The 57,671-nt window shown below is 46.3% G+C and carries 39 protein-coding genes and 2 pseudogenes; 25 read left to right on the top strand and 16 right to left on the bottom strand.

Features of this window, described 5'->3' with window-relative positions; translation table 11 throughout:
- Window positions 1-295: 295 nt before the first annotated feature.
- From araA to OO774_RS17630, 3 genes are all read right to left on the bottom strand, one after another.
- On the bottom strand, window positions 296-1,798 hold the full coding sequence (gene araA / locus OO774_RS17640; RefSeq protein ID WP_264907946.1) for an L-arabinose isomerase: 1,503 nt from the start codon (window positions 1,796-1,798) through the stop codon (window positions 296-298).
- 63 nt (window positions 1,799-1,861) lie between these two features.
- Window positions 1,862-2,596 (bottom strand): L-ribulose-5-phosphate 4-epimerase, encoded by a 735-nt coding sequence (locus OO774_RS17635; protein WP_269469178.1) that lies wholly within the window; start codon window positions 2,594-2,596, stop codon window positions 1,862-1,864.
- Complete coding sequence (locus OO774_RS17630) at window positions 2,589-4,292, bottom strand: ribulokinase (protein ID WP_264907944.1); 1,704 nt, start codon at window positions 4,290-4,292, stop codon at window positions 2,589-2,591. Before OO774_RS17630 ends, OO774_RS17635 begins: the two co-directional genes overlap by 8 nt.
- 381 nt (window positions 4,293-4,673) lie before the next feature.
- Here OO774_RS17630 and OO774_RS17625 point away from each other — a divergent pair, with 381 nt between their 5' ends.
- The 4 genes from OO774_RS17625 (at window position 4,674) to OO774_RS17610 (ending at window position 9,682) form a co-directional block, all read left to right on the top strand.
- Complete coding sequence (locus OO774_RS17625) at window positions 4,674-5,672, top strand: arabinose ABC transporter substrate-binding protein (RefSeq protein WP_269469177.1); 999 nt, start codon at window positions 4,674-4,676, stop codon at window positions 5,670-5,672.
- A 59-nt stretch (window positions 5,673-5,731) separates the two neighbouring features.
- A complete protein-coding gene (araG, locus tag OO774_RS17620; RefSeq protein ID WP_264907942.1) occupies window positions 5,732-7,249 on the top strand; it encodes an L-arabinose ABC transporter ATP-binding protein AraG in 1,518 nt (505 codons plus the stop codon).
- Between the two features lie 17 nt (window positions 7,250-7,266).
- Window positions 7,267-8,256, top strand: a complete 990-nt coding sequence (gene araH, locus OO774_RS17615) for an L-arabinose ABC transporter permease AraH (RefSeq protein WP_264907940.1) — start codon at window positions 7,267-7,269, stop codon at window positions 8,254-8,256.
- 571 nt (window positions 8,257-8,827) lie between these two features.
- Window positions 8,828-9,682, top strand: a complete 855-nt coding sequence (locus OO774_RS17610; protein ID WP_264907938.1) for a porin — start codon at window positions 8,828-8,830, stop codon at window positions 9,680-9,682.
- A gap of 281 nt (window positions 9,683-9,963) precedes the next feature.
- On the opposite strand, the gene OO774_RS17605 is transcribed toward OO774_RS17610, so the two are convergent.
- The 7 genes and pseudogenes from OO774_RS17605 to OO774_RS17575 form a co-directional block, all read right to left on the bottom strand.
- Window positions 9,964-10,938, bottom strand: a complete 975-nt coding sequence (locus OO774_RS17605; protein ID WP_264907924.1) for an IS110 family transposase — start codon at window positions 10,936-10,938, stop codon at window positions 9,964-9,966.
- Between the two features lie 90 nt (window positions 10,939-11,028).
- A pseudogene (locus OO774_RS17600) lies at window positions 11,029-11,310 on the bottom strand (recombinase family protein); the annotation flags it as partial.
- Window positions 11,311-11,634: 324 nt separating this feature from the next.
- Window positions 11,635-11,766 (bottom strand): hypothetical protein, encoded by a 132-nt coding sequence (locus tag OO774_RS17595; RefSeq protein ID WP_259346317.1) that lies wholly within the window; start codon window positions 11,764-11,766, stop codon window positions 11,635-11,637.
- Window positions 11,766-12,908, bottom strand: a complete 1,143-nt coding sequence (locus OO774_RS17590; protein WP_011149247.1) for a restriction endonuclease subunit S — start codon at window positions 12,906-12,908, stop codon at window positions 11,766-11,768. Before OO774_RS17590 ends, OO774_RS17595 begins: the two co-directional genes overlap by 1 nt.
- Window positions 12,905-14,482 (bottom strand): N-6 DNA methylase, encoded by a 1,578-nt coding sequence (locus OO774_RS17585; protein ID WP_182127092.1) that lies wholly within the window; start codon window positions 14,480-14,482, stop codon window positions 12,905-12,907. Before OO774_RS17585 ends, OO774_RS17590 begins: the two co-directional genes overlap by 4 nt.
- A 20-nt stretch (window positions 14,483-14,502) precedes the next feature.
- Window positions 14,503-16,893, bottom strand: a complete 2,391-nt coding sequence (locus tag OO774_RS17580; RefSeq protein ID WP_264907932.1) for a DEAD/DEAH box helicase family protein — start codon at window positions 16,891-16,893, stop codon at window positions 14,503-14,505.
- A gap of 1 nt (window position 16,894) precedes the next feature.
- Window positions 16,895-17,092 (bottom strand): helix-turn-helix domain-containing protein, encoded by a 198-nt coding sequence (locus tag OO774_RS17575; protein ID WP_138059053.1) that lies wholly within the window; start codon window positions 17,090-17,092, stop codon window positions 16,895-16,897.
- 320 nt (window positions 17,093-17,412) lie between these two features.
- Between OO774_RS17575 and lacI the strand changes: the two genes are divergently transcribed.
- The 4 genes from lacI (at window position 17,413) to OO774_RS17555 (ending at window position 23,223) form a co-directional block, all read left to right on the top strand.
- Window positions 17,413-18,495, top strand: a complete 1,083-nt coding sequence (lacI, locus tag OO774_RS17570; protein ID WP_264907930.1) for a DNA-binding transcriptional repressor LacI — start codon at window positions 17,413-17,415, stop codon at window positions 18,493-18,495.
- Between the two features lie 121 nt (window positions 18,496-18,616).
- Window positions 18,617-21,691, top strand: coding sequence for a beta-galactosidase (gene lacZ / locus OO774_RS17565; RefSeq protein WP_264907928.1), 3,075 nt, complete (start codon window positions 18,617-18,619; stop codon window positions 21,689-21,691).
- Between the two features lie 51 nt (window positions 21,692-21,742).
- A complete protein-coding gene (lacY, locus tag OO774_RS17560; RefSeq protein ID WP_264907926.1) occupies window positions 21,743-22,996 on the top strand; it encodes a lactose permease in 1,254 nt (417 codons plus the stop codon).
- A gap of 77 nt (window positions 22,997-23,073) precedes the next feature.
- Window positions 23,074-23,223, top strand: coding sequence for a maltose acetyltransferase domain-containing protein (locus OO774_RS17555; protein WP_346015262.1), 150 nt, complete (start codon window positions 23,074-23,076; stop codon window positions 23,221-23,223).
- Here OO774_RS17555 and OO774_RS17550 read toward each other — a convergent pair.
- Together OO774_RS17550 and OO774_RS17545 are read right to left on the bottom strand one after the other, a co-directional pair.
- A pseudogene (locus OO774_RS17550) lies at window positions 23,217-23,462 on the bottom strand (IS1 family transposase); the annotation flags it as partial. The gene OO774_RS17555 and the pseudogene OO774_RS17550 overlap by 7 nt on opposite strands.
- 319 nt (window positions 23,463-23,781) lie before the next feature.
- Window positions 23,782-24,756 carry an IS110 family transposase gene (locus OO774_RS17545; protein ID WP_264907924.1) on the bottom strand — a complete coding sequence of 325 codons (975 nt, stop codon included), beginning with the start codon at window positions 24,754-24,756 and terminating at the stop codon, window positions 23,782-23,784.
- Window positions 24,757-25,582: 826 nt separating this feature from the next.
- Here OO774_RS17545 and ytfQ point away from each other — a divergent pair.
- The 6 genes from ytfQ to OO774_RS17515 all read left to right on the top strand — a co-directional run bounded on the left by ytfQ (window position 25,583) and on the right by OO774_RS17515 (window position 33,520).
- Window positions 25,583-26,542, top strand: coding sequence for a galactofuranose ABC transporter, galactofuranose-binding protein YtfQ (gene ytfQ / locus OO774_RS17540; RefSeq protein WP_264907922.1), 960 nt, complete (start codon window positions 25,583-25,585; stop codon window positions 26,540-26,542).
- A gap of 52 nt (window positions 26,543-26,594) precedes the next feature.
- A complete protein-coding gene (gene ytfR, locus OO774_RS17535; RefSeq protein WP_264907921.1) occupies window positions 26,595-28,103 on the top strand; it encodes a galactofuranose ABC transporter, ATP-binding protein YtfR in 1,509 nt (502 codons plus the stop codon).
- A 7-nt stretch (window positions 28,104-28,110) separates the two neighbouring features.
- Window positions 28,111-29,136 (top strand): galactofuranose ABC transporter, ATP-binding protein YtfT, encoded by a 1,026-nt coding sequence (ytfT, locus tag OO774_RS17530; protein ID WP_264907919.1) that lies wholly within the window; start codon window positions 28,111-28,113, stop codon window positions 29,134-29,136.
- Window positions 29,129-30,127, top strand: a complete 999-nt coding sequence (yjfF, locus tag OO774_RS17525; protein ID WP_264907917.1) for a galactofuranose ABC transporter, permease protein YjfF — start codon at window positions 29,129-29,131, stop codon at window positions 30,125-30,127. The genes ytfT and yjfF overlap by 8 nt, the downstream gene beginning before the upstream one ends.
- Before the next feature lie 272 nt (window positions 30,128-30,399).
- Complete coding sequence (locus OO774_RS17520) at window positions 30,400-32,511, top strand: TonB-dependent siderophore receptor (RefSeq protein WP_264907916.1); 2,112 nt, start codon at window positions 30,400-30,402, stop codon at window positions 32,509-32,511.
- Between the two features lie 85 nt (window positions 32,512-32,596).
- Window positions 32,597-33,520 (top strand): Fe(3+) dicitrate ABC transporter substrate-binding protein, encoded by a 924-nt coding sequence (locus OO774_RS17515; protein ID WP_264907914.1) that lies wholly within the window; start codon window positions 32,597-32,599, stop codon window positions 33,518-33,520.
- An 88-nt stretch (window positions 33,521-33,608) separates the two neighbouring features.
- Here OO774_RS17515 and ptsG read toward each other — a convergent pair whose 3' ends face one another.
- Window positions 33,609-35,051, bottom strand: a complete 1,443-nt coding sequence (ptsG, locus tag OO774_RS17510) for a glucose-specific PTS transporter subunit IIBC (RefSeq protein WP_264907913.1) — start codon at window positions 35,049-35,051, stop codon at window positions 33,609-33,611.
- A 253-nt stretch (window positions 35,052-35,304) separates the two neighbouring features.
- Here ptsG and OO774_RS17505 point away from each other — a divergent pair, with 253 nt between their 5' ends.
- The 3 genes from OO774_RS17505 to OO774_RS17495 are packed head-to-tail and all read left to right on the top strand — an operon-like array spanning window position 35,305 to window position 38,679.
- Complete coding sequence (locus tag OO774_RS17505) at window positions 35,305-36,012, top strand: response regulator transcription factor (RefSeq protein ID WP_264907911.1); 708 nt, start codon at window positions 35,305-35,307, stop codon at window positions 36,010-36,012.
- Window positions 36,002-37,432: a HAMP domain-containing sensor histidine kinase gene (locus tag OO774_RS17500; RefSeq protein ID WP_264907909.1), complete on the top strand. Its 1,431-nt coding sequence runs from the start codon at window positions 36,002-36,004 to the stop codon at window positions 37,430-37,432. The genes OO774_RS17505 and OO774_RS17500 overlap by 11 nt, the downstream gene beginning before the upstream one ends.
- A 2-nt stretch (window positions 37,433-37,434) precedes the next feature.
- Window positions 37,435-38,679 (top strand): ABC transporter substrate-binding protein, encoded by a 1,245-nt coding sequence (locus OO774_RS17495; protein ID WP_264907907.1) that lies wholly within the window; start codon window positions 37,435-37,437, stop codon window positions 38,677-38,679.
- 74 nt (window positions 38,680-38,753) lie between these two features.
- On the opposite strand, the gene OO774_RS17490 is transcribed toward OO774_RS17495, so the two are convergent.
- Complete coding sequence (locus OO774_RS17490; protein ID WP_264907905.1) at window positions 38,754-40,220, bottom strand: arylsulfatase; 1,467 nt, start codon at window positions 40,218-40,220, stop codon at window positions 38,754-38,756.
- Entirely contained in the window at window positions 40,217-41,713 is a 1,497-nt protein-coding gene (locus OO774_RS17485; RefSeq protein WP_264907903.1) for a sulfatase, read from the bottom strand. The genes OO774_RS17490 and OO774_RS17485 overlap by 4 nt, the downstream gene beginning before the upstream one ends.
- A gap of 135 nt (window positions 41,714-41,848) precedes the next feature.
- Between OO774_RS17485 and OO774_RS17480 the strand changes: the two genes are divergently transcribed.
- The 8 genes from OO774_RS17480 to OO774_RS17445 all read left to right on the top strand — a co-directional run bounded on the left by OO774_RS17480 (window position 41,849) and on the right by OO774_RS17445 (window position 54,424).
- The gene (locus OO774_RS17480; RefSeq protein WP_264907901.1) at window positions 41,849-43,045 is read left to right on the top strand and encodes an anaerobic sulfatase maturase; all 1,197 of its coding nucleotides are present in this window, start codon (window positions 41,849-41,851) and stop codon (window positions 43,043-43,045) included.
- 389 nt (window positions 43,046-43,434) lie between these two features.
- On the top strand, window positions 43,435-45,156 hold the full coding sequence (locus tag OO774_RS17475; protein ID WP_264907899.1) for a DUF2264 domain-containing protein: 1,722 nt from the start codon (window positions 43,435-43,437) through the stop codon (window positions 45,154-45,156).
- 68 nt (window positions 45,157-45,224) lie between these two features.
- Window positions 45,225-47,144, top strand: coding sequence for an ABC transporter substrate-binding protein (locus tag OO774_RS17470; RefSeq protein ID WP_264907897.1), 1,920 nt, complete (start codon window positions 45,225-45,227; stop codon window positions 47,142-47,144).
- 113 nt (window positions 47,145-47,257) lie between these two features.
- The gene (locus OO774_RS17465; protein ID WP_264907894.1) at window positions 47,258-48,253 is read left to right on the top strand and encodes an ABC transporter permease; all 996 of its coding nucleotides are present in this window, start codon (window positions 47,258-47,260) and stop codon (window positions 48,251-48,253) included.
- Window positions 48,254-48,269: 16 nt separating this feature from the next.
- Window positions 48,270-49,445: an ABC transporter permease gene (locus OO774_RS17460; RefSeq protein WP_264907892.1), complete on the top strand. Its 1,176-nt coding sequence runs from the start codon at window positions 48,270-48,272 to the stop codon at window positions 49,443-49,445.
- 10 nt (window positions 49,446-49,455) lie between these two features.
- Window positions 49,456-51,129, top strand: coding sequence for an ABC transporter ATP-binding protein (locus OO774_RS17455; protein WP_264907890.1), 1,674 nt, complete (start codon window positions 49,456-49,458; stop codon window positions 51,127-51,129).
- 113 nt (window positions 51,130-51,242) lie between these two features.
- Window positions 51,243-53,246 carry a methyl-accepting chemotaxis protein gene (locus OO774_RS17450; RefSeq protein WP_264907888.1) on the top strand — a complete coding sequence of 668 codons (2,004 nt, stop codon included), beginning with the start codon at window positions 51,243-51,245 and terminating at the stop codon, window positions 53,244-53,246.
- Window positions 53,247-53,260: 14 nt separating this feature from the next.
- Window positions 53,261-54,424 carry an ROK family transcriptional regulator gene (locus OO774_RS17445; RefSeq protein WP_264907886.1) on the top strand — a complete coding sequence of 388 codons (1,164 nt, stop codon included), beginning with the start codon at window positions 53,261-53,263 and terminating at the stop codon, window positions 54,422-54,424.
- A 275-nt stretch (window positions 54,425-54,699) separates the two neighbouring features.
- On the opposite strand, the gene OO774_RS17440 is transcribed toward OO774_RS17445, so the two are convergent.
- On the bottom strand, window positions 54,700-57,408 hold the full coding sequence (locus OO774_RS17440) for a sugar-binding domain-containing protein (RefSeq protein ID WP_264907884.1): 2,709 nt from the start codon (window positions 57,406-57,408) through the stop codon (window positions 54,700-54,702).
- Window positions 57,409-57,671: the final 263 nt, after the last annotated feature.

Here is a 57,671-nt window from a genome sequence, read left to right as displayed (position 1 = left end):
GTAGATATCTAATCCGGCATATCACATCGCTACGCCACAACCCGTCATGCTAAGCATGGATTTATCAGTATAGTTGTCACAGACCGCAGTGCTATTTTTGCCATGCGCATAACCCACAAATTCTACTCGATTATTTTGCGCAGTAAAAAAATAGATAACAAAAACGAGAGGTAGGGAATTGTTCAAGCTATTAGGGGGGGTGGCATGACGTGCGGGAAGTTGGATGTTCAAAATATAGCAAAACACCTACTCGACTGACCCCCTCAGCCGAATAGGTGCATGCGTATTTTTAGATTTAGATACCGCTGCTAAAACGGTAGAACAGACTGTTGTGTTTCAGCTCTGTTTTGAAGTCAAGGATGGTGGTGTTCTTGTCAATCACAACCAGTTCGATACCAGTAAACTCAGCGAAGTCTTCTAGCATATCTAAAGTGACGTTTTGCGTGTATACGCTGTGGTGCGCGCCGCCCGCATGAATCCATGAAGCTGCAGATACTTCCAGGTTTGGCTGAGGCTCCCACAGTGCGTGTGCCACAGGTAAGTTTGGTAGATCTGATGGCGGTGTTACGGTATCAATTTCATTCACCAACAAGCGGAAGCGGTTACCCAAATCAATCAGGGTTGCAACGAGTGCCGGGCCGGATTTCGCGCTGAAGATCGCACGTGCGACATCGTCAGTTTTACCGATAGTATGGCGATGAATCTCAATCGATGGTTTGTCAGCGGCGATAGTCGGGCATACTTCCAACATGTGCGCGCCAAGCACCTGGCCTTCACCCGTTAAGTTGTAGGTGTAGTCTTCCATGAAAGACGTGCCGCCCGGTAGACCTTGACCCATAGTTTTGATGATGCGTGTCAGCGCGGCAGTTTTCCAGTCGCCTTCACCGCCGTAACCATAGCCTTTTTCCATTAAGCGTTGCGTTGCCAAACCAGGCAGGTTAGTTAAGCCTGTCAGGTTTTCAAACGTGTTTACAAATGCCATGCAGCCGCGCTCTTGCAGGAAGGTTTCCATACCAAGTTCAAGACGCGCTTCGTTCTTAAGGATTTCTAGCTGTTCTGGCGTTTCAAAAATCTCCGGAGCGATTCGGTACGTTGCGCGGTACTCTTCCAACAGGGCGTTGATCGCGCTGTCTTCGACTTTGTTCACGACTTCAGTTAGCTCCCCTAAACCGTAAGCGTGTACTTCAAAGCCAAACTCGATTTGTGCGCTAACCTTGTTACCTTCAGTTACCGCTACCTGGCGCATATTGTCACCAAAACGAGCGACACGTAGCGTGTGGCTTTCGTGCCAACCAATTGCCGCGCGGCACCAGTGGTCGAGTTGCTTACGTACAGAAGGTTTTTGCCAGTGACCAACGATAACGCGGCGGTCCAAGCCAAGGCGCGTACCAATAAAGCCAAATTCTCGGTCACCGTGCGCACTTTGGTTGAGGTTCATATAGTTCATGTCGATGCTTTCCCAAGGAAGCGCTTCGCTGAATTGGGTGTGCAGATGAACAAATGGTTTGTTTAGTTGCTTAAGACCTGAAATCCACATTTTAGCTGGCGAGAAAGTGTGCATCCATAGCACCACACCCAGACAGTTTTCATCGTTGTTTGCTTGTTGGCAAACGTTCAGGATTTCCTCTGGCGACTTCACTGTTTCTTTACATACAACAGGCACGCACACATCGCTGCTCTGGTTGAAACCAGCCACGATCTCTTCGCTGTTCTTTGCCACTTGCTCCAATACTTTAGGACCGTATAGGTGCTGTGAACCGGTGATAAACCATACAGATTTGTTTGTTAAATCTTTCATAAGTGCCTCTGTTATTCTGTGTCGCATTGGTCGCCTCGCCAGTTGCCAGGCGACAATTGTTGGTTATTTTTGTCCGTAGTACGCGTCTTTACCGTGCTTGCGTAAGTAGTGCTTATCCAGCAAGGTCTGTGGAATTGGTAACGTGCTCGGGTTGATAGACAGGGTGCGGAACGCCATTTTGGCAACTTCTTCCACTACTACTGCGTTATGTACGGCGTTATGTGGATCGGTTCCCCAGGTAAATGGCGCGTGCTCGCGAACCAAAATTCCAGGAATCGCCATTGGATCAGTTGCGCCAATCGTTTCAACGATGACTTTACCGGTATTCAGCTCGTAATCGTTTTCAATCTCTTGTTGAGTCAAAGCGCGGGCACAAGGAATATGACCGTAGAAATAATCCGCGTGCGTGGTGCCGAATGCAGGAATCGCCGCGCCTGCTTGCGCCCATGACGTCGCATAAGACGAGTGGGTATGCACGATGCCACCAATTGACGGGAACTGGCGGTATAGCTCTAGGTGCGTCGCGGTATCCGAAGAAGGTTTAAGATCGCCTTCAATGATTTCGCCTTGCAGATCCACTACCACCATGTTTTCCGCACTGAGTTCGATGTATTCGACGCCACTTGGTTTAATCACCACTAAACCGGATTCGCGATCGATGCCTGAAACATTGCCCCAGGTGAAGGTCACGAGGTTATGACGCTGAAGATCCATGTTGGCCTGCCACACCTGATGGCGAAGGGCTTTCATGCGTTCAGCGAATGAATTCACATCATTCCATGCTGTTTGTTCAGACATCTTCACGCTCCTGAGATTGATGGAACTCTGCCATTTGTTCCATGTGTTGACCTAGTTGACGATACGTCGCGTAGCGCTCTGCTCGCAAAGCTTGCACTTGTGGGTTTGGTGAATAAGTTTGACGAACAGGGCTTGCCATAACGCCTTGTGCGGCTTTGGTATCTGGGTAAACACCAGCTGCGACTGCCGCAAATATCGCTGCCCCTAATGCACAACATTGATCCGATTCAACCACTATGATTTCGCGACCAATCACATCCGCACACATCTGCATCACGAACGGGGATTTCTGCGCAATACCACCGATGGCAATTACGCGTTCAACCTTGACGTCTTGCTCGATGAAGCAATCGACAATCGCTTTGGCACCGTGAGCCGTTGACTCAACCAATGCAGAGAAGATGGCTGGTGAAGCACTGCCAAGGTTCAAATCACTGATAGCACCTTTTAGTCGTTGGTTGGCGTATGGTGTGCGTCGGCCATTGAGCCAGTCCATTGCGACAGGTGTGTATTTGTCGATACCCTGCTGCTCAGCGGCTTGCGAAAGCATTGGCAATAAATCAGATGCAATTTCGTCTGCGGTCTTTGCAAAGTCTGGATTGCGCTCAGCGTAAGCCTGCAGTGGCCACATCAGGACGTTCTTAAACCAAGCGTACATATCACCAAATGCAGATTGTCCTGCTTCTAGCGCCAGCAACTCTGGCATCGCACTACCTTCAACCTGACCACAAATGCCGTGAATGGTGCGATCGCCAACCTGATCGGCTTCAACCATCAAGATGTCACACGTAGAGGTGCCAATCACTTTAACCAAATCATTGGCACCAGCACCGGCACCCACCGCGCCCATGTGACAGTCAAATTCGCCAATTGCAATCGCAATGCCTTCTGGCAAGCCCAGTTTTTCTGCCCATGCTTTTGACAGGTAACCAGCGGCTTGATCCGAAGTGAATACTTCCGTGAACATACGATCGCGGATGCCATCCAGTGTCGGAGAAATCGCGCTTAAAAACGCTTGGTCAGGCAGGCCGCCCCAGCTGTCGTGCCACATGGCTTTATGTCCGGCAGCACAAATACCACGACGCAGTTTTTGTGGATGCTGAGCGTCGGCGAGAATCGCTGGAATCCAGTCACAAAGTTCTACCCAGCTGTAGGCGTTTTTAGCGACTTGTTCGTCTTGTTCGCTGACCCAAGCGGCTTTAGCCCAGAACCATTCCGATGAATAAATACCACCGATGTAACGGGTGTAATCGGTGAAATCACCTGAGTGGGCAAGCTCGTTGATCAGATCCGCCTTTGTCACCGACGTGTGATCTTTCCAAAGTACAAACATCGCATTTGGGTTGTTCTCGAACTCTGGTAGCAATGCCAGGATGTTGCCGTTTTCATCAATTGGGGCTGGTGTTGAGCCTGTTGTATCGACACCGATACCAACAATGGAAGAGGCGAGTTCAGGCGAAACCGTCGTTAGTACTTCTTGGATAGCGCTGGTCATTGCATCCAAATAGTCTTGAGGGTGATGTCTGAATTGAGATTGAGCAGGCTGACAATATAGCCCTTTCATCCATCTCGGGTAATAGACGACAGACGAAGAGACTTCACTGCCTGTTTGTGCATTTACGATAAGGGCACGTACGGAGTCTGAACCGAAGTCCAAACCAATGACATGCTGTTGTTGTGTGTTTAATGTGTCCATGACTGCTCCAGCTTTTGGTCAGCAAACTAAATCTACTTGTTGTTATAGCGAGAGGAGGGACGTTATCCCATAAAGAGGCCTGCTAACTTTATGGACAAAAACGTCATGGACGATTTTTTGTGTTCTTTTTAACACCTTCTTTTGTCAGGTCGGAATAGCAAAATATCAGCGAATTCAACGTTCGCACTAGGCTAGTGTTGGCTTGTTTAGCGTAAATCTTGATGACGGGTCGCATAATTGAGATCTGTGTCATAGCCCCTTTGGCTAAATGAATGGACAAATTCGCTACATTTTTCCGCTGTGATTTTTGTCACTAACAAATGTCCCTAAATCCACAAGTATGTATAGCGAACACTCACCTCTACCTGTGGATGGATAACAATGAAATTAAAAAAACTACTCACAATCGCTGCCCTATCTGGCGTAACTATGCTTAGTGCTTCGGCCAATGCATTTTTTGGTTCAAATGATGACACCCGACTAGGCTACCTAGTTAAACAACCTGAAGAACCATGGTTCCAAACGGAATGGTCATTTGCTGAAAAAGCCGGTAAAGATTTAGGCTTTGAAGTAGTAAAAATGGCGGTGCCAGATGGCGAAAAAACCCTTAATGCTATCGACACTCTAGCGGCGCAAGGCGCGAAAGGCTTCGTTATCTGCACACCAGACCCTAAATTAGGTCCTGCAATCATGGCGAAAGCAAAAAGCTATGACCTGAAAGTGATTACGGTCGATGACCAGTTCCTAAATGCGAAAGGCGAGCCGATGACAGACGTACCATTGGTTATGATGGCGGCTACTGCTATCGGTGAACGTCAAGGTACTGAGCTGTACAAAGAAATGCAAAAACGTGGTTGGGATGCTTCTGCGACTGGCGTAATGGCTATCACTGCGGATGAGCTTGATACTGCGCGTCGTCGTGTAGATGGTTCAATTTCTGCACTTAAAGCTGCTGGCTTCCCTGGAGAGCAAATCTACCGTGTACCAACCAAAACCAATGACATTCCAGGAGCACTGGACGCAGCGAACTCTCTACTTGTTCAATACCCAACCGTTAAGCAATGGCTAATCGTTGGTATGAACGACAACACAGTATTAGGCGGCGTACGTGCAACAGAAGGTCAGGGCTTCGGTTCAGACAACGTAATCGGTATTGGTATCAACGGTGTTGATGCGGTTAACGAACTTGCGAAATCTCAACCGACTGGTTTCTACGGTTCACTACTACCTAGCCCGGACGTACACGGCTACAAGAGTATCGAGTCTCTATACAAGTGGGTAAAAGAAGACGTTCAACCAGAGAAGTTTGTTGAAGTTACGGACGTTGTGCTTATCACTCGTGACAACTTCAAAGACGAACTAGCGAAAAAAGGGCTGTAAGCTCACTTTCGGTGACGGCCAGCTTGGTCGTCACCAACTGATTTAACGGAGAGAATGTCATGGCGAAGTCCCCCTCTTACATAGAGTTTCGAAATATCTCGAAGCACTTCCCTGGTGTTAAGGCATTGAACAACGTGAGTTTCCGCGCCGATGCGGGCAGTGTTCACGCTTTGATGGGTGAAAATGGTGCTGGTAAATCAACGTTACTAAAAACCTTAAGTGGTTTTCATACGCCTACGGAAGGTCACATCGCTATTGATGGTAAAGAAGTGGCGCTGAATTCAACCAATGATGCGCTTGAGCACGGTATTGCCATTATTTATCAAGAGCTCAACTTGGTTCCTGAGCTAACGGTTGCGGAAAATATTTATCTTGGTCAACTACCGACCAAGGGTGGCCGAGTGGATACAGAAACCCTCAACAAGAACGCACGAGTTCAGTTAGAGCGTTTAGGTGAAACATTCGACCCATCTTGCCAACTAAAAGAGTTGTCTATTGGCCAATGGCAGATGGTTGAGATTGCCAAAGCACTGAGCCGAAACGCACAAATTATCGCATTTGATGAACCAACCAGTAGTTTGTCACAGCGCGAAATTAAAAACCTGTTCAAGGTTATCCGAGAACTGCGTGATGCGGGCAAAATCATCATGTACGTATCGCACCGCATGGAAGAGATCTTCGATCTATGTGATGCATTGACTATCTTCAAAGATGGTCAACACGTTCAATCATTTACTGATCTTTCACAGCTGACGAACGATCGTTTAGTTGAACTGATGGTTGGCCGTGAAATTAGTGACATCTTCAACTACCGTCCGCGTGAACACGGTAAGAGTGGTTTACGCCTCGAAAACTTCGAAGGTCCAGGGTTAACCGCACCCGTTTCGCTGGATGTTAAACAAGGTGAAGTCCTCGGTTTGTTTGGCCTGGTGGGTGCAGGTCGTACTGAGCTTACTCGCCTTATTTTCGGCGCAGACAAAAAGACAGCCGGTGACCTTTACTTACACGATGTCAAAATTGGCGTCAGAAACCCACAAGAAGCGATTCGTCACGGCATTACTCTCTGCTCGGAAGACCGCAAAGCAGATGGCATCGTTCCAATCATGTCGGTACAAGAGAATACCAACATCAGTGCTCGCCCTTGGCATTTGAAATTAAAGAGCTTGATTGATTTCGATTGGGAAAAAAACAACGCTGCGAAGCAAAAAGAAGCACTCAATGTAAAAGCTTCTTCGCTGGAGCAACCTATCGGCAAATTGTCTGGCGGTAACCAACAGAAAGTAATCCTTGGTCGTTGGCTATCAACCGCAATGAGCGTGATCTTACTGGACGAACCGACTCGCGGTATCGATGTGGGTGCCAAATCGGAAATTTACGAACTCATTTTTAAGCTGGCAGAGAACGGAGTAACGGTACTCGTTGTTTCCAGCGATTTACCTGAAGTGTTGGGCATCTCTGACCGTGTACTTGTTATGAAAGACGGCGAGGTCACTGGTGAACTACAACGCGACGAATTCAATGAACAAACCGCTCTTCGTCTAGCCATGCTAGATAAAGAAGATTCGGCAGCCGCTTAAATTTAAGGAATATCATTATGTCTACTTCTAGCCCTACAAAAGCTCTAGAGTCAGCACCTGAAACTGGTGGCTTCAGCTTCGCAAAAACCTGGGATAAGTTCGGAATGCTTATGGTGTTTGCAGGACTCTTTTTACTCTGCTGCCTATTTGTTCCTTACTTTGCAACTTTCATCAATATGAAAGGCTTAGGCCTGGCCATCTCAATGAGTGGTATGGTGGCATGTGCCATGCTGTTCTGTCTTGCGTGTGGTGACCTTGACCTTTCTGTTGCTTCAGTCATTGCATGTTCAGGTGTTGTTACCGCTGTAGCTATCAACGCGACCAGCAGCGTCGTTCTGGGTGTGGGTGCAGGCCTACTTTCTGGTGTGGCATTTGGTCTGTTAAACGGCTTTGTTATCGCCAAGCTGCAAATCAACGCACTAATTACGACACTTGCGACGATGCAGATTGCTCGCGGTCTAGGCTACATCATTTCTGACGGTAAAGCGGTAGGTATCACAGAAGAGAGCTTCTTCGCGTTAGGTAACTCTTCTTTCATCGGTATCCCGACTCCAATTTGGCTAACAATCATTACATTCGCTGTCTTTACGTTTTTACTGAACCGTACCGTTTATGGCCGTAATACACTGGCGATTGGTGGCAACGAAGAAGCGGCACGTCTGGCTGGGGTAAACGTTGTAAAAACTAAGATGATGATCTACACCATCTCTGGCTTCATGGCAGCACTTGCTGGTGTTATTCTGGCTGCACGTATGACTTCAGGCCAGCCAATGACTTCTGTTGGTTTTGAACTGGTGGTTATCTCTGCTTGTGTATTGGGGGGCGTATCTCTGAAAGGTGGTATCGGTAAAGTTTCTTACGTTATCGCTGGTGTGCTAATTCTGGGTACCGTAGAAAACGCGATGAACCTATTGAACATGTCTCCGTTTGCTCAATACGTTGTTCGTGGCTTAATTCTACTAGCCGCTGTTATCTTTGACCGCTACAAACAGACAGCAAAAGCATAAATGAACCGCTGACTCAAAAACGTTAATTCTTCACAAAGAGTCCCTTCAGTAATGAGGGGACTTTTTTTTGTTTACCCGCCCTACAGCCTTTAAATTACTGAGCGTTGACGGTGGGGAAATAGAGCATCTTATATATCTGATTCCTCCCATAGCATGTTTTAAATAGCAATTAATATATTTATAAATAAATTTGCGATTCATATCTAATTTTTATTTTTACAATTCCATGATTTTCCTATCAGTGTTTCTGGTTGTTTTTTATACGCACTAATATATTGCATCTCGTCACATTTTTCTGTGTGGATATATATTTGATCTTAATCAAATAAATATACGAAGACCTATCATTTTCAGTGCATAAAACTGCATATCGTTACTTTGCAAATATGGGTTTATTTATGATCACGATCTTATTTATTAAAATTAAAATAACATTTCAATTTTAAATATAATTTATTTCGATAATATTACTCCAGAAGCGCATTCAGCATAAGAATGTAATCTCTTAGCCTATAAATACTTTTAATACAATTGGTTGCATTAATTTTTTGTGCAACATATGGAGTACGATATGAACATCAAACCTTTAGCTATTGCAATTTCTGTTCTATTCACTGGTGCGGCAGCAGCTGGCGAAATCTACAAATCAGACGAAAACACAGTTGAACTATCTGGTTGGGCAAAAGGTATCGCAATTTACGTTAATGCTGATGATAAAAAGAAAGAACCACACGTATTTACAGATGCACACCTAAAAGTTAAAGGTACGCATCAATTAAGTGAAGATGCGAAACTAATCGGTTCTTTCGCAATTAATGCTGGCGACAGTGTGACAAAAGCAAACCGTAATGCAGAATTCGCTGATATTAAATTAGAATTTGACCACACTACTTACGGTAATTTCTCTTTCGGTGATACTGGTAACTCATTCGGTGCAGTTGAAAAAGCGAAACAAGGTGAAGGTTCTAACCTATACATCATCGGTCAAGGTGGTGTAGATGGCCAAGGTATCCGATACAAGAAAACAATCAACGATCTTGAGTTTTCTGCAAACTACGAAACTGACAGCGATTCAGACAACGAAGCAAACTTTGCTACATCTCTAAACTACAAAGTAGACGATTTCTCTGCGGCGGTAGCTTATGGTTCTGACGGCGACAAAGCGAACTCTGTCGGTTTAGCTGGTGATGTAACACTGGGTGATTTCAAATTTGGCGCAGCATTCATTTCTTTCGAAAACGCAGCGAGCTTGAAAGCAAGCGACAGTGTAGAACTTAAGCTTGAATCTCCAAACGATGGTCAAACTTACTCTGTAGCTGCAGCGTACACATTTGACTGTTTCAAAGTTTACGGTTCACTTCAATACGCAGACGGTGATTTACAAGGTACGGGGTCTGAAGCCCAATGGAACGAAAACGTACTATAAGGACTTCCTCCCGATGTCAATGGGTGCTCTGAACGCAATCACAATGAAGATTAAGATGCAGTACTATAAGCGGTCATACTGGAATATTCTGTTCCGGACCAAAATGAAAGACGCTCGCAAGAACCTCATACGCTAATCGGATATTTAACATCCTAACGTTTTCTCAGGCACCTCTTGCGGGGTCTTAACCCTTATCATATTTGCGTTGTCATCATTGGTGGTAAGAGATTTATTTAGGTTGAATAACAATTTTCGAATGATTCACCATAGTGAAGTATTGCTCAACAGTGTCGTGCATTTTTTGCAGCTAAAGCAATAGCGGCTCGCCAGTAACCACGGCGATCTTTGACATCACAGACCCACTTACTGAGCGGATCGTCTTTTCGTCCGGCGCTAGCCATCATTGAACGCGCCCCCTGCACAAGCAGACTACGAATATAGTTGTCACCAGCTTTAGTAATTCGCCCTAATTTTGGTTTCCCTCCGCTGCTGTATTGAGAAGGCGTTAAACCCAACCAGGCCGCCAATTGACGGCCATTACGAAACTCTTTTCCGTCAGAGATCGCTGATACTAGAGCACTGGCTGTCATAGGTCCAACCCCCTTTAGTTGCATCAATAGTCGGCATCGTTCATCTTGCTCTGCCGTCTCTTTAATCAGTCGGTCGAACTTTAAAAGCCTGCGCTCAATGTTGTCTATATGAAGAAATAATTCATCCATGCAAGTTGCGGCTAAGGTTGGAAGGTGAACCTTCATGCTCTCGAACTCGTTACGCAATCGCTCCGGTGATAAAGGAGCAATCACACCAAACTCAGCGAGCAAACCACGAATGCGGTTGCATACTGCCGTCCTTTCTTCATTTAGGCCCTGCCTAGCTCGGTGCAAACATTGAATCGATTGCTGCTCTTCTGACTTGATGCTAACAAATCGCATATGAGGACGTTGAACTGCTTCACAGATAGATTGAGCATCAGCAGCATCATTTTTCCCTGCTTTGCCAGACAGTCGATAAGGAGAGACAAACTTAGGAGCGATGAGGCGAACTTCGTGGCCGACATTTTTGAATAATCGGGCCCAAAAATGAGCGCTGCTACATGCTTCCATTCCAATCAGACACGGTGGCATATTGGCTACCGTTTCTAACAGCTTGGCCCGACTTACTTTGGGTTTGCATAAAATGGTATTGCCTTTGTGGTCAACACCATGCAATGCGAACACATTTTTTGCTAGGTCGATACCTAATACAGTCACAGCCATGTTGTTATCTCCGTATGAAATGGTGAATTTATCATCTCAGAACTAACGGCTGAGTGATAGGGAGGAAGTCCATTCCATACGCTAAGCTTCTTACCCCGCTGAACGCTCACTTGCCAACTTTTTAGCAACCCGTATTACTGTACGACCTGAAACATTGGTAAGTTTGGCGGTATCACTGATACTCAGCTTGTTGACTACTCGTAGCTGATAGATTTTTTCGTGTAGTTCTGAATCGGCTTGCCGCCCTCTGTATTTCCCTTCCTCTTTGGCTTTCTTTATTCCTTCAGCCTGACGGCGGCGGCGATCTTGGTAATCTTTTCTCGCGATAGCAGCTAGCATATCCATCATCATGCTATTTATAGATTTGATCATGGGTTTTTGCGCCCATTTCAGCGAAAAGTCCAATGTGAGCCCTCAGCCTTTTATTTATAAGGGCTGAGGGCTACGGCATATTTTCTTTCTTAGCCCTATAAAATACGAACATATGACAAAATCGCTTGGTGTTCACAAGATTTCTGAACCATTTTTGAGAAGGTTTTGGACAATTATTAGTTTCGAAAAATCGAATATTAGTAAATCATTAATAACTAAAAGTATGGGAAAGCTTACTTGAAATATTAAGCAAGCCGCCCATAACATGCCCTGTTAGAGTTCTTTTTCTCTTCAGGAGTTTTTACTTCGACAAAATTTAAAATGTTAAAGTAGTTCAGAATCGTTTGCAGGGCCAGCTAACATCTCGCTCACTTGCTCGTCCTGATAAGACAAGCCATGAGCAATAACAGGCTGGGTGCCAGCATCATAAGCAAGCGTCGGTGCAGGCATAGACATTAAACCAATTCTCCCTTAAAGGCTTTATCTAAAATTGAAGGCATCAGAGCCTCTAACTCAGTTGCATTTTCTGATTGAGCTTGTTTAATTTTTTCAACATAGCTTTGCAGTTGATTAAACCAAAGCTGCTTATCGTAATCGGGTACAGGAACCTCGATATTTTCTAGCTTCTTAAGTCCTAAAGTTCTATTCCTTCCAGCACCTCCAGGGGATGCTGCTTGTATTTTCTCTAACCCCTCAGTCGTTAGAAAATAAAAGCAAAGGAAATCGGCTGTCACCACTCCTGATTTAGGTAAACACGTTATAAAACGATGCGAACCGACACGACCTTCGTCTTCTTTTTTAACAACCGCGATCGCACCTTCCCAAGCAAAAACATTACTGAACACCAAGTCACCGGGAACCATTTGGTACAGCTTTTTGGTACCAACGTCCATTCCGTTAAGAATAGGCTTGTGGAAAGTACCGTTACCAAAACAACGCACACCAAGCTCTGGGTACTCCGCGTTCACATCGATCTCAACTTTACGGCGCTCAAGAGGTGCCACTTTCGACATCGGCTTGTAGACAGCGCCTTCAATTAATTTGTGAAATGTGCTGTTTAACAGCACGTAGAGATCACTTAAAATCTCGTTTCGGATTTTCCGCGCTAGCTCTATCTTATTCTTAAACTTTAAGATCTTAGCAACCACTTTTTTCTGCTCTGCGAGCTCAGGTAGCAAAATCCGTTTATCAAGAAACTTATTTTCGTCAAGGTACTTTCGATTAGTAGTACCTTCGCTTGCAACGATACAAAAGTCTTTGAACTCTGGTGTTTTAGACATGAAATCGAGGTATTTAACATCTGCAAGTTCGGAGTTGACGTCAAATGCCCAAAAGTTTCCTGTAATAATTGCTCCATCACAGCTTTTAGGCACTATTCCGAAAGCACCATTCCTTGCGTCAATTTTTGAAAGCACAAACTGATCAGAACTCACCAGAAACTGGCGCTTAGTTCCTATAGCGTCACCAATGACTTCATCTCTAAGGAGCACGCCATTACCATTCATTTTAATGGTAATGCGCTTATACTCAGCATCATCCTCAACGGTGATGGCCTCTTTTTGGCGGATAAGAACATCCCTTAAAGTATACTCTTTCATTTAGAGATACCTTGAGTACGGATTTCAGCTTTAATCTGTTTTAAGATCGCTAAAAGAGACTCTTCTTTAGTGGTTATTTTCTCTATCAAATCCATAGGCTCTTCGTGTTCAAGCACTTCGAGACTATTAGGATTTTTTCTATCTAAATTTACGTCAATCAGTTGTCCACTTTCGGAGTATTTAATAATCTCTGAGGCACTTTCTTTCCATGCATTCTGATTAACAATCCTATTACTCCACCAGTTACAGCATTCATCAAACTCATGGCTTTCCATTGGTTTAGTCTTAGTATATTTTTTACGACCTTCAGGAACAGTGATTTGGTAATACCAAATATCGTCTGTTGGGCCAGAACGATCGAAGAAGAGTAAGTTGCCTGCAATATCGGTGTAAGGCGCGAATACCCCTTCCGGCAAACGAACAATGGTATGCAGATTAAAGTTTTTTAACAGATCTTCTTTAATGCGTGCGCTGATACCATCACTGAATAACGTGCCATTTGGGACGACAACCGCGGCACGGCCGCCATTGTCTGAACCATGACCAGGACGCTTGAGTTTACGCATGATCAACTGAAGGAACAGCATTGCGGTTTCGGCGGTTTGCATGTCTTCTGGGAAGTTACCAAGAATGCCTTTTTCTTCCTCACCACCAAAAGGTGGATTGGTTAAGATCACATCCACACGATCTTTGTCACCCATCTCTCGTAGTGGAAAACGGAGGCTATTTTCAGGGTCAATTCTTGGGTACTCCAAACCATGCAGTAACAGGTTCATTTGTACCAACAAGTAAGGCAAAGATTTGGCTTCGCCGCCAAAGATACTGCTTTCTTGCAATACTTTGCGATCTTCGACTGTTTTACACTGGCGCTCTAGGTGTTCGAACGCTTCAACCAAAAAACCACCCGTGCCACAGGCTGGGTCCAATACAGACTCACCCAACTGCGGATCCATCACCTCAACCATAAAGCGAACCACTGGACGCGGAGTATAAAATTCGCCGGAGTCACCAGCGGCATCACGCATTTCACGCAGCATGGTTTCGTATAAGCGGCTTAAGGTATGCATCTCTTCAGATGAGTTGAAATGGATGCCGTTTATTTTGTCGACAACATCACGTAACAAATATCCGTTGATCATTCGGTTTTGCATGCCTTTAAACACGGTCGCAATCACATCTCGACGATCACCACCGTTATCACCTTGCAGGCTACGCAAGTAAGCAAACAAACCGATGCCACGCGTGCCATCAGGTCGCATTGCTTCATCATTGTTAATAAAGGCAATCAGCTCATCGCCGGTGATACCACCTTCAATTGCTGCCCAGTCTCGCCAGCGGTACGGCGCTTCGATGGCTGGCTGAAAGCTTTTTCCTTCTAGCACGGCTTCGGTTTCTCGCATTTGTTCTAAGTCGTCGAGAAACTTCAAAAACATGATCCAAGTGAGCATTGGCAGGCGATCGAGATCGCCATTTAAGCCTTTATCTTTACGCATGATTTGCCGAGATGATTTAACAATCGCGCCTAGTTGCTGGGCGGTGGTCATCGGCTGATCTGCTTTCTTTGTTCGTGCCATAAATCGTATCGTTACTTCTGTTATTGCTGGCTATAGAGCAGCGTTTGTAATTGGTCCACGGCTGTTTTCATTTGCAACGCACCGCCAAAAAGGCGGGCTATTTCCATCACATTGCCATATTCAGAAATGGGTGGTACCTGTAGCGAATCAGGAATACTGAATTGCTTAGGGCCGTGGTCGGTGTATTTGTCCAATAAAGACGTTAATATAGCGCGGGCCTCTGGACCGTACTGTTCAAAAAAATCAGGTTTGTTTTTCTTCAAGTAGTTAGCACGCTCTTTTCTGGTTCGCAGCGGTACGTTAAATGCTATATGGCAAAGTAAATCCAATGGATCTGCATCGGTTTTGCCTGACTCTGCAACCAAATCATCAAACTGGATCCCTCGTTCTTGTAGTTCGAGAATGACCTGTTCTCTCTTTAACGGATTAGCCCAACTATCTTTTATTTCGTCCAATGAGGAAAAGAGGGTTTTTACCTTTTCTGCGGTGTAGTCGGTATATTGGATGACACGAAGTTGTTTACCGTCTTCGTCTAGCTCATAAACCAAATGAGACGTAATTTTAACGCTCCCACCGTCTACGTAGTACTTTCTCGGTTCGTGCTCCTCTCCATCATCAGCGCCTTCAGCTTCAGTGTTCACTTCGTGTTCACCCGTATCTTCAGCAACCTCTAACTCTTCACTATCTGGTGTTAAAGGGTCATCAACCACTTCTTCACCATCTTCATCAATCACCACTTCATCTTCAATTTCTGGGTAACCGTCAAAGTCAGGGTCAGCGAAGTTTTGTGTAGCGGAACCGGTATAATCAATGATGTTGAACCAAAGCTTGCCGTAATCTTCGCGTAAGCGGGTACCACGGCCAACAATTTGCTTGAACTCACTCATTGAGTTAACAACACGCGCAAGCACAACATTTTTACAGGTTGGTGCATCTACCCCCGTTGTTAATAGCTGTGAAGTGGTCAGTATCACTGGGGTACTGGTTTCCAGCTCTTGAAAACGACTGAGGTGCCCTTTGCCAATTTTCCCTTCTTCTGATGTCACTCGTGCTACGTAATCAGGATGCTTACGTGCAAGGTCAGAATTCAAGTTATTAAGCGCCCGACGCATTTCGTCAGCGTGCTCTTGATCGACACAAAACACGATCGTTTTTGCAAAGCGATCGGTTCGCTTCATAAAGTCTGTCAGGTGCTTAGCAAACGTATCTGTTCGTGCCTTTAACGCAATAACTCGCTCGAAGTCCTTGGTGTGGTATTCTCCATCAGGGATTTCTCGTCCAAAGCGGTCTACATCGCCTTTGCTTGGTCGCCAGCCTGCCGCATCAACTTCCGAAATGACTCGGTGTACGCGGTATGGAGCAAGAAATCCGTCATCAATACCTTGGCGCAAACTATAGGTATAAATTGGGTTGCCAAAATAACGGTAAGTATCGCGGTTATCTTCGCGCAGCGGAGTCGCCGTCATACCGATTTGGAAAGCTGGCTCAAAATACTCTAGAATTTCGCGCCAGTTACTGTTGTCACGGGCACTGCCTCTATGACACTCATCGATGATGATTAGATCAAAAAAGTCTTGCGGAAACTCTTTATACAAGCCTGGACGACGCTCATCACTAGCAATGGATTGATAAATCGCAAAATAAATCTCACGACTTTTAACGGCTTTACCACCTTCAATTTTATGCCTTGCATCACCAAACGGGGTAAATGTTTTATCCTTTGGATCATCTACCAACACATTTCTATCTGCCAGAAATAGAATGCGAGGCTTTCTATAGTCTCCCGTGCGGTTCCAGCGAGCACTCCACAGCTTCCAACTAATTTGAAAAGCGACAACTGTCTTACCCGTACCCGTTGCCATCGTAATTAATGAGCGCTTTTTACCTTGAAGTACCGACTGGACTGCGCGGTTTATGGCAATTTGCTGGTAGTAACGCGGTGAGTAACCCGAGACATGGTGGTAAGGAGACAGTAAGGTATCAAGATCTTCATCCTTTAAACCTTCATCACCACAAAGCCGACTGAATAACTCTTCAGGGGTTGGAAAGCGCGACAATAACTGCTCTTCACCAGTGGTGTAATCAAACTCTAGGATCTCATGACCATTGGTTGAATAAGCAAACTTTAACCCTAAGATTTCTGCGTAATCTTTTGCCTGTTGCATCCCTTGACCTACAGGGCTTTTTTCAGGTTTAGCCTCAACAACGGCAATAGGAAAATCACGAGTGTACTTAAGTAAATAATCAGCTCGCTTTTGCTCGCCACGCTGAACTTTGCTGCCCTTAAACTGAACACGACCATCAGTAAATGTGTACTGTTCAGTTATTGCGCTAGGATTGCTTTCCCAACCAGACTCTTTAAGTTTTGGCGTCACATAGACTCGGCAAGTATCCGCTTCGTTTAAGGCCATATTATTTTTCTTCCTTGCTGTTATCTGATGCACCACCAGACCTAACCCACTGATCCACCTCATCAGCTTTAAACTTCCAAGGCCGACCAATTCTATGCGCTGGCATTCCCTTTTTACTGATCCATGAGTACACGGTATCTTTGCTTACGCCAAGATATTCGGCAATTTCTTCAACAGATAACCAACGGTCTGAAGTCACAAAAGGTACCTAACGTTATTAGCTTGAGGGTTTTGTCAAATAGTCACATATTCGCTCAGTGAAGTAAATTTGATTATAGCCGAATAGAAAGGAATAAAAAGGATTAGACATAACTCTAGGTCATGTGGTCGGTACACCACAACTTTTGCAGCGTAGTTCCAAACCACTCAATCACTTTCGATACCATTGGGATTAGTTTTATTAGGGATAATGTCACCAAACCCAAGATAGTAACCATCCTTGTGAAAACAATAATGGGGCAAAACATTTCGTGGTATGGCATGATAGCACCCGAAGAGAGTCAATTCAGGGTGGTAAATGTGAAACCAGTAACGCTATACGATGTCGCAGAGTATGCCGGTGTCTCTTATCAGACCGTTTCCCGCGTGGTGAACCAGGCCAGCCACGTCTCTGCGAAAACGCGGGAAAAGGTGGAAGCGGCGATGGCGCAGCTGAACTACATTCCCAACCGCGTGGCACAACAACTGGCGGGCAAACAGTCGTTGCTGATTGGCGTTGCTACCTCCAGTCTGGCCCTGCACGCGCCGTCGCAAATTGTCGCGGCGATTAAATCTCGCGCCGATCAACTGGGTGCCAGCGTGGTGGTGTCGATGGTAGAACGAAGCAGCGTCGAAGCCTGTAAAGCGGCGGTACATAACCTTCTCGCGCAACGCGTCAGTGGTCTGATCATTAACTATCCGCTGGATGACGAGGATGCCATTGCTGTGGAAGCTGCCTGCGCTAATGTTCCGGCCCTATTTCTTGATGTCTCTGACCAGACTCCCATCAACAGTATTATTTTTTCCCATGAAGACGGTACGCGACTGGGCGTGGAGCATCTGATCGCATTGGGTCACCAGCAAATCGCGTTGTTAGCCGGTCCATTAAGTTCTGTCTCGGCGCGTCTGCGTCTGGCGCACTGGCATAAATATCTCACACGCAATCAAATTCATCCGATAGCGGAACGGGAAGGCGACTGGAGTGCCATGTCCGGTTTTCAACAAACTATGCAAATGCTGAATGAGGGCATCGTTCCCACTGCGATGCTGGTTGCCAACGATCAGATGGCGCTGGGCGCAATGCGCGCTATTACCGAGTCCGGGCTGCGCGTTGGTGCGGATATCTCGGTAGTGGGATACGACGATACCGAAGACAGCTCGTGTTATATCCCGCCGTTAACCACCATCAAACAGGATTTTCGCCTGCTGGGGAAAACTAGCGTGGACCGCTTGCTGAAACTCTCTCAGGGCCAGGCGGTGAAGAGCAATCAGCTGTTGCCCGTCTCACTGGTGAAAAGAAAAACCACCCTACCGCCCAATACGCAAACCACCTCTCCCCGCACGTTGGCAGATTCCTTAATGCAGCTGGCACGACAAGTTTCCCGACTTGAAAGCGGGCAGTGAGCGCAACGCAATTAATGTGAGTCAGCTCACTCATTAGGCACCCCAGGCTTTACACTCTATGTGTCCGGCTCGTATGTTATGCGAAAATGTGAGCGAATAACAATCCACACAGGATACAACTATGACAATGATTACGGATTCACTGGCCGTCGTATTACAACGTCGTGACTGGGAAAACCCTGCCGTTACCCAACTTAATCGCCTTGCGGCACATCCCCCTTTCGCCAGCTGGCGTAATAGCGAAGAGGCTCGCACCGATCGCCCTTCCCAAGAGTCGCGCAGCCTGAATGGTGAATGGCGCTTTGCCTGGTTTCCGGCACCAGAAGCGGTACCAGAAAGCTGGCTGGAGCGCGATCTTCCTGACGCCGATACTGTCATCGTCCCCTCAAACTGGCAGATGCACGGTTACGATGCGCCTATCTACACCAACGTGACCTATCCCATTGCGGTCAATCCGCCGTATGTTCCCACGGAGAATCCGACGGGTTGTTACTCGCTCACATTTAATATTGATGAAAGCTGGCTACAGGAAGGCCAGACGCGAATTATTTTTGATGGTGTTAACTCGGCGTTTCATTTGTGGTGCAACGGGCGCTGGGTCGGTTACGGACAGGACAGTCGTTTGCCGTCTGAATTTGACCTGAGCGCATTTTTACACGCCGGAGAAAACCGCCTCGCGGTGATGGTGCTGCGCTGGAGTGACGGCAGTTATCTGGAAGATCAGGATATGTGGCGGATGAGCGGCATTTTCCGTGACGTCTCGTTGCTGCATAAACCGAGCACGCAAATCAGCGATTTCCATGTAGCCACTCACTTTAATGATGATTTCAGCCGCGCTGTACTGGAGGCAGACGTTCAGATGTACGGCGAGCTGCGCGATGAGCTGCGGGTGACGGTTTCTTTGTGGCAGGGTGAAACGCAGGTCGCCAGCGGCACCGCGCCTTTCGGCGGTGAAATTATCGATGAGCGTGGTGGTTATGCCGATCACGTCACCCTACGTCTGAACGTCGAAAACCCGAAACTGTGGAGCGCCGAAATCCCGAATCTCTATCGTGCGGTGGTTGAACTGCACACCGCCGACGGCACGCTGATTGAAGCAGAAGCCTGCGATGTCGGTTTCCGCGAGGTGCGGATTGAAAATGGTCTGCTGCTGCTGAACGGCAAGCCGTTGCTGATTCGCGGCGTTAACCGTCACGAGCATCATCCTCTGCATGGTCAGGTCATGGATGAGCAGACGATGGTGCAGGATATCCTGCTGATGAAGCAGAACAACTTTAACGCCGTGCGCTGTTCGCATTATCCGAACCATCCGCTGTGGTACACGCTGTGCGACCACTACGGCCTGTATGTGGTGGATGAAGCCAACATTGAAACCCACGGCATGGTGCCAATGAATCGTCTGACCGATGATCCGCGATGGCTACCCGCGATGAGCGAACGCGTAACGCGAATGGTGCAGCGCGATCGTAATCACCCGAGTGTGATCATCTGGTCGCTGGGGAATGAATCAGGCCACGGCGCTAATCACGACGCACTCTATCGCTGGATCAAATCTGTCGATCCTTCCCGCCCGGTACAGTATGAAGGCGGCGGAGCCGACACCTTCGCAACCGATATTATTTGCCCGATGTACTCGCGCGTGGATGAAGACCAGCCCTTCCCGGCTGTGCCGAAATGGTCCATCAAAAAATGGCTTTCGTTGCCTGGAGAGACGCGCCCGCTGATCCTTTGCGAATACGCCCACGCGATGGGTAACAGTCTTGGCGGCTTCGCTAAATACTGGCAGGCGTTTCGTCAGTACCCCCGTTTACAGGGCGGCTTCGTCTGGGACTGGGTGGATCAGTCGCTGATTAAATATGATGAAAATGGCAATCCGTGGTCGGCTTACGGCGGTGATTTTGGCGATACGCCGAATGATCGCCAGTTCTGCATGAACGGTCTGGTCTTTGCCGACCGCACGCCGCATCCGGCGCTGACGGAAGCAAAACACCAGCAGCAGTTTTTCCAGTTCAGTTTATCCGGGCGAACCATCGAAGTGACCAGCGAATACCTGTTCCGTCATAGCGATAACGAGCTCCTGCACTGGATGGTGGCGCTGGATGGCAAGCCGCTGGCAAGCGGTGAAGTGCCTCTGGATGTCGCTCCACAAGGTAAACAGTTGATTGAACTGCCTGGACTACCGCAGCCGAAGAGCGCCGGACAACTCTGGATAACGGTTCACGTAGTGCAACCGAACGCGACCACATGGTCAGCAGCCGGACACATCAGCGCCTGGCAGCAGTGGCGTCTGGCGGAAAACCTCAGCGTGACACTCCCCTCCGCGCCCCACGCCATCCCGCAACTGACCACCAGTGAAACGGATTTTTGCATCGAGCTGGATAATAAGCGTTGGCAATTTAACCGCCAGTCAGGCTTTCTTTCACAGATGTGGATTGGCGATAAAAAACAACTGCTGACGCCGCTGCGCGATCAGTTCACCCGCGCACCGCTGGATAACGACATTGGCGTAAGTGAAGCGACCCGCATTGACCCTAACGCCTGGGTCGAACGCTGGAAGGCGGCGGGCCATTACCAGGCCGAAGCAGCGTTGTTGCAGTGCACGGCAGATACGCTTGCCGACGCGGTGCTGATTACCACGGTCCACGCGTGGCAGCATCAGGGGAAAACCTTATTTATCAGCCGGAAAACCTACCGGATTGATGGAAGTGGTCAAATGGCGATTACCGTTGATGTTGAAGTGGCGAGCAATACGCCACATCCGGCGCGGATTGGCCTGACCTGCCAGCTGGCGCAGGTAGCAGAGCGGGTAAACTGGCTCGGATTAGGGCCGCAAGAAAACTATCCCGACCGCCTTACTGCGGCCTGTTTTGACCGCTGGGATCTGCCATTGTCAGACATGTATACCCCGTACGTCTTCCCGAGCGAAAACGGTCTGCGCTGCGGGACGCGCGAATTGAATTATGGCCCACACCAGTGGCGCGGCGACTTCCAGTTCAACATCAGCCGCTACAGTCAACAGCAACTGATGGAAACCAGCCATCGCCATCTGCTGCACGCGGAAGAAGGCACATGGCTGAATATCGACGGTTTCCATATGGGGATTGGTGGCGACGACTCCTGGAGCCCGTCAGTGTCGGCGGAATTCCAGCTTAGCGCCGGTAGCTACCATTACCAGTTGCTCTGGTGTCAAAAATAATAATAACCGGGCAGGCCATGTCTGCCCGTATTTCGCGTAAGGAAATCCAGTATGTACTATTTAAAAAACACAAACTTTTGGATGTTCGGTTTATTCTTTTTCTTTTACTTTTTTATCATGGGAGCCTACTTCCCGTTTTTCCCGATTTGGCTACATGACATCAACCATATCAGCAAAAGTGATACAGGTATTATTTTTGCCGCTATTTCTCTGTTCTCGCTATTATTCCAACCGCTGTTTGGTCTGCTTTCTGACAAACTCGGGCTGCGCAAATTCCTGCTGTGGATTATTACCGGCATGTTAGTGATGTTTGCGCCGTTCTTTATTTTTATCTTCGGGCCACTGTTACAATACAACATTTTAGTAGGATCGATTGTTGGTGGTATTTATCTAGGCTTTTGTTTTAACGCCGGTGCGCCAGCAGTAGAGGCATTTATCGAGAAAGTCAGCCGTCGCAGTAATTTCGAATTTGGTCGCGCGCGGATGTTTGGCTGTATTGGCTGGGCGCTGTGTGCCTCGATTGTCGGCATCATGTTCACCATCAATAATCAGTTTGTTTTCTGGCTGGGTTCTGGCTGTGCACTCATCCTCGCCGTTTTACTCTTTTTCGCCAAAACGGATGCGCCCTCTTCTGCAACGGTTGCCAATACGGTAGGTGCCAACCATTCGGCATTTAGCCTTAAGCTGGCGCTGGAACTGTTCAGACAGCCAAAACTGTGGTTTTTGTCACTGTATGTTATTGGCGTTTCCTGCACCTACGATGTTTTTGACCAACAGTTTGCTAATTTCTTTACTTCGTTCTTTGCTACCGGTGAACAGGGTACGCGGGTATTTGGCTACGTAACGACAATGGGCGAATTACTTAACGCCTCGATTATGTTTTTTGCGCCACTGATCATTAATCGCATCGGTGGGAAAAACGCCCTGCTGCTGGCTGGCACTATTATGTCAGTACGTATTATTGGCTCATCGTTCGCTACCTCAGCACTGGAAGTGGTTCTTCTGAAAACGCTGCATATGTTTGAAGTACCGTTCCTGCTGGTGGGCTGCTTTAAATATATTACCAGCCAGTTTGAAGTGCGTTTTTCAGCGACGATTTATCTGGTCTGTTTCTGCTTCTTTAAGCAACTGGCGATGATTTTTATGTCTATTCTGGCGGGCAATATGTATGAAAGCATCGGTTTCCAGGGCACTTACCTGGTGCTGGGTCTGGTGGCGCTGGGCTTCACCTTAATTTCTGTGTTCACGCTTAGCGGCCCCGCCCCACTTTCCCTGCTGCGTCGCCAGGTGAATGAAGTCGCTTAAGAAATTAATGTCGGATACGGCGCGATCGCCTTATCCGACCAACTTATCAGGACGGAATGTTAAAAATGAACATGTCGATGACAGAAAAAATAAAAGCAGGCAAGCTATTTACCGATATGTGCGAAGGCTTACCTGAAAAAAGACTTCGTGGGAAAACATTAATGTATGAGTTCAATCACTCGCATCCATCAGAAGTTGAAAAAAGGGTAATGACTCCAACTTATTGATAGTGTTTTATGTTCAGATAATGCCCGATGACTTTGTCATGCAGCTCCACCGATTTTGAGAGCGACAGCGACTTCCGTCCCAGCCGTGCCAGGTGCTGCCTCAGATTCAGGTTATGCCGCTCAATTCGCTGCGTATATCGCTTGCTGATTACGTGCAGCTTTCCCTTCAGGCGGGATTCATACAGCGGCCAGCCATCCGTCATCCATATCACCACGTCAAAGGGTGACAGCAGGCTCATAGGGGTCACACGACGATTCGGAAAATATTGTACTATAAGGACTTCCTCCCGATGTCAATGGGTGCTCTGAACGCAATCACAATGAAGATTAAGATGCAGTACTATAAGCGGTCATACTGGAATATTCTGTTCCGGACCAAAATGAAAGACGCTCGCAAGAACCTCATACGCTAATCGGATATTTAACATCCTAACGTTTTCTCAGGCACCTCTTGCGGGGTCTTAACCCTTATCATATTTGCGTTGTCATCATTGGTGGTAAGAGATTTATTTAGGTTGAATAACAATTTTCGAATGATTCACCATAGTGAAGTATTGCTCAACAGTGTCGTGCATTTTTTGCAGCTAAAGCAATAGCGGCTCGCCAGTAACCACGGCGATCTTTGACATCACAGACCCACTTACTGAGCGGATCGTCTTTTCGTCCGGCGCTAGCCATCATTGAACGCGCCCCCTGCACAAGCAGACTACGAATATAGTTGTCACCAGCTTTAGTAATTCGCCCTAATTTTGGTTTCCCTCCGCTGCTGTATTGAGAAGGCGTTAAACCCAACCAGGCCGCCAATTGACGGCCATTACGAAACTCTTTTCCGTCAGAGATCGCTGATACTAGAGCACTGGCTGTCATAGGTCCAACCCCCTTTAGTTGCATCAATAGTCGGCATCGTTCATCTTGCTCTGCCGTCTCTTTAATCAGTCGGTCGAACTTTAAAAGCCTGCGCTCAATGTTGTCTATATGAAGAAATAATTCATCCATGCAAGTTGCGGCTAAGGTTGGAAGGTGAACCTTCATGCTCTCGAACTCGTTACGCAATCGCTCCGGTGATAAAGGAGCAATCACACCAAACTCAGCGAGCAAACCACGAATGCGGTTGCATACTGCCGTCCTTTCTTCATTTAGGCCCTGCCTAGCTCGGTGCAAACATTGAATCGATTGCTGCTCTTCTGACTTGATGCTAACAAATCGCATATGAGGACGTTGAACTGCTTCACAGATAGATTGAGCATCAGCAGCATCATTTTTCCCTGCTTTGCCAGACAGTCGATAAGGAGAGACAAACTTAGGAGCGATGAGGCGAACTTCGTGGCCGACATTTTTGAATAATCGGGCCCAAAAATGAGCGCTGCTACATGCTTCCATTCCAATCAGACACGGTGGCATATTGGCTACCGTTTCTAACAGCTTGGCCCGACTTACTTTGGGTTTGCATAAAATGGTATTGCCTTTGTGGTCAACACCATGCAATGCGAACACATTTTTTGCTAGGTCGATACCTAATACAGTCACAGCCATGTTGTTATCTCCGTATGAAATGGTGAATTTATCATCTCAGAACTAACGGCTGAGTGATAGGGAGGAAGTCCATTCCATACGCTAACAAAAAACAAGCATGTCATTTAAGTCATGACACAGCCAGTAGTGACACATAGGTTATGTCATATCCTGATTTTGGGGTGGTTTTTACCAGTGATCGTAGGGTCTACCTAAGCGTCATACCGTTCTAACTGTTTGATTTAATGCTTAACGTACGAAACCGTACCGTTGGGCTTCACACCCCGGTACGAATGTAGAAGCGCAAACTGCATACCTAGGTCTTGGCTACGATGTCACTGACTCATTCAAAACAGACTTTGTCGTTCAAACTGGCTCTGTAGAACAGGAAGGTAACGAGAAGAAAGACGGTTACGGCCTTAAGTTTGTAGCTAAATACTCGTTCTAATTTTTAGTTCCATTACTAATCCACTGCTTTACCTCTCTTAAAGCCACCCGCATTCCGGTTTGAATGCGGGTTTTTTGCTTTTTCAAGATCGGAAACGGCCCTAGAAAGTTTCTTAATTGATCTGCATTACTCTTGTTTAAAGGGTCAATTTCTTACGTTTACATTTAAAAATTTCTTTTATTTACTATGAGTTATAAAAGTAATATTAATAAAAGCTAAAATATGTATTAAATTGCTACTATAATGGACTTTACAGCTATCTAACTTCCGCTGTGACCAAGATCTAATCGGCTGAAAAATCTGTTACCTATCCTCATTTAGCATAAAAAATGCACGCAAATGCAATATCTTACCAATACCTAAATGTGAAACGATAAAATAAATAGATAGAGAACGATTATGCTAAAAAAACTTACCTTGGCGACTGCGATCGGTAGTCTATGTATGTCTGCGTCAATATTTGCTAACACTCTTACAGTAGGCTTTTCCCAAATTGGTTCAGAATCAGGATGGCGCGCTGCCGAAACGGCGGTCTCTAAAGTAGAGGCTGAAAAGCGTGGGATTACCCTAAAGATTTCTGATGCCCAGCAAAAACAAGAAAATCAAATCAAAGCCGTCCGCTCTTTTATTGCTCAAGGAGTGGATGCGATCTTTATTGCCCCTGTGGTGCAAACGGGTTGGGGCCCGGTGCTTGAAGAGGCTAAAGACTATGATATTCCTGTCTTTCTTCTAGACCGTGGTATCACCGTCGATGATGATTCACTTTACATGACAGCGGTGACCGCTGATAACGTCCTGGAAGGTAAAGTTGCGGGTGAGTGGCTCCTTAATACAGTCAAAGATAAATCTTGTAACGTGGTCGAGTTGCAAGGGACGGTTGGTGCCAGTGTGGCTATTGATCGTAAACAAGGCTTTAACGACGCTATTAGCCAAGCCGATAATGTCAATATTGTGCGTACCCAGTCTGGTGAGTTTACCCGTAGTAAAGGCAAAGAAGTCATGGAAAGTTTTATTAAAGCTGAAAATGGCGGAAAAAGTATCTGCGCAGTATTCTCTCACAATGACGATATGGCAATTGGCGCGATTCAGGCAATTAAAGAAGCTGGATTAACACCAGGTGAAGATATTCTGGTTGTCTCTATTGATGCTGTGCCAGATATATTTAAAGCCATGATTAATGGTGAGGCGAACGCGACCGTTGAACTGACGCCCAATATGGCAGGTCCAGCACTTGATGCACTGATTGCTTATAAGAAAGACGGAGCAACACCACCGAAGAAAATAGTGACAGAGTCAAAGCTTTATTTACCTAAAGACGCACAGTCACAGCTCGAAATGAAAAAAGACCTTGGTTATTAATCTTTAGCTAAAGACCTCTCATCACTGTGTGATGAGAGGTTTTGGAGTTTGTATGTCTTCGGATTTAGGTAACAATGACGTTGTCTTACGTGCGCAAGGGATCAGCAAGCACTTCCCTGGGGTAAAGGCACTACACAATGTCGATTTCTCACTGCGAAAAGGGGAGATCGTGGCATTACTCGGCGAGAACGGGGCGGGAAAATCAACCTTAGTCAAAACGCTCACCGGGGTTTATCAACGAGACGCGGGTGATATCTTCCTGAATGGACAATCCATTTCACCGCAGAACACCGCTCATGCACAGCAACTCGGGATTGGTACGGTTTATCAAGAAGTGAACCTGCTGCCCAATATGTCGGTCATGGATAACCTCTTTATTGGTAACGAGCCGAAAAAATGGGGATTTGTTGATCGCAAACGCATGGCTCAGCAAGCGACAGAAATCATGACCGGTTATGGTCTGCATCTGGATGTCACTCAACCACTGAATAGTTTTTCTGTGGCGATTCAGCAAGTGATTTCGATCGCCAGAGCTGTGTCGCTTTCGGCGAACATTTTGATCCTGGATGAGCCCACCGCCAGTTTGGACAGTAGTGAAGTAGAGATGTTATTCGGCATCATGCGTGATCTACGTGCGAAAGGTATTAGTTTGGTGTTCATCACCCATTTTCTCGATCAGGTGTATGAAGTCAGTGACCGCATAACAGTGTTACGAAACGGCGAGCTCGTTGGCACCAGAGAGACAAGCCAGTTACCTCAAATTGAGCTGGTTAAGTGGATGCTAGGACGTGAGCTGGAGGACAACGCACTTAAACGTGCTGGGAAAACCAAATTCAGTGATGAACCTGTCGTCGAGTTTTCTGATTATGGTAAGCGTGGCACGATTGAACCATTTGACCTCAAAGTTCATGCTGGTGAAATCGTGGGTCTTGCTGGCTTACTTGGCTCCGGCCGCACCGAGACTGCCAAGGTTATTTTCGGTATCGAGGCGAATGATAGTGGCACCTGTAAGTTAAAAAATCGACTAACCAAAGTGAGATCTGCGCGGCAAGCGTCGCTAAATGGTTTTGGGTTCTGTCCTGAAGATCGCAAAACCGACGGTATAGTGGGAGCAGCATCAGTGCGGGAAAACATCATCCTGGCGTTGCAGGCTCAGCGCGGGTGGTTTAGACCCATATCCCGAGCCGAGCAGGAAGAGGTGTCTCAGCGCTTTATCAAACAACTGGATATAAAAACGCCGAACATTGAGCAGCCGATTGAGTTCCTCTCTGGTGGCAATCAGCAAAAAGTGTTGCTGGCCCGCTGGTTGTTAACGAAACCCCAATTTTTAATTCTTGATGAACCTACCCGTGGGATTGATGTTGGTGCTCATGCAGAGATCATCCGTCTTATTGAATCCTTGTGTGCCAATGGCCTGGCTTTATTAGTCATCTCTTCTGAGCTGGAAGAGCTAGTCGGTTATGCCGATCGAGTTATTGTGCTCCGGGATCGTAAGCAGGTAGCGGAAATCCCAACCGAAGATCTATCCGTGCCTGCCATTATGCAAGCGATAGCGATGTGAGGTTCCAATGACAACATTTAATCCTTCAACTCGCACAAGCGCATCTTCGAAATCCAGATTTAGTCTGCCGAAAGGTGCGCCACAAGTGTTGGCACTTCTGTGCCTGTTTTTAGTCAACGCGATCATCGCTGATAACTTCTTTTCTATCCATATTCAGGATGGACGTCTGTTTGGCAGTGTGATCGACATTTTTAACCGCGGTGCGCCAGTTGCGCTGCTCACGATAGGTATGACGTTAGTTATCGCAACGGGCGGAATTGATCTGTCGGTTGGGGCAGTGATGGCGATCAGTGGAGCAGTGATGGCAAGTATGGCATCTCAGGGCTACGCGCCAGCAACGATTTTAGTTTGCGCGCTGCTCTCAGGTGTTGTTTGTGGTCTATGGAATGGCTTTCTTGTCGCTGTATTTAAGATCCAACCGATTGTCGCCACTTTGATTCTTATGGTCGCTGGACGGGGGGTTGCACAGCTTATCACTCAGGGTCAGATTGTGACCTTTACTAATGACACCTTATCCTGGTTTGGTAGTGGTTCATTTTTGCTTCTGCCAACCCCGATTATTCTGTTGATTCTCGCCACTATCGGAATCTGGTGTTTAACCAAGAAGACCGCATTAGGGCTGTTTATCGAATCGGTTGGCATCAATATTAAAGCAGCGAAAAATGCCGGGATTAATACCCCAGTTATTGTGATGTCGGTTTACGTGCTGAGCGGTTTGATGGCCGCGCTTGCTGGGATCATTATCGCAGCCGATATCAAAGGTGCCGATGCGAACAATGCTGGGTTGTGGCTCGAAATGGACGCGATTCTTGCGGTTGTTATCGGTGGCACATCATTAATGGGAGGACGATTTAACCTGCTGCTGGCATTAGTCGGAGCATTTATTATTCAGAGCATTAACACAGGTATTTTGCTATCTGGATACCAACCACAGTGGAATCACATTGTGAAATCCGTTGTCGTGTTGTTGGTGCTGGTCATGCAGTCGCCAGCGGTGATTCAAGCGGTTAAGAGGAAACTCCATCATGATTAAACGTAACTTTCCTCTGTTCATTACAATCTGTGTCTTTTTGGTCGGTTATGTTTTTTGCGCGCTTGAGTTCCCGGCGTTTATGACAACAAGAGTGATTTGTAACATTCTGACAGATAATGCCTTTTTAGGTATTCTTGCTGTCGGAATGACCTTTGTGATTCTCTCTGGAGGTATTGATCTCTCGGTGGGATCGGTCGTGGCTTTTACTGGTGTCTTTCTGGCGAAAATGATCGGTGACTGGAATATGGATCCAATCATGGCCATGTTCACAGTATTGGTCATGGGTATGCTGTTCGGCGGCTTTATGGGTTGGATTATCGATACGCTGAAAATACCGGCGTTTATCGTCACGCTTGCTGGGATGTTCTTCTTACGTGGGGCTAGCTTTTTAATTTCCGAGCAGTCGATTCCGATTCAGCACCCAATGTTCAAAGAACTCTCCCGTACTGCCTGGCATATCTGGGGTGGGGGCCGACTGAGTTTAATGGCCGTCATCATGTTAGTTGTTGTTGTGTTTGGTATCTTACTCGCACACCGAACTCGCTTTGGTAATAACGTTTATGCCGTTGGCGGTAACGCAACTTCCGCTGGGTTAATGGGGGTTCCCGTCAGACGTACTGTGATTGGCATCTATATGCTATCGACGTTTCTCGCTACCTGTGCAGGCATTGTATTTTCCATTTATACCTCAGCAGGTTATCCGCTGGCAGGAGTCGGTGTTGAGCTTGATGCTATTGCTGCTGTTGTAATTGGCGGTACTCTGCTCTCTGGCGGTGTGGGCACTGTATTAGGTTCACTATTTGGTGTGCTCATTCAGGGCCTGATTCAAACCTACATTACTTTTGACGGCACGTTAAGTTCGTGGTGGACGAAAATCATTGTCGGTATCTTGCTGTTTGGCTTTATCGGCTTGCAACGGCTGCTATTGATTATGAGTGAACGACGCAAGAATGTGGCGAACTCAGCCGTGTTGAAATCAGCGCCTAGTTGAGCGATCTCCAGCAGAAAATAAACACACCCCGCTAACTCTGGCGGGGTGTGTTGTTTCTGAACATCAGAAAGTGATCGATATGACATTAGTCCTGTGGTGTCTTATTGCTTCTTGTTGACTATGACATTGCTTTTCGGCCTTTGTGTAATTTGTTTCTTAACGGTTAATAAAGAGAGGATATTGAATTAATTATTAATAAATATTGAAAATTAAAATAATATTTGTTCTTATTTGCATCCGTGGGATCTAACTAAATTATACGGAATGAATAAATGAACAAATTATTGACCATGCATCCTTTATCTATTGCGATTGTGTCCTCGCTAGCCTCAACGGCTATAGTACCGCAGGCAAGTGCTTCAGCTTCTAAAGTCAATACGTCAGCGATGGAAACGGTTGTCGTTACCGGTAGTGTGATAGGTAACTCTGAAATTGAAGACGTTAAAGAGTACCCAGGAGCACGAACCATCATTACCGCCGAGCAAATCAAAAAAACAGCTGCAAGCTCAATTGATGGTGCTCTGCAAAGTGTTCCTGGTATTAAAGTTCAGGATGAAACTGGAACGGGAGTTCTACCAAACATTTCAGTGCGTGGTTTAAATGCGAGTCGCAGTGGTCATGCTCAAATGCTAATGGATGGTATTCCGTTGACGCTTGCTCCCTATGGCCATACCGGTCAGTCTATTTTCCCTGCGACTTTGTCTATGATTGAACGAATTGACGTTGTTCGCGGCGGCGCGGCGGTTCAGTACGGACCAAACAACGTAGGTGGTGTAATTAACCTAGTCACCAAAGCGATTCCTCACACTTGGCAGACAGAGATAAGTAATCGTCTGACAGTCTTTGAAGACGGAGATACACCGCTTAACGATTTCTACCTGAGAACCGGAGGGTGGTTAAGTGATACTTTCGCATTGCAACTGGAAGGCAACTTTTTAAAAGGCGAGAGTTTTCGTGAACATTCAGATACGGACGTGAAAAATTTCCAAGCGAAAATTCAGTGGTTACTGAGTGATTCGCAAGAGCTTCAGGCGTTTATTCAACGTTATGAAGCCGACACTCAGATGCCAGGAGCGCTGTCCCCAACAGACTACCAACAAGACCGACAGCAGTCGAAACGCCAATACGATGAGTATCAGGGTGAATCGACGCGTTGGAGCGTAAAATACATTCACGATTTAGCGTTTGCAGACAGTTCTGAACTTGAGCTACTCACTTTTGGTCATCAATCTGAGCGTTTTTTCCAGTGGGGCTTTAATAGTGCTGGTGGACACTGGGCCGATCCTGCTTTGCCTTCCACCGATATTCGTACCTCACCTCGCGAATTTACTGTATATGGTATCGAGCCGAAACTAGCCATGTATTTTGGCGAGGGTAAGTCTGTTACTCAAAACTGGATTATTGGCGCTCGTTACGTTAACGAAGACATCGATTACAAACTTACGCAAACGCCTATCTCTGGAGGTACCACCAACGTACCGCGTGACTGGCACTTAGATACCGATGCGTTTGCGGGTTACATCAGCAATGAAATTGGTTTATTCAACGATACACTTAAAATTACGCCAGGATTGCGATTTGAATCGGTTGATATGAGCTTTGACGATCTTGGAAAAGAACAAAGCGCAGATAATAAAGTGACGGAATGGTTACCTGGTTTGACGCTGGCTTATAGTATCAATGAACAGTGGGTGACCTACGCAAATGCACAAAAATCTCTGCGGGCACCTCAGATTGCTTACATCCGAGGTTTGGGTGAAGAAGGCAGTGAGTTAGCCTGGAACTACGAAGTGGGCGCGCGTTTTACTCAGAACGAGACCAGTTTCAACGCGGCGATTTACCGAGTTGATTTTGAAGATCAACTGCAATGGCAGAGCGCGACGCAAACTTTTGACAACATTGGTAAAACGTTGCATCAGGGTATTGAATTATCAGCTCGATATGTTCCGGAATCATTGCCGTTACTCAGTTTAGGTGCAAACTACAACTACTTAGATGCCACACTTGAAGAAGACGGTGATAACAAAGGCAATCAGCTGCCGTTCTCCTCCAAGCACCAACTTGGCTGGGATGCGACTTATGTGTTTTCTGGCGTAGATACCACTTTATCTGGCTTCTATTTCAGTGATGCGTACACCGATAACGCGAATACCAGCTCTGAGGATAGTACGGGGGCGACTGGTAAAGTGCCGTCTTATATGGTCTGGAACTTTAACTTAGGTACGGACTTATACAAGGATGAAACGGGTAAACTACGTATGAATGTCGCCGTGAACAACCTGTTTGATGAAGATTATTACTTCCGCGGTATTGATACTAGCCCTGTTGGTCGTTATCCGGCACCGGGACGCTCCTACACGCTTGATCTGAACTACCAGTTTTAATCACTTTGTTTATGGATCTTTAAAAGAAAAGTCGCCAATTTAGGTTGGCGACTTAACCGGTCTTAGTATTGGAGCGTGTATTGATATGGAAAATTTAACTAGATTTGGCAGTGGCCGTTTTTATGTACTTTCACTGATGTTGCTTATGCTTGCCATTGCTTCATCTTCATCTATGGCTCAGATTCGTACCGTTCAAGATGAGCAGGGCACATTCGAGATTGAAACGATTCCACAACGTATCGTTGTACTCGAATTCTCTTTTGTGGATGCCTTAGCCGCGGTTGATGTGTCGCCAGTTGGTGTTGCTGATGATAAAGACCCAACACGAGTCATTGCAGCAGTGCGAGAGAAAGTGGAGCCTTGGCAGTCTGTCGGCGCTCGGTCACAGCCTAGCCTAGAAGTGATTGCGCAACTCAAGCCAGATCTCATCATTGCTGACGCGGAGCGTCATCGTACGATCTATCAGGATTTGCAGCGAATAGCGCCAACATTGCTGCTAAAAAGTCGTGGGGAGACTTATCAAGAGAACCTTGAGTCTGCAATCAAAATTGGTTTTGCGATTGGCAAACAAGACCAAATGGTGCAGCGAGTCGAGCAGCATCAGCAAACGATGGCGCAGTTTAAACAGCGTTTTTCTACCCAAGACACCATACAGTTTGGGGTCGTCTCGGATAAGGGGATGTGGTTACATAGCCCGGTCTCTTACGCTGGTGGTGTATTGAATACCCTGGGGCTAAACAGTCCTCTTGTAGATCAAACTCAAACGGCTTATTTGCCAACAAGCTTTGAGTTTCTTCTCAAAGCGAATCCAGATTGGTTGCTGATTGGACTGTATTCAACCCCCAATGTTGTCGATGAATGGCGGAAGAACCCATTGTTCAATCTGCTGACTGCGGTGAAAAAGCAGCAAGTGATAGAGGTTTCACCAAAATTGTGGTCACTAAACCGCGGCATGCTTGCGGCCGAAGAAATCGCCCGAAACCTTAAAGAGCTTTTAGAGCGCTCTTAGTTCGTCATCGATCTGCGATAGAGCAAAAACGAAAAAGCCAACCTCGCAGGGAAGTTGGCAAATCTTACCCAGATGGGGGGAGGTAAGATCAGGAGGTCGCAAGTACGCTGTGTACTTCTGACTTAATTGAGTCCGATTGCGTACCGAAAATCGCTTGTAAACTGTCGCCAATCACCAGTACATCTCGTGCGCCAAGTGCTTTCAGCTTAGCAACATCAACGTTAGCAATGTCTTTAACCGAGACGCGCAGACGAGTGATACACGCGTCAACAGATTTAATGTTAGCTTTTCCGCCAAGTGCAGCCACCACATCTACAGCAATTTCATCAGGTTGTCCGGCAATCTTCAGTTCTGCAATATCGGTTTCGCGGCCCGGCGTTTTTAGATCCAACTTCACAATCAGGAAGCGGAACAAACCGTAGTAAAGCGTCGCCCAAATTGGACCGATGATGATGAACATCCACGCGTTGCTCGACATTGGGTAGTAAAGGAAAAACTGGATTGCGCCGTGAGCAAAGTCGGTGCTGTGTTTGATTTCCAAAAATGAGGTAATCGCAAACGCAATACCGGTAAGGAAAATGTGAATCACGTAAAGCACTGGCGCGACGAATAAGAAGGTAAATTCGATTGGTTCAGTAATACCGGTTAACCAAGAGGTCAACGCTGCTGACATCATCAAACCACCGACAATCTTCTTACGCTCAGGCGTCGCACAGTGGTAAATCGCCAGCGCTGCTGCTGGTAGTGCCCACATTGAGTACATAAAGCCGCCTGACAGATAACCTGCGGTTTTGTCGCCAGCAAAGAAGCGAGTTAGCTCACCAGTAAACTCTTTGCCGGTTTCTGGGTCGATATAGCTACCAACTTCGAAGAAGAACGGTGCATTCCAGATGTGGTGCAAACCAACCGGGAGTAAAGAACGCTCACCTGCACCGTATATAGCCCAAGCAAGAACCGGGTTTTGGTACGCGGCCCAATGAGAAAATGCGTCAAGAAGCTGTCCGATAGGTGGCCATGCGAACGCGAGAATAGCACCGACAGCGATTGCGGAAAGACCAGTAACGATTGGCACAAATCGCTTACCTGCGAAGAATCCTAAATACTCTGGCAGCTTTATATTGTAGAAGCGGTTATACATGATCGCGGCGACTGCACCAATAAAAATGCCGCCAAATACCCCAGTCTGCAGTGTCTCAACGCCCATGATTGTCGCGTCGGTCTCTAGACCACGAAGCCCAGCGACGATACCTAAAGAAGCATTCATTATGATAAGGCCGACTAAGCCTGCTAACGCTGCCGCACCGTCATTGCCCTTTGATAATCCGAGCGCCACGCCAACCGCGAACATCAGTTGCATGTTGCCAAACACGCCGTCGCCCGCGGCAAGCATCACTTTATTGATCGCGTCCGGAATAAACGCAAAACCAGCGTTGCCAAGACCGAGCATTAAGCCCGCCACAGGTAACACCGCCACAGGCAGCATCAAAGCCCGCCCTATTTTTTGTAGTTGTCCAAATATACTTGCAAACATGGTTTCCTCCTGACGAAAGTCAGTGTTTTTGAGACCTGATTCCTTCAGGTCATGTTGTTTCACGTAAGGTCAGGATGATCATAGCGAGGAAGGCGACGGCCAAGGTTACAAAAGGCAATCAGTTTGTAAGTGGCAGCTTACAAATCTCTGATACCAATAAGTAAAATTGCAATCGGCTCGATTGTGTATAAGTGATTAAGAATGCATCATATTGACCAGCGCTAAGCACAGGGACAGGCACAGGGAGAGTAGGATGGAAAGCAAGCAGATACTGGTCGTCGATGACAACCTTGACCTTCGTGAAGCGTTGTCGGATTATCTTGGTCGAGCGGGGTTTGAGGTGCTCTGCGCAGAAAACGGCGACGTGATGTGGCAACTGCTAAACGAGTACCATCCTGATTTAATCATCCTTGATATAATGATGCCCGGCGAAGATGGCTTTACCCTTTGTCAGAAGCTGCGTAAAAGTTCGGATATTCCAATCATCATGCTCACTGCCGTCACCGAAGAAGCTGACCGAGTCGCGGGGTTAGAAATGGGGGCAGACGACTACATCACCAAGTCATTTAGCCCGCGCGAATTGCTTGCTCGCATAAAAACCATCCTCAGACGTAGCCAATCAACATCAAATACAAAACTCACGCGCAAAGTACGTTTTGATGGTTGGTTATTAGATACTGTGACTCGCCAGTTAACCCACGTTTCCAGCCGAGAGGTAAAGCAGCTCAGTGGTGCTGACCTGTCACTACTCGGTTTGTTCGTCAATCATGCTCAATCGATCCTCTCTCGTGATGATATTGCCCGAGAGATTTGGGGACGCGATGCCGACCCTTTTGAGCGCGGTATTGATGTGCAGATCAGTCGCCTACGTCATCACCTTGAAGATAAAGATCGCTCTCTTATCCTAACCGTGCGCAACAAAGGCTATATGCTCACCACGGATGTGCATTATGAGAATTAAACGCTGGAAGGGATCCCTGGTTGTCCGAACCAGTGTCTTCCTGCTGCTGGTGATTATTCTGGCGCAGGTCTTATCGGGCATCATCTGGTATCAGCATGCCAGTGAACGAGACAAAGAGGGTTTGACAACGACGGTAAAAAGCCTGGCTTTGAGCGCCTCTTCAACCATTGCTTTTTTTCAAACTCTGCCTTCTGAATATCGTCACCTCGTCCTTAACCAGTTAAGAAGCATGGGTGGGACGCGGTTTTTTGTTTCACTCAATACTCATCAAATTCAAGTTGACCCGTTGCCTGAGAGTGAACGCAAAACCTTGGTGATCAATCAGGTTCGCCAAGTGTTAAAGAGTGAGTTGAACGGCATTCCCAATATCAATGTCGAGTTTACTCAGCGAGACAAACTCAAAGTGTTTAACAACGAGTTACCTATTGATGAGTTGCCTTTGATGTGGGCACACTATTCGCTCTCGTTTGGCGACCTCAACCCGCCCATTCTGGTGATGCAGGTTGAAGTGGCCCAAAACGAATGGTTTTATCTCGCGGCGGTACTACCCGCTCCTTACGTCAACTTAGAAACCAACTATTTTGAATGGCGCCAATGGCTTACGCTACTTTTGTCGGCACTAATGCTACTGGTGTGTACGTGGTTTATTGTCCGTAAAGAGATTCAACCTATTCGCGAGTTAGCCAAAGCGGCAACTCTGATGTCGAGCCGATTAGACGTGCCCAAAGTGTCTGAACGTGGTAGCAACGAACTCAAAGCCGCCGTTCGAGCATTCAATAAAATGAATCGCCGCATCGACAGCCACATTAAAGATCGTGAGATGCTGTTCAGTGCCATTTCTCATGACCTTAAAACACCGATTGCTTGCCTGAAACTGAGGGCAGAAATGTTGGACAACGATGCCGACCGAGAGCGTTTTACTCGCCTAAGCAATGACTTAGATTTGATGGTTAAAGGCGCGCTGCAATGTATTAAAGAGACCGATATCCACGAGGAAATTGAACCAATCAATCTCTCCCTACTGATTCAACACATCGCTTCCAATATCGTTGATGTGCCAGATGCCATTCGCATTCACGGTGAAATCCGAACCCATTTCGCCGGTAAACCACTGGCGATTAAGCGCTGCATTCAGAACTTGGTCGATAACGCACTCAAATACGGCCACCAGGCAGACATTACTCTGAAGGAAAGCCAAGAATCGATCCAGATAGAGGTTGAAGATCACGGAGATGGTGTTGACGAACCGTTATTAGAAAAGCTCTGCCAGCCTTATTTTCGCGCTAGCAAAGATAAAGAAGGAAATGGGTTGGGGTTAACCATTTCACAAAGTATTGCAAAGGCTCATGGCGGCAGTTTGTCATTGAGCCATTCTCAGTTTGGCGGCCTCTGCGCTACACTGATTTTCCCGAGAGACTGACTATGAACAAACTGGCATTCTTGTTCCCATTGCTGATCGCACCGTGTTTTGCTCACGCAGAAGCGCCACAAGGGGTTGAGTTTTTACATTGGTGGACATCTGAAGGCGAAAAACAAGCACTTCAAATCTTGAACACACAGCTTAAACAGCACGATATCGAATTGATTCAAAGCCCGGTATTGGGCGGTGGTGGCGATAGCGCTATGACGGTGTTGCAAGCCAGAGCGCTCGCAGGCAATCCGCCGAGTTTCGCTCAAATTGAAGGGCCCAGCATCAAAGCATGGGACGCGATTGGCATTCTATACAACGTTGATGCGGTCGCGGAAAAGCAGCGCTGGAACGAGGTGCTATACCCACTTTCTATTGAGATAAACAAAACACAAAACGGTTATGTCGCACTACCTTTAACCTTGCATCGCCTGAACTGGCTTTGGGTCAACCACAAATTGCTCAAACAGCTTGGCTTGTCTGCACCTAAGAACTGGCAAGAGATGTTCAGCGCGATGGAGCTGGCGAAGAAAAATGGCATGATCCCAATTGCGGTGGGTGAGCAACCCTGGCAAGTAGCGCAGCTGTTCGAGAACTTGGTTATCTCAACGGGTGGCGTTGAGTTTTACACCAATGCGATGGTTAAATTGCAGCGAGACAGTATCGACAGCGACACGCTACGCGAAGCACTAAACCAATTTCGTCGCCTGAGTTTACTTATCGACAACCAATTACCGGACAGTAAATGGGATACTGCCACCAAAGCGTTAGCCGACGATAAAGCACTGTTTCAAATTGGTGGCGACTGGATTTTGGGTGAACTGCTAGCGAATCAAGTGTCCGTACCCTCTGAGATTGGCTGTTATCCGACGCCAGATAGCGATGGTGTGTTTCTCTACAATATTGACAGCTTAGTGTTTATGTCGAGTAAGTCGTTTTCAGCGCAAGACGCAATAAAAACGGCGAACGTGCTTGCCGATGTGGATTTTCAAACCGAATTTAACCGAGTGAAAGGCTCGATTCCAGTTCGCACCGATATCGATATCAGCGATTTTAACCCTTGTCAGGTTCAGTCGTATCGTGACTTTCACTTTGGATTGGAGCACAACCTCGCTGTGCCGAGTATGATTGATTCCATGGCGGTTAACCCTGTCGCACAACAGGCAATAAACTCAGAAATCTTCCGTTTTTACCGATACCCAGACATGAGCGCTGATGAGTTGATCAAGCGCATTATTGCGATTTCGCAAAGTGAGTAATTGAAGTAGAAAAGCCCCAATTCCTGGGGCTTAACGTCTGACTTATGCTTTAAGTGACTATAAATAATAAGCCGTTATCGAGTACGTGGTGTTTTGATACTATGCTCAAGCAACTCGGCTAACTCTTCAACTTTTTCGGGATACTGCTCGGCGAGGTTAACAACTTGGCCGATATCATCGTGCAAATCAAATAACTGAGCGCTGGAAAGGTTGCCTTTTTCATTCCCCGTGTATTGGCAGATAAAATCGTCATCGTGCGGCGGAATATAAGCGTAACGCTGGTCTCTGAATACCTTCTTATATTGCATTCCTTCTAGCACCATGTTGTCTCGACCTTGAGGTTCCTTACCCAGCAAAGTGTCTAGCAACGGTTGGCTATCCGGCGCTTCTTCCGCTTGCAGTTCAGAGCCAGTTAGCTGAGCAAAACAGTGGTATAGGTCGACTTGGTTGAACAAGGCTTGTGTTTCTCCGCGGGTCGCGCCGTTCGGCCAGCGGACAATAAATGGCACACGGGTTCCACCTTCAAACAGGCTGTATTTACCGCCGCGCAGTGGGCCAGCCATTCGATGCTCGCCGTTGAACTCTACCGCTTGGTCTTTATAGCCATCGTTTAATACCGGACCATTGTCACTAGAGAAGATCACGATCGTATTGTCAGCCAGTTGCAGCTCTTCCAATTTATCGAGGACCTGCCCAATGCACCAATCCATTTCAACGATCACATCGCCGCGAACACCGTGGGGGGTAGCGCCTCTAAAGCGAGGGTTAGGAATCCGCGGTACGTGTGGTTGATGGAAGGCGTAGTAAAGGAAAAACGGCTGATCTTGGTTCTGCTCGATAAATTCAATGGCTTTGTCAGCAAAGACTTCGCCCATGGTTTCATCATCCCAGATAGCGGATTGACCGCCGCGCATGTGACCGATACGGCTAACGCCATTGATGATCGTGCCGTCGTGGCCATGATCGTACATGACATCCAGAAGCTCTGGGTTACGACGGCCTGTAGGTACGTCATCAAAGGCTTGATCCCAATCGTAAGTCACTTCAATTGGGTCTGAAGGATCAAGATTATCGACATGGCGATTGTCGATGTAGACACACGGAACACGGTCATTGGTCGCTGCCATAATGTACGAATCGTCAAAACCCACATCGTTCGGTGTTCCCTGAATTTCCTGATTGAAATCGAGTTCACCATTGCCGAGTCCTAAATGCCATTTACCGACGATACCAGTGCGATAGCCTGCCTTTTGGAACATTTTTGGCATTGTAAAATCAGAAATGGTGATGATCTGTGGTGCATCGCCAGGCAGAACGGCAGCGTTAGGGTTACGCCAAGGGTAAGAGCCTGTCAGTAAACTGTAGCGCGACGGGGTGCACGTCGCCGCCGTGGCATAACCTTGATGGAATTTAAGCCCTTCTTCAGCCAGTTTGTCCAGGTTAGGCGTTGGAATGTCGTTGGCCCCGTAACAGCTCAAATCGCCGAAACCGAGATCATCGGCATACATAATAATGACGTTCGGATGTGGTTGGTTACTCATGATAATCCCTTCTCGGTATCACATTTGTTAAACAAGTCATATGGAAGTAAGTGGTCAAGTACCCGGCCATCAGCCCATGGATCGTCAGTACGAACTAATTCTGCTGCCATGGCGCGCAGTAGGCGACGAAGGTCTGGTTGTTCAGGCTCGAAGTCCAGGTTGTTGGTTTGGTATGGGTCCTGGATGTTGTCGAAAAACTGGGTTTTCTCGAGCTGACCGAAAGCATCAATATGCAACGCTAAGGAGTAGCGCTCTGTTTTAATACCTCGGACAGCAGCAAAATAGCCACGGATTTTACCGTCTGCTTCTGGGGTGGTATTCATGTTCTTGAAATAAAGAGCGTAAGTCGGGCTGGTATCCATCGCACCAGAGCGGAAAATCTCAGCGAGATCGCGGCCATGAATATTAGTTGGGCAAGATGATGAAAGCCCCATTAATCCCAACACGGTTGGCATAATGTCAGCACTGCTCAAAAAGGCTGGGTGTTGATTTGCTTGTTTCTGCTGGGCGGCTTTTACGATGAAAGGTACTGAAAACGCCTCGTTGTAGATGCAGTTTTTGGCATCATTTACGCCCTGGCTGCACAAGGTTTCACCGTGGTCGCTGGTAAAGACCACGATAGTATTGTCCCATTCGCCCATCGCTTTCAGTGTCTCAACCAGACGGCCGAACTCACTGTCGGTGCCTGTGACATTGGCAAAATAATAAGATGCACTATGTGCTTTATCGAGACTGGTATCGGCATTGTCACGTAATAAAAGCTCGTCAACTGGCGTGTCTTTGTAACGTCGCCAGTCTTCTAAACGGCAATCATCAAGGCTGTCGTATGGGCTGTGTGGTGGATTCATCGACATAAACAGCGCAAAAGGTTTGTCTGCGTCGCGCTGGCCTTGCTCGTTCTTCAGGTACTCAATCGCCTTGTCGGTTTCATGTTCTGCTGACCATACTTTTGGTTCGTGGCGATGGCCTTCCGTATCGTAATAGTGGGGATTGTTGTGTTCATCAAACGTGCCGTAGCCATACCAATAATCGATGCCATGACGGCGCTGTGGCTCTGTGTACGAGTCCCAAGCGGGAACATTCGGATCAACGTAATGACCGGGCCTAGACGGATCGTTTGGTGTCGGTACATCCAAATGCCATTTGCCGATGTAACCGACGTTATAGCCAGCCTCTGATAGCACATCAGTGAAACAAATCGCGGTTTCAGGCAACTCGGAATCAACGCGGTCTGAATTACAGTTCAATGGTACACCACTGCGTGATGGGAATTGTCCGGTCATCAGGCTACCGCGGTGCGGGCTACAAACTGGGCAGTTACTTACGGCGTTGTTAAGTAAAGTTGATTGTTGGATAAACGCATCAAGGTTGGGTGTATGGACAGGATCCCCCACACCGGGAATTAGGTCACGATAGTTGGGATCTTGCCAGATACCCAACGACATCAGGCGAAACTGATCGGGGAATACATAGAGTAAATTGGGTTTTTTCATGATTCATAATAGTTGAGGGTTTTAAATATTATATTGAAACGACGTTTTATAATTGTTGTTTGCGATCACGTATTGATGATAAATTAAAATGGCATTTTAAAATAATTCTTCTATTAAGAATAAGGTGTAGTTACGGTGTCACTTATCATTCCCACCAGTAAAGCTAAAGCAAAGCGTCCGTTTCATATTTTGTCCAAACCGATTGGACCTTTGTGCAACTTAGATTGCGACTATTGCTTCTATCTCGACAAAACCGACTATTATCCGCAAACCAAGCAGTTTGATATGGGCGACGGGACACTTGAGGCACACATTAAAAGCTATATTGAGAGCCAACCCGCTGATTGCTCTGAAGTAACGTTTGGTTGGCAGGGTGGCGAACCGACCCTTAGAGGGCTGGATTTTTTCCGCCAAGCCGTCGAGTTGCAAAAGAAATACGCTCGCCCGGGAATGAAGATCATCAACACGCTGCAAACCAATGGTGTGTTGATCAACGATAATTGGGCAGCATTTCTTAAACAGCATGAGTTTTTGGTCGGGATCAGTATCGATGGCGACGAAGAACTGCATGACCACTATCGTAAAACCCGTAGCGGAAAAGGCTCCTATCGTCAGGTCATCCAAGGCTTGCAGATGCTGCAAAAGTATCAGGTTGATACCAATGTTCTAACCGTGATTCAGAATCATAACGGCGACCATGGCAAACGGGTGTATCGACACCTGAAACAGCTCGGCGTGACGTTCATTCAGTTCATCCCAATTGTTGAGCCGGACAAAGGAAAAGGTGTCTCTGAGCGAAGCGTATCACCAGTGCAGTTTGGTCAATTTATGGTGGATGTGTTTGAAGAGTGGCGCAAAGATGACATTGGCAAGGTGTTCATTAGCCATTTTGACAATGCGCTCGGCATGCATTTGGGCATGCCGTCTTCTATTTGTGTACATGCGCCTCAGTGTGGCGAGAATCTTGTGATTGAACATAATGGAGACGTGTATAGCTGTGACCATTTTGTTTATCCACAATTCAAAGTGGGCAACATCAACCAGCGGGATTACCCGGACTTGATTGAGACGCCCATTCAGCAACAGTTTTCGACCCGCAAGCCGATTGGCAGCCAAACCCATTGTCAGCGGTGTGACCAACGTTCGCTTTGTCATGGTGCGTGCCCAGCGCAGCGCATTGATGAAAACGGCGAGCTATCCATTTTAGCAAAGCACTATCTGTGCGAAGGGTATTATCAGTTTTTCTCTCATCTTCGCCCTTATTTGGATGCGATGGGGAGATGTCTGCATCGTGGATTACCACCACTTTATTACGCGCGATTTATGCGCTAGAACTAATACCAACCAAAGCCGGCAGTTGACAATTTCGTTTAGGTTAAACATCAAGTCATAGAGCTCCCTACAACCACTGGCGCTGAACATAAGTTCATGCGTCAGTGCGCCATATTCCTATTCGTGTTTAACAACCCAGTATATCTGCGCGAGTTTGGTCCATGAGTAACAGCGCAAGGTTCATATACCCTCCAAGTTCAATTATTGAAACATCGTTTTAATTATATTTCGTACTCTAGTTCAATTTTGTGAGCTGGGTGGGCATTGAACTAAAAAAATAAAACGTAGTTTTGATCTTCATATCATAAATATAAAAAAGCGTTTCAATAATTATGATGAATAGGCTTTAATTCATCTCATTGATGGTTTTATTGTTAAGCGAGTAACCCGTGTCAATAAGTTTGAATTGTTTGGCGAATACGGCGCAAGGATATACAAGCCGTTCTGAAACGCTGAAAACTTTAAAAGCGATTGTAGAGCGCCAAATGGAGGTTGTTCGTGGAACAACACAGGACGTGCCAAACTTCAACAGTGCTGCGCACTACACTGCAAATGTTGCGGGTATCGAACATGTCTGTCGTTTGATGTGGGGAGCCGTGCCTGCTGGAGAAGCGTTAAAAGATGAGCACGCTGAGTTGCGCCAGTTGATCGCCAATGGTACCAATCCCATGCACCCAGACTTTTGGCAGTTTCCACGTAACTATGACCAACGTGTTGTGGAGATGTCATCGATTGCAGTCGCGCTGATCGATGCTAACGAATTTTACTGGCAGCCATTAGATAATGAGCAGCGCGCCAATCTTGTGACTTGGTTAAATTCCGTCTCCGATTTAGAGCTACCACCAAACAACTGGCGCTGGTTTCGAGTACTTATCTTAAAAGCGCTGTCATTACTCGGTGTCGACATTCAGCAACAGGTGCTTGAACAAGACCTCGCGTTTATTGACGAAATGCATTTAACAAACGGGTGGTATCAAGATGGTCTGACAGGCGTAGTTGACTATTACAATCCGTTCGCTTTCCAACTTTACGCGTTGGTTTACGCCCGCTGGGATAACTCAAATAGCGAATTCAGTCAGCTTTTGCTTCGCCGTGCGATTGAATTCTCCCATCGCTACCAATATTGGTTTGGCGAAGATGGACAGCCTCTTTGTTATGGCCGCTCGTTAAACTATCGCTTTGCGGGTGCTGCTTTTTGGGCGGAACTGGCGCGAAGTGAGCACCCTGATGTTGATATCGTAACGGCAAAGAGCTATTGGACGCAAAACATGCGTTGGTGGGCGGATCAGCCGATCTGGGATCAACAGGCACAGCTGCTACCGGGCTTTGCTTACCCTAATTTACTTGCGAATGAATTCTATACCAGCTACGCGTCACCAATGCTGGCACTTAAAGCCTTTAACGCCCTTTATCTGCCTGAGCAGCATCCATTTTGGACGGCAGAAGAGCAACCATTATCTCGCAATATGCCCGCCACGTGGATCGGTGAGCATCATCAGATCATTCGTCGTCAAGGCAGCTATCTAATAACCAACAGCGCGCCTGCAAACGAGCTGCGTAATTGTAATGACAAATACAGTAAATTTGCCTACAGCTCCGCGCACGGACTGTGTGTTGAATCAACTAATTGGTTAGAGCAGGGCTGGGCGGGAGACAATATCTTTGCTTTTGCTCATCCGCAAACTCGCCAATGGTTTAGCCGAAGCCGAAATATCAATAGCTATCGCGAAGGCGATGCACTGGTCTCTTTATGGCAACCGTTTGAAGGTTGTGAGGTGAAAACACGTCAACAGTTTACTGAGCAGGGTGAACTTCGCAGTCATGAAATCACCACTGACTTTGCTTTGGAGTTTGTCATGACAGGGTACGCCGTTGATGGTTGGTCAGCTTGGTTCAGTCATCAGGTGGTTCAGCCTGCGCGCGTCGAATCAGAGCAGCTCTTTAGTGAACTGATTTTATTGCAAGGTGAAGGGCAAACCCGAGTATACCCATGCGCACCCAACACCAATTTACTTTATCCCCAAGCAAGTGTTCCTGCCATTACTGGTCGTATCGAACCCGGTACACATCAGTATATTGTCGCCGTGAACGCTGGCAATGTGCCTCGCTGAGTTAAATAGCTACGCGAAGTACAAAAGAATTAATCCTTAAATTTGTATACAAAATCAGGGAGTTACTGATGAGTTATAAGAATAGCTTACCTCTACTTGGCAAAGTCGCTATCGCGGTTGCAGCCTCTGTCTCTTTTTCTGCTATGGCGGATACGTACAACGAAGCCCCACAGCTAAAAGAGTTGGTTGAAGCAGGGCAGCTCGCCCCTGTTTCTGAGCGTTTGCCTGAAAACCCACTTGTTGTTGAGCCGATTGAATCTATCGGTCAATACGGCGGTGAATTGCGTTTGCTGGGATTGAAAGCAGACCGTGGTCACCGTATGCGTATGCTGAAGTACGACAACTTATTTAACTTTAACCGTCACTACACTGGTATTGAACCTAACCTTGCGACCAGCTACACCGTAAATGAAGATCTAACCGAGTACACGATCAGCTTGCGTAAAGGTGTTAAGTGGTCAGACGGCTCTGAGTTTACAGCAGATGACATTAAGTTCTACTTGGATCTGATCAATCGTGAAGATTGGTCTGGTAACCGACCTCTATACGCAAGTGCGCCGGGTGATGCTGTAGGTGAGGTTGTCGATAAATACACCATCAAGATCAAGCTAAAAAAAGCAGATGGTATGTTTATTCGCAAACTGGCGAACACCGATGGTTCAAATATCGTTCAGTTCCCAAAACACTACTGTCAGCAGTACCTGCCTGAAGTAAACCCTAAAGCGAATGAAGAAGCAAAAGCAGCGGGCTTTGATAGCTGGCAACAATACTTCCAAACTAAGTGTCGCGCGATTTACTTCCAAGAAAGTTACCAAAACCCAGACCGCCCGACAGTAAACGCTTGGAAGGTAAAAGTGGTTCCAGGTCCGCAAACTCAGTATGCAGTTTGGGAACGTAACCCATACTATTGGCAAGTAGATACGGCAGGTAACCAACTACCTTACCTGGATTCGGTTTACTTCTCTTACTCTGAAAATAAAGAAGAGATGGTTCTTCGTGCTGCGGCGGGTGAGACTGATTTTCAAACACGTCACATTGGTGTAGCCAAATACCGTCCAATGCTAATTGAAAACGAGAATAAAGGTCAATTTACCTACGCCACTCGTCCAAGTACCAGCATGAACGCGGTAATCTTAGGTTTCAACCAAACGCACAAAGACCCTGTTAAACGCGAGCTATTCTCTAACAAAGACTTCCGTGTCGCGCTATCTCACGCGATTGATCGTGAAGGCATCAGCGAAACAGTATTCTCTGGTGTTGTTGCGCCTTATCAAGCGGCTCCATCTGAAGGCAGTGCATTTTACGATAAAGAGTTTGCCAATCAGTACACTGAGTTTAACCAAGAACTTGCCAACCAACTGCTGGACAAAGTAGGTCTAAACAAGAAAGACGACGATGGTTATCGACTAGATAAGAATGGCAACCGTCTTCGTATTGAAGCACTGGTTAACCAACAAAAAGTGGGTGAAACCACTGACATCCTTGAATTGGTTAAGAATGACTGGCAGAAGGTAGGCATCTTCTTAGATATTCGCATCGTTGAAGGCTCTTACTTGCAAACACAGCGCTTAGCGAACGAGTATGACTTAGCGCCAGCTAAAGGTGACGGTGGTATCGGTGTGTTGGATACTTTCCGCAGCTATGCACCTCAAAACCCTGAGTCTACCTGGGGCTTAGGTTACTACTACTGGATGACAGACACTTCACACGCTAATGCCGTTGAGCCACCTGCACATGTTAAGAAACAAATTGAGCTTTACCGTGCTATGGGCAAAACGTCTTCTCATGAAGAACAGTCTAAACTAATGCAACAAATTATTGATATTGCAAAAGAAAACTTCTATGTGATTGGTACGGTTCAACCTCTGGATGAAGGTGTGATCATTCGTAAAGGCGTTCGCAACGCTGATACTGAGGTTCCAAACTCATACAGTATCGCTTCGCCAGGTCCTATGCGTACCGCTCAACTTTGGAAGGAATCTAAATAATTTCGTTTAACTAGGTATGGGTAAACCAGACCTGTTGGCCGCAGTCACTAGCAGCTGCGGCTAACGAACCTTTTGTTTTAACTGTTTGCGTAGTCGCAAATGTAGGAATATTTATGAGCAGTTTTTTTCTGTATATAGGACAAAGATTAGCGGCGGTGTTTACCACTTTGCTTGTCGTGTCTATTTTAGTTTTTGTCGTTATTGATTTACCACCGGGTGATTTTGCTTCTGCAAAAATCGCAGAAATGGCCGCTATGGGTCAAGATGTCGACCCAGAGCAGATCCTTGTTTTGCGTGAAATGTTTGGTTTGGATAAACCGTTGCATGAGCGATACGTAAGTTGGATGGGAGGTCTACTTACAGGTGATCTAGGGCTTTCTCTGGTTAACAATAAGCCAGTTTGGGAAAACATTCAGCCTACGCTGTTACCTACCATTCTTCTCGCTTGCGCAGTACTGGTTTTCAAATTTACGTTAGCGATTCCAATTGGTGTTTACTCTGCTCTGCGTCAATATTCTTTTGGCGATTACATCGCAACCATATTTGGTTTTATCGGCATGGCAACGCCGAACTTCGTTATTGCGATTGTTGCCTTGCTAATTGGTTATCACTCTTTTGACGTGATGCTGTCTGGTCTCTACTCGCCGGAGTATATCTCTCAACCGATGAGTTTCGAAAAATTCATGGATGGTGTTAGCCGTAGCTGGCTGTATATTCTTGTTGCTGGTACAGCAGGTATGGCGGGTATCATTCGTATTATGCGTGCCAACTTGCTTGATGAATTAACTAAACCTTATGTAAAAACCGCACGTGCTAAAGGCCAAAAAGAATTTACGCTTCTAGTTAAGTACCCAATTCGTGTCGCGTGTCTACCACTTGCTGCGACTATTGGTTGGCAATTACCACTTCTTATCAGTGCAGACGTGATTGTAAGTCAGGTGTTGAACATCCCAACAATGGGACCAACCATGCTTAGCGCATTGCGTAACCAAGATATGTACCTAGCTGGTGACATCCTATTGCTGATGTCGACCTTAACCATTATCGGTACCATCATTTCTGACCTCATCATGTATTGGGTAGACCCTCGCGTCCGCGCTGGTCTTTAATCAAGGAGTAATCATCATGACAGCTAATATTCAAACTGCTCCTTCTAATAGCATTTTTGCTCGAGTATGGAAGCGCAAGAAAAAACAGATTGACCTAACGGAAGCAACCGCTTGGCAATTGATTGGTCTTAAGTTAAGACGTCACAAATTGGCTTGGTACAGTATGTGGTTCTTAGCGCTAATCTATTTTGTCGCTGCATTCGCGGAGTTTTTTGCACCGTTTAACTCAAGCGACAACTGGCGTCGATACACTTATGCGCCGCCGCAAGAAGTCAATTTATTTGAAAAGACGGATAACGGTTGGGACTGGGCACCGCACTTGATTGGCTACGACGTGAAAACGGACATGCGGTCATTAAAGCGTCATTACACCGAAAATCCAGCCAAGAAAATTTATTTTGAATTTTTTGGCGAGGTAGAACCGTACACGCTAGCTGGATTCATTCCAATGAAGTACAAGTTAGTTGTACCAGAAAATAAACGTGACCCTTTCTTTATCCTTGGTTCTGACCGAATGGGACGCGATATGTTATCGCGACTCATTCATGGTGCGCGTATCTCGCTGTCGGTTGGTCTAATCGGTGTATTTTTTACCTTTTTCATCGGAATCTTGGTGGGTGGTATCTCCGGTTACTTTGGTGGCCGAGTCGATAACTTCATCCAACGTACCATGGAAATTGTTAAATCGGTGCCAACGCTTCCGCTTTGGATGGCGCTAGGTGCATCACTACCTAATGACTGGAGCTCGTTGCAGCGCTACTTCCTTATCACCATTATCTTAGGTTTGGTTGCATGGCCTGATATGGCTCGCGTTGTCCGCAGCCGATTCATGTCATTGAAGAGCGAAGAGTATGTTGCAGCGGCATGGTTAGATGGTAACTCGCCATTTGAAATTATCCGCCGTTACATGGTGCCAAACTTCCTAAGCCATATTATCGCTGTTGTTACGCTTGCTATTCCGAGCATGATTTTGGGTGAAACGGCGCTTAGCTTCTTAGGTCTTGGCCTTCAACCACCAATGGTGAGTTGGGGGGTATTGTTACAAGAAGCCCAAAACATCCGTGCTTTAGCGGATGCGATCTGGCTGTTAATTCCAGCAGCAAGCGTGGTTATTGCCATTCTAGCGATGAACTTTGTAGGTGACGGTTTACGTGACGCCTGCGACCCTTACCATGAACAAGGTGCAAAATAAGGTATTTAAAATGGCGGATAAAATTCTTGAAGTTAAAGATCTCAACGTCAGCTTCCCGACAACGATGGAAACCTTCCACGCGGTTAAAAACGTATCGTTTCATTTAAATCGTGGGGAAACCTTGTCGGTCATCGGTGAGTCGGGTTCTGGTAAATCGGTGACAACCAGCGCGATTCTTCAGCTGCTGGACAAACCAGGACGCATTGATTCAGGGGAAATTCTTTATCATACCGATGGATCCAAGGTGGATATCACCACGTTGCATCCGCGTAGTGAAGAAATGCGTAATTTGCGTCGCTTTAACTTCTCATTGGTATCGCAAGAGCCAATGGCAGCACTGAGCCCGGTTCATACTGTTGGCGATCAAATTAAAGAAGTACTTTGTCTTGTTGACCCAGGTATCACGAAACAAGTGGCTCATGAACGTGCAGTTGAACTTTTGACTCAGGTGCAAATGCCTGAGCCGGAAAGTTTGATTAACAAGTACTCGTTCCAGCTATCTGGTGGTCAGCGTCAACGAGTTGTCATTGCGATGGCGATTGCCAGTCGTCCAGATGTATTAATTGCTGACGAGCCAACAACGGCGTTAGATGTGACAACTCAAGCTGAAATTTTGGATTTGTTTGCCAAACTGCAGCAAGAGATAGGCATGGCTATTTTGTTCATTACGCATGATTTAGGGGTAGTGGCACAGATCTCAGACCGTGTAGTCGTTATGGAAAAAGGTGTTGTTGTCGAGCAAGGGGATGTACGCCAAATCTTCGAACAACCGGAGCATCCATATACGATCAAGCTAATGAATGCGACGCGTGCGCTTGAGCTACCTTCTAAGGTGAAAAAGCCGTTTGTTTACGCAGGGCAAACGCCACTTTTAGATGTAAACAACGTCACTAAAGTGTTTGAAAAACCGGGCAAGATGCTCGAGAAAAAACAATTTATGACGGCGGTTAACAACGCGACGCTAACGCTGCACCCAGGTGAATCTTTGGGAATTGTTGGTGAATCTGGTTCGGGAAAAAGTACTTTAGGCCGAGCTATTTTAGGTATGCAGCCAGCAACGTCAGGTAACATTCGTTACGTAGACGAAAATAGTGATATCGAGCTTGAGCTTGCTGACTATAAACGTGTGAAACGCGATCCTCTGTTTGCTGATCTGCGTTTAATTTTCCAGGACCCGTGGTCCTCTTTGAATCCACGTATGACGGTTGCGGATATCATTGAAGAGCCACTGAAACTGCTTCGTACAGAGATGAGTGCACAAGAACGTAAAGATCGCGTACGTAACATGATGCGTCGAGTTGGGTTGCCAGCGGAGTTTTCAAGCCGCTATCCACACGCATTCTCTGGGGGGCAGCGTCAGCGAATTGTAATTGCTCGCGCTTTGGTGACGATTCCTAAACTCATCATTGCAGATGAGGCGACGGCAGCATTGGACGTTTCACTGCGTGCCCAGGTTTTGGACCTATTGATTGAATTCCAAAACGAATTTGGCACCTCGTTCATTTTGATCACTCATGATATTGCAACCGTGAAGTATTTCTGTGATCGAGTGATCGTACTGCAGCACGGCACGATAATGGAGCAGGGTACTATCGAGCAGGTCATTCATAACCCGCAAGAACCCTACACTCAAAAATTGATTGCAGCGGTTCCAGTAGCCGAACTACCTAAAGAAGTGGCGTAAAGTTCACTGGTTACTCTAATTCAGGGTGACTTTAAGTTGTCTTTAAAAGGCCGCGTTATGCGGCCTTTTTTATTTTCACAATTCGTAAATTATAAAAATATTAAAAGGTTCCTATGAAGTTTTGGCAAGATCTCTCCATTGTTAGACGTATCTACATTGGCTTTACCTTGTTGCTGCTGGCGATGATTTCGATTGCGGGCGTGAGTTTACTTCAAGGTAACTTGCAGTCCGAGCGTACCCATAGAGTGACTGAAGTGATTTCTCCTTATATGGTGGAGCTTAATCGAGTTACCGTTCACTTGCTCACAAGCCAAGCTCTGGCTAATTCTTATTTCACGCCGCTGGATGCCAGCATGTATACAACCATCGAATCTCAGTTTTTAAAAAACCATGAGCTTTATGATGAAAAACTGTTGGAGTTGGATGCTTTGTTCACCCAACTCAACGAGCACCAAATCGATTTGTTAAAAATTCCGCATGACAGCGCACTATTTTCAAAAACACACGATTTGTTCAAGCGATATCAACAAGTTGTCGAAACAGAGCAATGGGTAGAGAGCCGGACTACGCAGTTTTCCCTAGACAGCACCAAAATGAAACGTGCCGCTTATAGCTTGTCTGGCTCGGTTGATGATATGAACGCCAGCTTTATGGCAAACAATCTCGCGGCCACCCTTGATTCACTTATCTTTAATACCAACCAAGGCTTAAATTCGAATTCGGTGGAAGCTATCGATGGACTGATCAAAAAGAATCTCGCCGTCGCCGAGCGGATTATTAAAACTAGCCAGTCTTTAGCGGAAAAAACACGCAGCTATACAACACGCGATCAAAAACGCCTGAAGGCTGTGATCGATCATGCGACGGATGAACAAGGTGTGTTGGTCAAACATTATCGCGCCATGTTGGAACAGGCAGAAGTATTCGAACTCCTCGCTGGGGTTCAGTCAGATACGGCACAGTTAATCGAGTTGTTTGTCCACCAGTCTGAACAGCTTAGACAACTATCTGAACAGCAAGTTGCTGAGGTCAATGTGATGCAAGCCAGGGGAGAAAAACTGATTATTTTGGTGACGTCAGTCTCTTTTTTAATTGTGTCAATTGTCGCTGTGACACTAAGTCGGACGATTCGCAACGCGCTATACATGCTTAAAGCGTCGTTAAATCGTATAGAAAATGGCGATCTGACGTTATCTACCGGCATTAAAAGTAACAACGAGTTTGGTGAATTGTCTAACTCGATAGATCAAATGATCAATACACTAAAGCACTTGGTGGCATTGGTTAAGTCGGTATCCCAGCAGCAAAACCAGCTTGCGAACCACAACCAAGTTACGGCTTGTAAAAGTCAAAAATCGCTTGAGTCGCAGCGCATTGAAACCGAAAGTGTCGCAGCGGCGATGAACGAAATGGAAAACTCGGTCGCGGAGGTCTCCCAAGCAACACGTACTTGCCAAACTCAGTTAACCGATATTGAATGTTCGGTCGTGAAAGGACAACAACAAACCACCGGCAACCTAGAGGCGCAAAATCGGCTGTCACAAGCACTCATAGAATCCGCAGATGCCATATCGCGAGTGAGTGATGTAAGCACAGAGATAGGTCGTGTACTTGAAGTGATTCAAGCCATAGCGGATCAAACCAATTTACTCGCGCTTAATGCCGCCATCGAGGCCGCAAGAGCTGGAAGCATGGGACGTGGCTTTGCCGTCGTTGCGGATGAGGTTAGGGAGCTAGCTGGTCGTACAGGGCGTTCAACTCAAGAGATCCATACAATGACTCAATTGCTACATAAATCGGTTGAGCAGGCGGTCCAGCAAGTGGAGCAATGCCATTTTTATATGCAGCACTCGCGCGAATCATCCAATCAAACCAGCATGGTAATGCAAGGTATTCAAGCCTCAATTTCTGAACTTGCTCAGTTGGGAGCACATATTGCTTCGGCGACGGAACAGCAACAAAACACTGCGATAGACATAGCGAAAAACATCAGTCGAATCTCAGACATCGCGTCATCGAATTCAAAAGGTGCTGTGGAAGTTGCAGAAAACGGACAGAAGTTGCAAGAGCTGTCGATAGAGCAACTTAAGTTGATTGAGCACTATAAGCTGAGCTGAGGTGAGTGATGGTAATGCGTCAAGGATTAGGTTTATCCAATAAAGCGATTCGAGTTCACAACAAGCGTTCCATCTTAACGCATTTGGCGAAAAGTGGTCCCTTGAGTAAATCAGAGCTGGCGTTCCGCACTCAGCTTTCGATACCTGCTGTGAGCAAGATACTGTCGGATCTGGATGGAGAATCAAAAATCATGCTTTTGCCTGGACCTGTTCAAAGTCGTGGTAACAGCGCGGGAATTTATGCACTTAGTAATAAACTCAGTCCCATTCTTTGTTTGAATGTATCACCTAATAAAATTGCGGCACTCGTTGTTACCGCAGACCTGGAGTTGCTACTCGAAGCCTCAGAGACCAAGATCAATGTCGAAACACCAGAAGCGTTAATTGATATGGTTTGTGATGTATATCATAACGCAAGAAAAGCCTGCAAACAGAGCAAACTACGTGTCGCTATCGGCTTGCACGGTCAAGTTTCCAGGCACAGTGGGGCATCTTTACATATGCCTCTTGCCAAGTGGAAAGGTGGCTTTGAATGTCGATATTTGTTAGCGCAAAGGCTTGATACTGACGTCATTGTCGAAAACGACTGTGTTGGATTAGCATTGGCAGAAAAGTGGCAAAGTGAGTGTCCTGAGCATTTTTGCGTGGTGAATTTAGACTATGGCATTGGCTCTGCTTTTATCATCGATGAGCAAGTATCTTTTGGCCGTTCTCATGCGAATGGCGAAATTGGGCACAATTTGGTGGATATTCATGGTAAGCAGTGTGGCTGTGGCCAGCGAGGGTGCCTGGAGACGGTTGCCTCTTTATCGGCATTACAAAGTGAGTGGGACAAGGTTATACAGAACGGGTGTATAGGTAATGCGCATTTTATTGATGCGGTATTAGCGAATCATCCAAATGCCATCCGTTTAAGTGAAAATGCAGTCAATGCGATTGGTCGAACATTGAGCAATTGCTTAAATTTAGTCGGTATTGAGAAAATTTTACTGTATGGCCGTTTATGTAAATTGGGTGACGCTTGGTTAAGCAGTATTCGTGAAGCAATTGCCTCACACCCTTTTAATGACTACGACGATATAACTCAGCATCAAACTCAAGTTATTTATGGCGAATTATCAACTTCTCAACAGCTTAAGGGATTGGCGTATCTATTTATTGAACAAAGCTTAAATTAGGTTGAACGTTGTTGATTAATAACAACCTAAGTAAGAAAGTGGTTATATTTAATTATAGATAACCAGAAAACGGGCATCGAACACAAACACGCATGCACCCATCCATGGAGCTTCGATTTGCCATCCATGGCAAATAGAGTTTGTTTATCGAACCCTGTTCCCTGAACAGTTAATTTTCCAGACTGGTATAACACCTAGGTATTTAGAGCCGGGGTAAGTTTAGTACCCAAGATTTTTGGCTGAGAAAAATGCGCCAACTGAGTTGGCGCGTTAGATTAGAAATGAAATTCTCCACAATCAGATTGTTGCAGTTCAACACCTCGATGTCTTGCTCTTATATAGGTGTTTCGAGCGATTCGGTTATTAAAATCTTCGGTAAAAGAACGTTTGATTTCGGCTAACCGAGCAGTGCTATCGGATGATTGAGTTTGTGCGTTTAACTGCAAAATAGTGAAAGGATTAGGAGTAGTCTCTAACTCTAAAATAGCGGGTACCAGCGTATTGAGCCCTTCATTTACCGGGCGGGCAATCACCAGTACCTTGCCAGCTGTTTGCGTGCTACGAATCAACGCTGGTGCGCTTCCCCATTCAGTCGCTCTTGGATTAGCGAAAATGTTGTCAGCTTCGATTAAGCTCGCTTCACCATAAACCTCAAACTTAATTTGATTGCGTGCCAGACGTTTGATGTTGCCATCTTCATCGGTCACTTCAGCAACGATGGTACCAATATCAGAACCATTAGCGATGAGTGAGGAGTTGTCGATACTCAGGCGCAGACGTGTTGGACGTTTTGCCGGATATTTGATTTCGGTGATCACACATTCTTCACCTACATAGCCTTTGGCAATGATGCAGGCTTCGGTGAATCTTTCTTCGCGGTGCAAGTGCTTAAAGTCCATAAAGTCAAAAGCGTCTTTGAAAATGGCAGGTAAAAACGGAATGCCTTTTCTCGGGTTTTTGACAACTTGCGCATCGAAATCTTTACCTGCGACGCTCAGTTCAACTCTATCCACATTACTCACCACCACGATATCTGAACCAGAAATAGGTGTAGCTTCGTGTAAAATTTTCAAATGGTAACCCGATTGGCAAATAGGGTGAGTTTTATTTGGATCACGCTGCGCCATAAATACATGATAGCTGTATTTATCTTGGCGAAACGCATCCATAATGCCACCCCAAAACTGCTCAGGATGATAACCACGTTGGTGATCAAAACCATGCCACATGGTACCGCCAACGTGTTGCCTTGGTGTTTGATGTAATACGTTGAGATTGGTGGCATATTCATGGCCGGAACTATCGGAGCCAATCGCGTAGTGCAGCGCTTGAATGATTTGTGCTTGCTCACCCCAGCTACGATGAACTCGGCTGTTAGAGTTGTGAGAATTCCAATCGTCAACGTTATCTCCCCATTCGCGCGTAAATACGGGTATGTCAAATTCCGCAGGATAAGTCAATTGACCGTCATCCGCTTCACCTTCTTTGACTTGGTTAGGGTGCGCATACATCAGTTCTCTTGCTTCAGGACAATCAATATAGCTGTCGAGAGGAACCCAAGTCGTTTCATCCATTTCTTGATGAACAATTTGATCTAGATCTTTTAAAAACCAGTTCGGCTGATGGGTTTCATTTAGAGCGGGTTCAAACATCCAAATGCATGCGTGGTTGCGATCGCGACGAATTTTTTCGCGTACGTTTTGCTTGGCTTGTTCAACAAACTGAGTCTCTTCATTCCAGAATTGCCAACCAATAGAAGGCTGAATAATTAATACCCCCAATTGATCAGCGGCATCAAGAAAGGCTGGGTCTTGCGGGTAGTGCGCAGTGCGGATCACCGACAAGCCAGCATCTTTGAGTTTCTTCACATCACTCCAATGCTGATTGTTGCTTAATGCAGTACCGATGTGTGCGTAGTACTGATGACGGTTAACACCGATTAACTTTTCTTCGTAGGCTTTGCCGTTAATGTAAAGGCCATCTTTGCCTTTTAGTTCAAGAGTGCGAATGCCAATTTTCAATCGCACGCTATCAATCTGTTCGCCAGAATTGTCGAAGAGTCGGCAGTCTAGCCAGTACAAATTTGGTGAGTCGGGGTGCCATAGCTCTGGCTGCTCTACCTGCATTTTACATCTGATATGCTGATCACTAGATTCTATCGAAACATTCAGCGACTGCTTGGTCGTAACGTGTCCAGTTTGGCAAGAGCTCAGTTGGCATTCAATAGTGACTGGTTGCGTATTATTCGTTTGATTAACAATCTGCATGCCAAGATCAATGGTGGCACTTTGTTCTGAAACGTTGCGATAGCGAACTCTTAATCCAGAATGTTTGGTGTTAGGGGTTGGAGTGTTAGCGATTCCTTCATGACCAAAATGCATCATCTTTTGTGTGGAATAAAGCCACACATCGCGATAAATACCGCCAACGTAAGTAAAATCAAGCTCGTATTGATTTTTTCCTGCAGGGAAGCTTGAGTCATCGCTATTATCTGCTTTGACCGCAATAATATTGGTTGAATCAAAATCCAGGAATGACGTTATATCAATAACAAGCGGTAGAAATCCTTCTTTACGCGAGGCCACTCGCTCTCCGTTAATCCACACTTCTGATTTACCTTGAATCGCTTCAAAATCAATGACGATTCTTTGATCTTGTAAATTCTCTGGGATAAGAAAGTGCTTCCGGTACCAAACGACGCCTTGGTAGTTAATGGTGCCACTGGCATCTTCAGGTAACAATTCCACACAATGTGGGAGAGAAACGGATGCCCAGTTTTTATCATCGCAAATAAGTTGATTGGCGTTTACAGGATCACCCTTGTAGAACAGCCAGCCTCCATTGAAATCAAAAACGTGCCGTGAAGGATCCGGCATAGAGAAAAATCCAGAATGAGAAAAGTCACGCCGACAATTAAGTGAGTGAATTGGCTTGTGGTGAATGAGTTGTGACAGGCAACGAGTCTGTTCTATCTGTGATGCCATGTGTTTTCCTACTGCTGATACTTAGACCGCGATATTATATCAACGCCGTGAAACCCAATGCGGAACAGTTTTGAATCCAAAGTCACACTACAAAGTTAACCAAGTTTACTATTATTCCACTTAATCACGTGATTATTGATATTTGCGATTTTGTAAACTGAATTTCCGCTCTATTTATTAATAAACAAGCTCGTAAGAAATAAAGTCATATTATTTTATTTGCATATATTTTGTAGAGATAAAGTGAGTTGTTAATAGAAGGT

Source organism: Vibrio sp. STUT-A11, assembly GCF_026000435.1.
Classification (GTDB): Bacteria; Pseudomonadota; Gammaproteobacteria; order Enterobacterales; family Vibrionaceae; genus Vibrio.
The sequence above is the reverse complement of the archived record's forward strand: the minus strand, read 5'-3'. Positions and strand labels throughout refer to the sequence as shown.

What these genes read in the sequence shown, in the direction of transcription:
- OO774_RS17440 (WP_264907884.1), bottom strand. Translation starts at nt 57,408, where the DNA reads ATGGCATCACAGATAGAACAGACTCGTTGCCTGTCACAACTCATTCAC.
- OO774_RS17545 (WP_264907924.1), bottom strand. Translation starts at nt 24,756, where the DNA reads ATGGCTGTGACTGTATTAGGTATCGACCTAGCAAAAAATGTGTTCGCA.
- OO774_RS17635 (WP_269469178.1), bottom strand. Translation starts at nt 2,596, where the DNA reads ATGTCTGAACAAACAGCATGGAATGATGTGAATTCATTCGCTGAACGC.
- OO774_RS17470 (WP_264907897.1), top strand. Translation starts at nt 45,225, where the DNA reads ATGAGTTATAAGAATAGCTTACCTCTACTTGGCAAAGTCGCTATCGCG.
- lacY (WP_264907926.1), top strand. Translation starts at nt 21,743, where the DNA reads ATGTACTATTTAAAAAACACAAACTTTTGGATGTTCGGTTTATTCTTT.
- araH (WP_264907940.1), top strand. Translation starts at nt 7,267, where the DNA reads ATGTCTACTTCTAGCCCTACAAAAGCTCTAGAGTCAGCACCTGAAACT.
- OO774_RS17595 (WP_259346317.1), bottom strand. Translation starts at nt 11,766, where the DNA reads ATGTCTATGCCTGCACCGACGCTTGCTTATGATGCTGGCACCCAGCCT.
- OO774_RS17590 (WP_011149247.1), bottom strand. Translation starts at nt 12,908, where the DNA reads ATGAAAGAGTATACTTTAAGGGATGTTCTTATCCGCCAAAAAGAGGCC.
- OO774_RS17625 (WP_269469177.1), top strand. Translation starts at nt 4,674, where the DNA reads ATGAAATTAAAAAAACTACTCACAATCGCTGCCCTATCTGGCGTAACT.
- OO774_RS17630 (WP_264907944.1), bottom strand. Translation starts at nt 4,292, where the DNA reads ATGGACACATTAAACACACAACAACAGCATGTCATTGGTTTGGACTTC.
- OO774_RS17490 (WP_264907905.1), bottom strand. Translation starts at nt 40,220, where the DNA reads ATGAGTAACCAACCACATCCGAACGTCATTATTATGTATGCCGATGAT.
- OO774_RS17495 (WP_264907907.1), top strand. Translation starts at nt 37,435, where the DNA reads ATGAACAAACTGGCATTCTTGTTCCCATTGCTGATCGCACCGTGTTTT.
- OO774_RS17585 (WP_182127092.1), bottom strand. Translation starts at nt 14,482, where the DNA reads ATGGCACGAACAAAGAAAGCAGATCAGCCGATGACCACCGCCCAGCAA.
- OO774_RS17465 (WP_264907894.1), top strand. Translation starts at nt 47,258, where the DNA reads ATGAGCAGTTTTTTTCTGTATATAGGACAAAGATTAGCGGCGGTGTTT.
- OO774_RS17555 (WP_346015262.1), top strand. Translation starts at nt 23,074, where the DNA reads ATGACAGAAAAAATAAAAGCAGGCAAGCTATTTACCGATATGTGCGAA.
- ptsG (WP_264907913.1), bottom strand. Translation starts at nt 35,051, where the DNA reads ATGTTTGCAAGTATATTTGGACAACTACAAAAAATAGGGCGGGCTTTG.
- OO774_RS17610 (WP_264907938.1), top strand. Translation starts at nt 8,828, where the DNA reads ATGAACATCAAACCTTTAGCTATTGCAATTTCTGTTCTATTCACTGGT.
- OO774_RS17505 (WP_264907911.1), top strand. Translation starts at nt 35,305, where the DNA reads ATGGAAAGCAAGCAGATACTGGTCGTCGATGACAACCTTGACCTTCGT.
- OO774_RS17500 (WP_264907909.1), top strand. Translation starts at nt 36,002, where the DNA reads ATGAGAATTAAACGCTGGAAGGGATCCCTGGTTGTCCGAACCAGTGTC.
- araG (WP_264907942.1), top strand. Translation starts at nt 5,732, where the DNA reads ATGGCGAAGTCCCCCTCTTACATAGAGTTTCGAAATATCTCGAAGCAC.
- OO774_RS17520 (WP_264907916.1), top strand. Translation starts at nt 30,400, where the DNA reads ATGAACAAATTATTGACCATGCATCCTTTATCTATTGCGATTGTGTCC.
- ytfQ (WP_264907922.1), top strand. Translation starts at nt 25,583, where the DNA reads ATGCTAAAAAAACTTACCTTGGCGACTGCGATCGGTAGTCTATGTATG.
- OO774_RS17485 (WP_264907903.1), bottom strand. Translation starts at nt 41,713, where the DNA reads ATGAAAAAACCCAATTTACTCTATGTATTCCCCGATCAGTTTCGCCTG.
- araA (WP_264907946.1), bottom strand. Translation starts at nt 1,798, where the DNA reads ATGAAAGATTTAACAAACAAATCTGTATGGTTTATCACCGGTTCACAG.
- yjfF (WP_264907917.1), top strand. Translation starts at nt 29,129, where the DNA reads ATGATTAAACGTAACTTTCCTCTGTTCATTACAATCTGTGTCTTTTTG.
- OO774_RS17605 (WP_264907924.1), bottom strand. Translation starts at nt 10,938, where the DNA reads ATGGCTGTGACTGTATTAGGTATCGACCTAGCAAAAAATGTGTTCGCA.
- OO774_RS17450 (WP_264907888.1), top strand. Translation starts at nt 51,243, where the DNA reads ATGAAGTTTTGGCAAGATCTCTCCATTGTTAGACGTATCTACATTGGC.
- OO774_RS17515 (WP_264907914.1), top strand. Translation starts at nt 32,597, where the DNA reads ATGGAAAATTTAACTAGATTTGGCAGTGGCCGTTTTTATGTACTTTCA.
- OO774_RS17445 (WP_264907886.1), top strand. Translation starts at nt 53,261, where the DNA reads ATGCGTCAAGGATTAGGTTTATCCAATAAAGCGATTCGAGTTCACAAC.
- lacZ (WP_264907928.1), top strand. Translation starts at nt 18,617, where the DNA reads ATGACAATGATTACGGATTCACTGGCCGTCGTATTACAACGTCGTGAC.
- OO774_RS17580 (WP_264907932.1), bottom strand. Translation starts at nt 16,893, where the DNA reads ATGGCCTTAAACGAAGCGGATACTTGCCGAGTCTATGTGACGCCAAAA.
- OO774_RS17455 (WP_264907890.1), top strand. Translation starts at nt 49,456, where the DNA reads ATGGCGGATAAAATTCTTGAAGTTAAAGATCTCAACGTCAGCTTCCCG.
- OO774_RS17460 (WP_264907892.1), top strand. Translation starts at nt 48,270, where the DNA reads ATGACAGCTAATATTCAAACTGCTCCTTCTAATAGCATTTTTGCTCGA.
- ytfR (WP_264907921.1), top strand. Translation starts at nt 26,595, where the DNA reads ATGTCTTCGGATTTAGGTAACAATGACGTTGTCTTACGTGCGCAAGGG.
- ytfT (WP_264907919.1), top strand. Translation starts at nt 28,111, where the DNA reads ATGACAACATTTAATCCTTCAACTCGCACAAGCGCATCTTCGAAATCC.